The sequence below is a fragment of the Streptomyces sp. NPDC027189 genome, assembly GCF_055566975.1.
Map to the genome: position 1 here is coordinate 224859 of NZ_JBVHRI010000009.1, position 57671 is coordinate 282529.

Consider the following 57671-nt stretch of genomic DNA (forward strand, 5'->3'; position numbering starts at 1 on the left):
CTAACCGTGCCCCTCATTTCTACGGCACGGCACTGACAACTGAGATGCCCAACTCCGGTTCTGACGCGTCGGTTTTGCCAGGTTTCCGAGGACGGAGGAGAGAGCGGGCGCCGCACCACGTTAGGCCCGCGGGCACCGTCAGCCAATCTGGTTATCCACAGGCCATGTGGACGACGGCCCGGATGCTGTGGAGAACCCCACAAAACCTGTGCACGACCCGGTGGACAGCCCTGTGAACAAGCCCTCAGCCCCCGCGATACACCCGCCCTGACCTGCCACTTTCCCGTCCACCGGCTGTGCAGAAGAAAAACTTCCCCAGTCGGATCAAGATCGCTGCAAACGGTACGCGGCGGCCCACCCCACCAGAGGCTGAGTAAGGGTCCATTCGGCATTGCATCTCTTACCTGTGGAAGATTAGATTGGTGCTCATGACACAGGCTCCCGTGGCACCCAGGGCCACCCGCCGCCAGCACGACCGAGAGATCGTCGCGCTGGCTGTTCCGGCCTTCGGCGCACTCGTTGCCGAGCCTCTCTTCGTGATGGCCGACAGCGCCATCGTCGGCCATCTCGGCACCGCACAGCTGGCCGGCCTCGGCGTCGCCTCGGCGCTCCTCATGACCGCCGTGGGCGTCTTCGTCTTCCTTGCCTACGCCACCACGGCCGCCGTCGCCCGCCGTGTCGGCGCAGGCGATCTGCGGGCCGCAATTCGCCAGGGCATGGACGGCATCTGGCTCGGCCTGCTGATCGGCGCAGCCGTCATAGCCGTCGTCCTGCCGACGGCACCCAGTCTCATGGCGCTGTTCGGTGCCTCCGACACCGCCGCCCCGTACGCCACCACCTATCTGCGAATCTCGACGCTCGGCATCCCGGCCATGCTCGTCGTGCTGGCCGCCACCGGTGTCCTGCGCGGACTGCAGGACACGAAGACCCCGCTCTACGTGGCCGTCGGGGGCTTCGTCGCCAACGCCGCCCTCAACGCGGGCCTCGTCTACGGTGCCGACCTGGGCATCGCAGGCTCCGCCTGGGGCACCGTCGTCGCCCAGTGCGGCATGGCCGCCGTCTATCTGTACGTCGTCATCCGCGGAGCGCGGAAGCACGGTGCCTCGCTGCGACCGGATTCCGCCGGGATACGGGCCAGCGCCCAGGCCGGTGCTCCGCTGCTCGTGCGCACGCTGTCGCTGCGGGCCATTCTCATGATCGCCACGGCAGTCGCCGCTCGGCTCGGGGACGCCGAGATGGCAGCACACCAGATCGTCCTCTCGCTGTGGAGTCTGCTCGCCTTCGCACTCGACGCGATCGCCATCGCCGGACAAGCCATCATCGGGCGGTATCTCGGCGCGGACGATGCCCAAGGCGCCCGCGAGGCCTGCCGGCGCATGGTGCGGTGGGGCATCGCCACCGGGGTCGTACTCGGCCTGCTGGTCATCGCCGCTCGCCCCCTCTTCCTGCCCCTCTTCAGCAGTGATTCGACCGTGCGAGACGCCGCGTTGCCCGCCCTGCTGATGGTGGCCGTCTCGCAACCGATCTGCGGCATCGTCTTCGTCCTGGACGGAGTCCTGATGGGAGCGGGGGACGGACCATACCTGGCGTGGGCCATGCTGCTCACCCTGGCGGTCTTCGCTCCCGTCGCGCTGCTCGTCCCGGCACTCGGGGGCGGTCTTACCGCGCTCTGGGGTGCGATGACGCTCATGATGACGATGCGGATGCTGACCCTGTGGCTGCGTTCTCGATCGGGGCGCTGGATCGTCACGGGCGCGACGCGCTGACCGTTTCACGTGAAACCCCCGTTTCACGTGAAACAGCGAGCGCCGACATCCGCGTGAGACGCAGCCTCACGCTCGCGAAACGCAGAAGGGCCGCACCCTGAGGGGTGCGGCCCTTCTCTCAGCTATGCCGAGCGCTGCACTCAGGCAGCGACAACCTCGATGTTGACCTTGGCGGCAACCTCGGGGTGCAGACGCACGGACGTCTCGTGGGCGCCGAGGGTCTTGATCGGCGCGCCCAGCTCGATGCGGCGCTTGTCGACCTCGGGGCCACCGGAAGCCTTGATCGCCGAGGCGATGTCGGCCGGGGTGACGGAACCGAAGAGACGACCGGCGTCGCCGGAGCGAACGGCCAGGCGGACCTTGACGCCTTCGAGGCGGGCCTTGATCTCGTTGGCCTGCTCGATGGTCGCGATCTCGTGGATCTTGCGAGCACGACGAATCTGCTCGACGTCCTTCTCGCCGCCCTTGGTCCAGCGGATCGCGAAGTTCCGCGGGATCAGGTAGTTGCGAGCGTAACCGTCCTTGACGTCAACGACGTCGCCCGCGGCACCGAGGCCGGAGACCTCGTGGGTGAGGATGATCTTCATGTGTCGGTCACCCTTCCCTTATCGCGCGGTGGAGGTGTAGGGCAGCAGCGCCATCTCACGGCTGTTCTTCACGGCCGTGGCGACGTCACGCTGGTGCTGCGTGCAGTTGCCGGTCACGCGGCGGGCACGGATCTTGCCGCGGTCGGAAATGAACTTCCGCAGCATGTTCGTGTCCTTGTAGTCCACGTACGTGACCTTGTCCTTGCAGAAAGCGCAGACCTTCTTCTTCGGCTTGCGCACAGGCGGCTTCGCCATGGTGTATCTCCTGTGTGATCAAGAAGTGGGGGTACGACCCACCCTCGGCCCGGAGGCCTAGAAGGGGGGCTCGTCCGAGTAGCCGCCGCCGGAGCCGCCGCTGCCGCCGGAGCTTCCGCCCCAGCCGCCGCCACCGCCGCCGCCCTGGTTGCCACCCGCAGGGGCGCTGGTCGCCCAGGGGTCGTCGGCGGGAGCGCCGCCACCCTGCTGCTGACCGCCGCCGGAGCCTCCGCCCCAGCCGCCGCCCTGCTGGCCGCCGCCACTGCCGCCGTAACCGCCCTGGCCGCCTCGACCCGTGGTCTTGGTGACCTTGGCCGTGGCGTTCTTCAGGCTGGCGCCGACTTCCTCGACGTCCAGCTCGTAGACCGTGCGCTTGACGCCCTCACGGTCCTCGTAGGACCGCTGCTTCAGCCGGCCCTGCACGATGACGCGCATGCCCCGCTGGAGCGATTCGGCGACGTTCTCCGCCGCCTGACGCCAGACCGAGCAGGTCAGGAACAGGCTCTCGCCGTCCTTCCACTCATTGGTCTGACGGTCAAAGGTGCGGGGAGTGGACGCGACACGGAACTTCGCGACCGCCGCACCGGAAGGGGTGAAGCGCAGCTCGGGGTCGTCGACAAGATTGCCGACGACCGTGATGACGGTCTCGCCTGCCATGGGGGAACCTCTCGGCGGGTTTGCTGCTGGCTGCTTGTGCTACTCGATGCCCGAGATCAGCTGAGCAGAGCTCAGTGGGTCTCGGGACGGAGGACCTTGGTCCGGAGGACCGACTCGTTCAGGTTCATCTGGCGGTCGAGCTCCTTGACGACCGCAGGCTCGGCCTGCAGGTCGATGACCGAGTAGATGCCCTCGGGCTTCTTCTTGATCTCGTACGCGAGACGACGACGGCCCCAGGTGTCGACCTTCTCGACCTTTCCGTTGCCCTCACGGACGACGGAGAGGAAGTTCTCGATCAGTGGGGAGACAGCGCGCTCCTCGAGATCGGGGTCGAGGATGACCATCACCTCGTAGTGACGCATGTGGAACCCACCTCCTTTGGACTCAGCGGCCACGGTCGTTCCGTGGCAGGAGGGTTGTGATGCGTACGCAACGGTATCGGCCGCCACTGACAATCGGGCTCCCCGTCGGTAGACCGAGCGGGAATCCCTGTCGTGACCTGGCCTTGGCCTGGGCAGACACCGGTGCAGACGGTACAGACTACCTGCACACCGGCTTCCGGTTGAAATCCGAGCGGGTTGACCGTCAATCTGTACGCATCGGGTGTGTATGGCGCTACGATGCGCCGCCTTCCGCAGGAGGTGCCCTATGGCACAGGTATTGCGACCCAACACCACCGGCTCCACTGGCTCCCTCTTCGCCACGGATGGCAAGGCCCATCCGCTCCAGGACACCTTGCTCGCGGTGACACTGGTGCTCGGGATCACGGCCTTCGTCACGGCGATGTTCGACAGCCTGCATCTGCTCAGCTCCTGGGCCGGCCTGGTCGGAATCCTCACCGGCGCGTACGGGCAGTTCATCTCCGAGACGACGCGTGAGCGCTTCGGACTGATCCTGGGGCTCGGTGCGTCGGCCGTGGGCTTCTTCCTCGGCATGGCCCACGGGGGCCTTTTCGGCGGCCTCTTCTAACCCGAACGCCCGTTTTCCTCTGGCCCCGGGACTCTTCTTCATCCGTCCCCAGGGCGCAGGTTCCATACGGCCATTCGAGGCGCTCCCAGGGCGCAGTAGGCTTCGGCGCGAGAGCCGGAGCCCCTGTACCCATGGGGACACACCAGCCCGAGGAGCGCCCCGAATGAGCCTGACCCTGAGGACCATCAGTCGAGAGCAGCATCTGGCCTACATCCAGAGCCTGCCCGCGGCGAGCCACATGCAGGTCCCGGCCTGGGCAGACGTCAAGGCGGAGTGGCGCTCCGAGAACCTCGGCTGGTTCGACGACAGGACCGGCGAGATGGTCGGCGCGGGTATGGTGCTGTACCGCCAGCTGCCCAAGATCAAGCGCTATCTCGCCTATCTGCCCGAGGGTCCGGTCATCAACTGGTTCGCGCCGAATCTCGACGACTGGCTGCAGCCGATGCTCGCGCACCTCAAGCAGCAGGGCGCCTTCTCCGTGAAGATGGGCCCGCCAGTGATCATCCGGCGCTGGGAGGCAGCTTCGATCAAGGGCGGCATCCAGAACCCGGACGTGAAGCGCCTGCGCGACATCGAGGCGGACTTCATCGAGCCGCGCGCCTTCGAGGTCGCCGACAAGCTGCGCCGCATGGGCTGGCAGCAGGGCGAGGACGGCGGCGCCGGCTTCGGCGACGTACAGCCCCGCTACGTCTTCCAGGTGCCGCTGGCCAACCGCTCCCTGGAAGAGGTCCACAGGAACTTCAACCAGTTGTGGCGCCGCAACATCAAGAAGGCCGAGAAGGCGGGCGTCGAGGTCGTCCAGGGCGGTTACCAGGACCTGGAGGAGTGGCAGCGGCTGTACGAGATCACGGCCGTGCGCGACCACTTCCGGCCCCGCCCGCTGTCGTACTTCCAGCGCATGTGGACGGCCCTCAACACCGAGGACCCCAATCGCATGCGGCTGTACTTCGCGCGCCACAACGGCGTGAACCTGTCGGCCGCGACGATGCTGGTCGTCGGCGGACACGTCTGGTACTCGTATGGCGCCTCGGACAACATCGGCCGCGAGGTCCGGCCCTCGAACGCGATGCAGTGGCGGATGCTGCGCGACGCGTACGCCCTCGGCGCGACCGTCTATGACCTGCGCGGCATCTCCGACTCGCTGGACGAGACGGATCACCTCTTCGGTCTGATCCAGTTCAAGGTGGGCACGGGCGGGCAGGCCGCCGAGTACCTCGGCGAGTGGGACTTCCCGCTGAACAAGCTGCTCCACAAGGCGCTCGACATCTACATGTCGCGCCGCTGAGCCAGCCCGAACCGCATGCCGAGCCGATGTTCCGGCACGGCGTCGCCCCGTCGGTCCGGCGAATCCGCCACAATTTCCTTTCATACCTCTGATACACCGCAGCCACGAGAAAGGTTCCGGGACCGGCCATGGCGCTCACGCTCTACGTCGACACCGCGCGCTGGCGGGCACACCACAAGCAGGTGTCCGAGCAGTTCCCGGGTCTCGTCCCCGTCTGCAAGGGCAACGGCTACGGCTTCGGCCACGAGCGGCTCGCCGACGAGGCCACCCGCCTCGGCTCCGACGTCCTCGCCGTCGGCACCACATACGAGGCCGCCCGGATCAAGGACTGGTTCGGCGGCGATCTACTGGTCCTGACGCCGTTCAGGCGGGGCGAGGAGCCCGTACCGCTGCCCGACCGTGTCATCCGCTCGGTGTCGTCCATCGACGGCGTGTACGGCCTCGTGGGCGCCCGTGTCGTCATCGAGGTGATGTCCTCGATGAAGCGGCACGGTGTCAGCGAGCAGGACCTGCCGCATCTGCACCAGGCCATAGAGAACGTCCGGCTGGAGGGCTTCGCCATCCACCTGCCGCTCGACCGCACCGACGGCTCGGACGCCGTCGAGGAGGTCATCGGCTGGATGGACCGTCTGCGCGCGGCCCGTCTGCCGCTGCACACGATGTTCGTCAGCCACCTCAAGGCCGAGGAACTCGCCCGTCTCCAGCAGCAGTTCCCGCAGACCCGCTTCCGCGCCCGCATCGGCACGCGCCTGTGGCTGGGGGACCACGAGGCAACCGAGTACCGCGGGGCCGTCCTGGACGTCACACGCGTCTCCAAGGGCGACCGCTTCGGCTACCGGCAGCAGAAGGCCGCCTCCGACGGCTGGCTGGTCGTCGTGGCGGGCGGTACGTCGCACGGAGTGGGACTGGAGGCCCCGAAGGCGCTGCACGGCGTCATGCCGCGCGCCAAGGGCGTGGCCCGCGCCGGCCTCGCGACGGTCAACCGGAACCTTTCGCCGTTCGTCTGGGCGGGCAAGCAGCGCTGGTTCGCGGAGCCCCCGCACATGCAGGTCTCGATCCTCTTCGTGCCCGCGGACGCCACGGAGCCGAAGGTCGGCGACGAGCTGGTGGCCCATCTTCGGCACACCACCACGCAGTTCGACCGCATCGTCGAACGCTGACCCCAGGGCTCGCCCCGCTCGGACACAGCAGAAAGGCCGTACACGGACACCGTGTACGGCCTTTTGCGTGGCTTCCCTACGCCCTGTTCGCTCAGGGCGAACTGTCTCCGGCCGCCGCGCTCCGACTGCCCCACTCGACCTGCGGCCCGTCGAAGTGCGCCGCGTGCCGCGGCGGATGGGCTGCGGCCCCGAGTACGAAGACGTCCTCCGCACCGTCCAGGACACCGCCCGATGGATCGTCGTCACCGGCTCGGCGCACCATGTCGCGCTCCGGCATGAAGATGTCGCGTACGACCACGGCGCACAGATACAGCGTCCCCAGCAGGTGGACGGCGATGGCGACTTGGTACCCGTCGGTCGGCAGGCCCTTGTGGGCGTCCCCGCTGGTCGTATACGCGAGGTACATCCAGATGCTCAGGAAGTACGCGACCTCGCACGCCTGCCAGATCAGGAAGTCCCGCCAGCGCGGCCGGGCCAGCGCGGCGAGGGGGACCAGCCACAGCACGTACTGGGGCGAGTAGACCTTGTTGGTGAGGATGAAGGCGGCGACGATCAGGAAGGCGAGCTGGGCGAAACGGGGGCGGCGCGGGGCGGTGAGCGTGAGCGCGGTCAGGCCCACGCAAATGAGCAGCATCATGATCAGCGCCCAGTTGTTCGCCGTCTCGAAGGTGATGGTGATCTTCAGCCACTGTGAGATGAACAGGAACACCGATCCGAAGTCGACCCCGCGGTCGTGGCTGAAGCTGTAGAACTTCGCCCAGCCCTCCGGCGCGAAGTACATCACCGGAAGGTTCACGGCGAGCCAGGCGCCGACAGTGCCTAGCAGCGCGGTTCCGAACTCGCGCCACTTGCCGGCCCGCCAGCACAGCAGGAAGAGCGGTCCGAGCACCAGGAACGGGTAGAACTTGGCGGCTGTAGCAAGCCCGATCAGCACGCCGAACGCCAGAACCCGGCCTCGCGACCACATGAGCATGGCGGCGGCCAGCAGGGCCACAGCGAGGAGATCCCAGTTGATGGTGGCCGTGAGCGCGAAGGCGGGCGCGAGGGCGACCAGGAGGCCGTCCCAAGGGCGCCGGCGGTGGGTGCGCGCGGTGCACACGGCGATGACCGCCGCGCACAGCATCAGCATCCCGGCGTTGACCATCCAGTAGATCTGCTCCTGGTCCTGGATGCTCCCGCTGCCCGGGGTGAGCCAGGCCGCGACCTCCATGAACACACCGGTCAGCACCGGATACTCGAGGTAGTCCATGTCGCCGGGGATCTTGTCGAAGTACGGCACAAGACCGTCGGCGAAGCCGCGTCCCTGGTAGAGGTGCGGGATGTCGGAGTAGCACGCGTGTGTGTACTGCGAGCTGGCACCGAAGAACCAGGCGCCGTCGTAGCACGGCAGCTTCTGCACCATGCCGAGGGCGAACATACCGATCGCGACGAGCGCGACGACCCGCACGGGCGTCCACCAGGACGTCCCGAGCAGGGCTCGTCGCCCGATGGGGCCGCCGATCAGCTCGCTGCCGCGCGCGGCGACCTCGTCCTCCTTGGTCGGCCGTACCAGCTCCGGCTCGTGCACGCTCACTCGCGTCGTCTCTGCACTGGGCATGCCGCACATCCTGCCGTACGCAGCTAGGAATACGCCGAGGGCCGCCGCACCTGGTCGGTGCAGCGGCCCTTGTTTCACGTGAAACGGCGTGTTTCACGTGAAACACACACGGAGGCGGCTATCCGGTCGGCCCTCCGAAGATCCCACCGTTGCCGTTGCCGTTACCTCTGGTGGATCCAGTGCTGGTGGTCTCCGTCGGTGTGGCGGTCACTCCTCCGTCCGTTCCACCGGTGTCCGTGCCACCCGTGTCCGTCCCTCCGGTACTGCCGCAGTTGAAGTCCCACTTCTTACAGGTCTCGCTCACCGAGGGTGAGGGAGATGTCAGACTCTCGCTGGGGGTCGGGGTCGGCGTCGCACTCTCGGTGGCGCTATCAGTGGGCGAGGGGGTCACGCTCGGGCTCGGGGTGTCGTTGAGGATCTCGCCGATCGGCTCGGGGGTCGGGAAGTCCTCCGCGGGTTGCCCCTTGAGCGCCTGTTCCATGTAGTCGCGCCAGATCTGGGACGGGAACGAGGCACCGTGGATCGTCTTCTCGCCGCCCGTGCCGTACATCTGGAGGAACTCACGGTTCTTGTTGGTCTCGTTGTCGTCCATGCGATACATGCCGATCGCGGTTGACAGCTGAGGGGTGTACCCGACGAACCAGGCGGACTTGTTGCCGTCGGTGGTACCGGTCTTACCGGCCACTTCACGACCGGTCAGCTGGGCGTTGGTACCGGTTCCCTTCTCGACCACGGTCTTCAGCACGTCCGTGACGTTGTCGGCGACGTTCTGGGTGAAGGCCTGCTTCGTCTTCGCGACGTCTTCGTGCCGGAAGACCGTGCCGTCCTTGCTGGTGATCTTGTCGACCGAGTACGGATCGCGCTGCTTGCCGCTGGCCGCGAAAGTGGCGTACGAACCGGCCATACGGATCGCGCTCGGGGAGGACGTACCCAGAGAGAAGGACGGATAGTTGGCATCGGCAAGGCTCGACTTCAGAATGCCCGCGCCCAGGACGGACTCCTTGACCTTGTCCAGGCCGACGTCCATACCCAGCTGGACATACGCGGAGTTGACAGACTCGCGCATCGCCTCACGCAGGTCGATCTTGTAGCTGGGCGGGTTGTACGACCGCCCGCCGTCGTTCTTCTGCAGCCACTCCTTGCCCTTGTCGTCCTTCCAGTCAGTGCGGTCGTAGTCCTGGATCTTGAGCTTGTTCTTACCGCTGTACAGGCTCTTCGGAGACACGATGGTGCGTTCGTCCTGCGCCTGGACCGGGTCGCCCTTGGGATCACGGGCACCCCACGACATGGCAGCCGCCAGCACGAAGGGCTTGAACGTCGAACCCACCTGGGCACCGGTCTGGTCGGCGTTGTTGGTGAAGTGCTTGGTCGCGTCCTCGCCGCCGTATATGGCCTGAATCGCACCGGTGTCCGGGTCAACCGAGGCCCCGCCGAACTGGACGTGCGTGTCCGTCGTCGGGCGTTCTTTGGGCTTGATGTTGGCCTTGCGGACCTTGTCCACGGCCTTCGTGAGCGCTGCGACCTTCTTCTTGTCGAAGGTCGTGTGAATCGAGTAGCCGCCCTGCTGAAGCTGGTTCGCCGTGATGTCTGTGTTGTTGATGATGTAGCCCTTGGCGAGGTCGACGAGGTAGCCGACCTGGCCGCTGAGCCGGGTGTTCGACCGCGGGTTCTGCCACTTGGGGAGGTCCTTGTACCTGGCCCGCTCCGTGGCGCTCAGGTGGCCGTACTCGACCTCCTTGTCCAGAGTGTCCGACCACTGGGCAGTGGCGCGCTTCATGTTGGCCTTGGCCGTGGCGGCCGGGTCGAACTCCGTCGCGCCCGCCGGGTCGTAGTACGTAGCGCCCTTGAGCATCGCCGAGAGAAAGGCGCATTCACTCGCGTTCAGCTTGACGGCGTCCTTGTTGAAGTACGCGCGCGCGGCCGCCTGGATACCGTAGGCCCCGCGACCGTAGTACGCGGAGTTCAGGTAGCCGGCCATGATGTCTTCCTTCTTGACCGTGGCGCCGACCTTTATCGCTACGAAGAGCTCCTTGAACTTCCGCGAGACCGTCTGCGACTGGTCGTCCAGCATCGCGTTCTTCACGTACTGCTGGGTGATGGTCGAGCCGCCCTGCGTCTGACCACCCTTGGCCATGTTGAAGAGGGCGCGGGCGATGCCCTTCGGGTCGATGCCACTGTCGGTCTCGAAGGTCTTGTTCTCCTGCGAGATGACGGCGTACCGCATCGCTGCGGGGATCTGGTCGTAGTTGATGATCTGGCGGTTGGTCTCACCACCGGTTGCGACCATCTCGGTGCCGTCGGACCAGTAGTAGACGTTGTTCTGCGCCTTGGCGGTGTCGGCAACCTTCGGGACGGACACCATCGCGTACGCGATACCGGCCACCGCGACCATGCTGCCGAAGAAGCCGATGAACAGCCCCGTCACGAGCTTCCAGGACGGGACCCACCGCGCCGCTCCGTATTTGCCAGCGCGCGGGTAGTCGATGAAGCGCTTCTTGGCAGGCCCGGGGGCACGGCCTCGGCCGCGTCCCGGCCCGTTCGGCCCCGGCGGGCCACCGCGTCGGCCACCACCGCCTCCGGGGCCGCCTCGACCCGCGCCGTCGGCCGCTCTCCTTCGGCCTCCGCCACTACTTCTCTGTGCCGCCCGCCGGGCCTCGGCACGGCCACCGTACGGGCGCTCTTCACCCCCCGACCCATAGGAGTCGGAAGGAGACCCGGTGGCGCCTCGCGGTGCCGCACGGCGACCGGAGGACGCGCCGGACGGGCCGCGTCGGGCCGCGGCACGTCCGCCTTCCTGCGGCTGCGGCAGTTTGCGACGGTGCTCGCTCATCGAACGATTACTCCTCGGGCAGGCGCACCCATGGGCGCCTGGAAACGGCGGCTGGTTTCCGGTCCCCCCGAAGTACGGATGCGGTCGTTTGCGCATTCACCCGTACTGCACCAAAGACGATGACGCCCTCAGGCGTCACTCGGTTCCCGGTGGTGTGCATGCCGCACAGACTACGCACCGCCAAAACCCACCTAGGGCCAAAGTTCACCCCAAATCAGGCAACTCGCTTCGTATGAATCGGTGATGTGACGCCGTTCACCGTGACCCCTCTTGTCGCATCCGGATGACCGTTCTATCGTGCTGATGTATCGAGTCGATACATCAGCACGGCATAAAGACCGTGCCGACGAGGCAGCGACAGGGAGGAGGCGACGATGAGCCGGCGTTCCGGGATCCTCGAGTTCGCCGTACTCGGCCTGCTCCGCGAGTCCCCGATGCACGGCTATGAGCTGCGCAAACGACTCAATACGTCACTGGGTGTGTTCCGTGCTTTCAGCTACGGGACGCTCTACCCCTGCCTCAAGACGCTGGTCGCCAACGGCTGGTTGATCGAGGAATCGGGGTTCACCTCCGAGGACGCCCTCGCAGCTCCACTCGCAGGGCGCCGCGCCAAGATCGTCTACCGGTTGACGGCGGAAGGTAAGGACCACTTCGAGGAGCTGCTTTCGCAGACGGGTCCCGACGCATACGAGGACGAGCACTTCGCCGCTCGCTTCGCCTTCTTCGGGCAGACGTCGCGCGACGTACGCATGCGCGTACTGGAGGGCCGCCGCAGCCGGCTGGAGGAGCGCCTGGAGAAGATGCGCGCCTCCCTGGCGCGCACCCGGGAGCGCCTCGACGACTACACGCTTGAGCTCCAGCGCCACGGAATGGAGTCCGTGGAGCGCGAAGTGCGCTGGCTGAACGAGCTCATCGAGAGCGAGCGGGCGGGACGGGACGTCAAGAGTTCCGCCTCCGAAGGCTCCGCTCAGCAGGACAACACATCTGGAGAGACGGGCGGCCTGCCCCGGCACCGGGACAGCACCCGGCCGGATCCGTCCGACGACACCGCCACGTGAGGCCCGTTCGGGGTTTCACCGATACACACAGGGAGCAACCGGAATGGGTTCGGTTCGCGTAGCCATCGTCGGCGTGGGCAACTGCGCCGCCTCGCTGGTACAGGGCGTCGAGTACTACAAGGACGCCGACCCGGCGGCCAAGGTGCCCGGTCTGATGCACGTCCAGTTCGGGGACTACCACGTCGGTGACGTCGAGTTCGTCGCCGCCTTCGACGTCGACGCGAAGAAGGTCGGACTCGACCTCTCCGACGCCATCGGTGCCAGCGAGAACAACACCATCAAGATCTGCGATGTCCCGAACAAGGGCGTCACGGTCCAGCGCGGCCACACCCTCGACGGCCTGGGCAAGTACTACCGCATGACGATCGAGGAGTCCGCCGAGGCCCCGGTCGACGTGGTCCAGATCCTCAAGGACAAGCAGGTCGACGTCCTCGTCTGTTACCTGCCCGTCGGTTCCGAGGACGCGGCGAAGTTCTACGCCCAGTGCGCCATCGACGCCAAGGTCGCCTTCGTCAACGCCCTCCCGGTCTTCATCGCCGGCACCAAGGAGTGGGCGGACAAGTTCACCGAGGCCGGCGTCCCGATCGTCGGCGACGACATCAAGTCGCAGGTCGGCGCGACCATCACGCACCGTGTGATGGCGAAGCTGTTCGAGGACCGCGGTGTCCGTCTTGAGCGCACCATGCAGCTCAACGTCGGCGGCAACATGGACTTCAAGAACATGCTGGAGCGCGACCGCCTGGAGTCCAAGAAGATCTCGAAGACGCAGGCTGTCACCTCGCAGATCCCCGACCGCGATCTGGGCGAGAAGAACGTCCACATCGGTCCGTCGGACTACGTGGCCTGGCTGGACGACCGCAAGTGGGCTTACGTGCGCCTCGAGGGCCGTGCCTTCGGTGATGTCCCGCTGAACCTGGAGTACAAGCTCGAGGTCTGGGACTCCCCGAACTCCGCGGGTGTCATCATCGACGCCCTGCGCGCCGCGAAGATCGCCAAGGACCGCGGCATCGGCGGCCCGATCCTGTCGGCGTCTTCGTACTTCATGAAGTCCCCGCCGGTCCAGTACTTCGACGACGAGGCCTACGACAACGTCGAGAAGTTCATCAAGGGCGAGGTCGAGCGCTAAGCGAGACACGGCGCTCTGCGCTAAAACTCGTCTCGTAGAAGGCTGTTAAGGGTCCCTGGGCATTCTGCCCGGGGACCCTCCTCGTATGTGATGGTCAGCAGCAGTGCCTCGATTGGCCTGCTTCTCCTGGTGTTGCTGTGGTTCTTGTGGGTTGCGCCCGGTCGGGTGTGACTTTGTGGGGTTGGGTTCGTTGGGTATGTCAGTCCGATCGTCGGACAGCTGAGTCATCGGGGCGGGGGTGGGTGGTGTGCGGCGGAAGATCGTGGTGGGGGAAGAGGAGACGGAGCGGGTCGCGTGTGCTACCGCGTCCGCTTTCCGGGGCCTGGACACGGTCACCGGTGAGGTGCTGAACACGACGCGGCTCGCGGTGCGGGTGGGCTGGCTGACCGGTCTGGTGGAGTCGATGGCCGCCGCCGTGATCGCCGGGCATTGGTCGCGGCCGGAGATCGAGCAGCTCGCTTCCGGGCGCGCCCCGTCGGGAGAGAAACTGCCGTCGAACGCATGGATGGCGTTGCGCACGCTGGGCTGGACCGCTGCTGTGCCCGAGGGGCGGTATGTGCCGGACCGGGTGCGCAGGATCGCCGAGGAACAGGCCGGAAGAGTACTGCGCTCGGCCCACTGGCGTTCCCGCATCGTGGACGCCGTCCTGGCCACCTGGCCCGCTGACAATTCTGATCCGCTGCGGCGTACCGATGCGGAGTGGCAGGCGCTGCGGGAGACATGTCCGGACGGCGCTGCGGTGCCCGTGTCGGTCCTGCGGGGACGCACCCGCCAGGTGCAGCGCTTCATCGCCGCCCGTCACCGGATGCCTGCGGATGTGTCCGAGCTGGAGGCCGCTCCGGGCGCAGGCCGTCAGGTGGTCCTGGCCGCCGCGGACAAGCAGCTGACCACGCTGACCCGCTGCGAGGACGACCCCGCCCACTACGGGGTGCTGACGGTACGCCTCCCTGTGCGTCCCGACCCGCGCTCGCGTACCGACTGGCGTCCGGTGATCCTGCGCTTCCGGCTGCCCCCGACCGTCGACGCGACGGCCGCCCTGCACGCCCCCACCCTGCGCCTGCGTAGCGGCCAGGTACGCATCGATCTCGCGTACACCGCCGCTGCCCCGAAGAGCCGACGGGACGGCCACACCCGTGCGGTGGCCTTCGACTACGGGCTGAACACCCTCCTCACCGGCGGCACCCTCACCCTCACCGGCGGCACCCAGCCCGCCGTCCTCACCGACGGTAGGCCCGTGTTCCTCCACGTGGACGGGGCCTTGGCGAAAGCCGACCGGCTGCGCATCGAAGCCGAACAGCTGTGGACCAAGACCGCCCACCTGGACATCCTCATCGAGGGCCACCACACCCAAGGCTCCCGCCCCGACCCGATGGACGTGGCCAAACTGGCCGTGCTGCGGACCGAGCACCGGTGGGTCAGCCGACGGCGTGAACGGCTGAACCGGGCACTCGCCCAGGCAGCGGCCCGCTTCATGGTGGACCACGCGCGGGCCGCCGAGGCGAGCGTCATCTACCTCGAAGATTTGCGGGACATGGAGGCCCGGGGCAAGGGCCGCACCCTCAACACCCGCCTGTCCTCCAGTGTCCGCGGCCAGATCGTCACCGCCACCGTCCACGCCGCAGCCCGGCACGGCATCGCGGTGGTCATCGTGCCCGCGCGGGGGACGTCGAAGTACTGCCCCCGCTGCCTGACCGCCTTCCGCCACCACGCCGCCCCCGACCGTCCCGAACGCGGCTGGAAATGGGCCACCTGCCCGAACCCGGCCTGCCGTTACAGCGCTGACCGCGATGTCGCGGCCTGGCAGCGGATCGGCGCCCGCGGCCTCCAACACCAACCCCACACCGTCCTTAACCGCACCGACGGCAGCTATACGCTCCGCCGCACGGTTGAGGAACTGGACCAGCCGGTCCGGCACACCCCCCACCCGGCCCCACCCCCGTCCGGTCCGCAGGTTCGGCCTGTGGACCGGACGAAGGCGGGGCCGACGAGAAGATGCCCTGTGCCCAGGAAGCGACGCAGGGTCCCCGCCCCACCCGGACCACCACCGGCACCGATTCCGGCCGTCGGCAGTGGTCCGGGTGGAAAGCGTCCGGCGGGGCGGACGCCCCAGCCACCCACCCACCGCACCCGGCGGTGGCGCAGGCGGCAGGCACCGCACACGATGAGCACCCCCACCCGGCACGAGCCGTATGGGGCCAGACTCGGCGCAGGCTTCCACCTGCACGCCCACGCCACCTCCTGGGGCCCAGACACCGGCAGCCGAGATCTCTTTTCCACCGGGGCGAAAACCCAGCCCCACCCAGGAAAACCTAAACTCATCTGAGACGCTGTGCCCCATGGCTGTCGTGCGTGACCTGCGCGTCCTCCTGCGCTTCCAGGGCTTCAGACGCCTGCTCGGCATACGGCTGCTGTCCCAGGGCGCGGACGGGGTCTACCAGGTCGCGCTCGCCACCTACGTCGTCTTCTCGCCGGAGAAGCAGACCTCGGCGGCCTCGATCGCCTCCGCCATGGCCGTACTGCTGCTCCCGTACTCCCTCGTCGGCCCCTTCGCCGGCGTCCTGCTGGACCGCTGGCGCCGCCGGCAGGTCTTCCTGTACGGCAACCTGCTGCGGGCGGCGCTGGCCTGCGTGACGGCCCTCCTGATGCTGAGCCACGTCCCCGACTGGCTCTTCTACGCCTCCGCCCTGTGCGTCACCGCGGTCAATCGCTTTGTCCTGGCCGGCCTTTCGGCCGCGCTGCCCCGCGTCGTCGACTCGGACCGCCTGGTGATGGCCAACTCCCTCTCGCCGACCGCCGGAACACTCGCCGCGACCCTGGGCGGAGGTCTCGCGTTCGTCGTACGGCTGGTCGCCTCGGACTCCGACGCGGCGGTCGTCCTCGTCGGGGCGGTCCTGTACCTCTGCGCGGCGCTCGCCTCCCTGCGCATCGCCCCGGAACTGCTCGGCCCCGATGAGGAGTTGGTGCCGCCACATCTGGCGACGGCGCTCGTCGGCACCGCACGTGGCCTCGCGGAGGGCGTACGCCATCTCGCCGGGCCCCCGCGTCGGGAGGCGGCCTGGGCGCTCGTGTCGATGACGCTGATGCGCTTCTGCTACGGCGCCCTGTTGGTCATGGTGCTGATGCTCTGCCGGTACGCCTGGTCGTCCAGCTCGGACGACGGTCTGGCCCTGCTGGGACTGGCCGTGGGCATCTCCGGGGCGGGCTTCTTCGCCGCGGCCGTGGTGACGCCCTGGGCGGTCGGGCGGCTCGGCGCCGGCGGCTGGATCGTCGCGTGTGCGGGTGCCGCCGCGATCCTGGAGCCCGCGCTCGGCCTGCCGTTCGCCCCTACGCCCACGCTGGTCGCCGCCTTCGTCCTCGGCCTGACCACACAGGGCGCGAAGATCGCCACGGACACGATCGTGCAGTCCTCGGTCGACGACGGCTTCCGCGGCCGGATCTTCTCCGTGTACGACGTACTGTTCAATGTGGCGTTCGTAGGAGCGGCTGGAGTAGCCGCTCTGATGCTGCCTTCTGACGGGCAGTCGGTGACTCTGGTGGCCATAATTGCCGTTATCTACGCATCAATTGCAGCTTGTATGTCCCAATCTGGCGCGCACTGAGTGTCAGAAACCTCTGGTGAACCTCAACTCCCTTGTTTCATTGGGTGATTGGCTGCAAAGATCTCGATTCGCGCCCGGAGATGACCAACCCGAGCACACGACCAGGAGATTTTCACTCCAGAAATCGGGGAACGTTCATGAAGACTCGTACCTCGCACGGAATAGCAGCAGCCCTCAGTACCGTCGCCATCCTCGCTGGCACCGCATCACAGGTTTCCGCCGCTGAGGCGCAGCAGACCGTGGCCAAGCAGACCGATCCCGCAGCCACCCCGGCCGCATACGCCAAATATCTGCGTCACTCCCACGAGGAGGGTGCAGCTGAGGCCCTCAAGCAATTCCAGCACCTACCGCGGGCCGAGCAGAACAAGTTCATCGGCTACCTCCACGACCCGGCCCTGCTCAAGTCGCTCTTCGACAAGAGCGCAGACCAGGGCAACGGAGCTTCTGCCTACGCCCGGAACACCAGCAGTACGACCTCGCTGCGCAACGGCGACGTCACCATTGGGCAAGAGCGCACCGTCAGCGACCTTTCCACCAGCGCAAGCAGGCCACTGCCCAGCGGAAACCACACGGTGACGTACACCGCCTACATAAAGCTCTTCAACGTAAAGGTCATAAAGCTCAACCTGTCGGTGAACTTCCACAGCAACGGGACAGACATCACCAAGGCGAATTACGCCGAAGCCAGCAAGAAGAACCTCAGCGGCGTCATCAGCCTTTCCCACGACATCCCGAAGAAGTCGCTGGGCACGTGGGAATTTTGTACGCTTCACCCTACCCGCTGCCATCACGGACACCACGCCAACGCCTCGGTCATCTGGGAGGGCTCGATTGGGTTTCACGGGAGCGTCTTCCAGGTCGACAAGAAGCAGTACATGGTGGCCGACAACTATGGCGCTGTCATCGACTACTACCTTCACAACGTGTAGGTAGGGGCGGAATAGCGCGATGGCTCTCTGATACATCGCCGCCGGGCAGGGAATGCCCCCTCTAATGCCCACCCAGGCTCGTGGGAAGGAGGCGCCAAGTTTCACATGAAGCAAGGCGCCTCCTTCCTGTGACATTCCCCTGCCCGGCCCGCCACTTTTGAGCAAGGCCACAGCCGTATCACGGTGTTGTCAAGGTCGGACAGATCGAGTCAGCTCTCCCTCTCCGGGAGCGGCTCGAGGCGCTCCTCAAGGCTCTCGTACGCCCGCGATAAGACGGTTGGAGCTGGGTGAGCTTGTGCAGTCACAGAGGAGCGCGCCCACGCAGGACACGTAGGTGCGTACGTGGGGGCGGCTGCGGCGGCCGCACTGAACCTTCCGACACTCGGCTTCCCTCGCCGTTGCCGTGGCGACGCTCTAAGCAGCAAATGCTGTCGCTATGGCCCGCTTTGAGTTGCAGTAAGTGTCACATCAGTGCCACAGAGCCCCTCCGGGCTACTAGGTTGTCACAGGGTCCCGATAACTTACGTGCGTCTTATTCGCGTCACGCGCCTACGTTCTAGGGGGACCCCAAAGTGACCACTCCGCCGCCCCAGGGCCAGAACCCGTTCGCCCAGGGCCAGCCGCCCCAGGGTCAGGCCCTGTACGGCCAGCAACCGCCGCAGGGTTACCCGCAGCAGCCCGGCTATCCCCAGCAGCCCGGCCAGCCCGGCTTTCCGCAGCAGGCGACCGCCCCGTACGCCCCGGTCCCGCCGCAGCGTCCGAAGCGCGGCATCAAGCAGTATCTGCGCATCGGGATCGTCGTCGTCGGCCTCATAGCCGCCGGCGTCGGCTACCTCGCGAGCCGCCACGACCCCGACACAGCCAAGGTCGGCGACTGCATGAGCATCAGCGACCCGAACAATGCCACCCACCCTGGCCTCAAGGTCGTGGACTGCAGCAGCTCCAAGGCCAAGTACAAGGTGGCGCAGAAGAAGACCGACGACTCCGGCTGCGACCGCACCAAGTACGCCGAGTACACCCAGAGCGGCAGCAGCGACTTCACCCTCTGCCTGACGCCATACTCCGCAAAGTAGGGGATTCAGCGAAGGGGCGGTGTTTCACGTGAAACACCGCCCCTTCGCGTCGCCCGGGGTCATGTTTCACGTGAAACATGACCCCGTTCCATGAGCCTCAGTCCTGCTCGGCCCACCACTGCTTGAGCGCAGCCACCGCCGCGTCGTGCCCCATGGGGCCATTCTCCAGCCGCAGCTCGAGCAGAAACCTGTACGCCTGACCGATGGCCGGGCCCGGGCCGATGCCCAGGATGTCCATGATCTGGTTGCCGTCGAGGTCGGGACGGATCGCGTCCAGCTCTTCCTGCTCCTTGAGCTGGGCGATGCGCTCCTCCAGGCCGTCGTACGCGCGGGAGAGTGCGGTCGCCCTCCGCTTGTTCCGCGTGGTGCAGTCGGAGCGGGTCAGCTTGTGGAGGCGGTCGAGGAGCGGGCCCGCGTCACGTACGTAGCGACGGACCGCAGAGTCCGTCCACTCGCCGGTTCCGTATCCGTGGAAGCGCAGGTGAAGTTCGACCAGACGCGAGACGTCCTTCACGAGATCGTTGGGGTACTTGAGCGCCGTCATCCGCTTCTTGGTCATCTTGGCGCCGACCACCTCGTGATGGTGGAAGGAGACCCGCCCGTCCTTCTCGAAGCGACGTGTCCGCGGCTTGCCGATGTCATGCAGCAGCGCGGCGAGCCGGAGCGTCAGATCGGGGCCTTCCTCCTCCAGCGCCATCGCCTGCTCCAGGACGATCAGCGTGTGCTCGTAGACGTCCTTGTGCCGGTGGTGCTCATCGCTCTCCAGCCGCAGCGCGGGAAGCTCCGGCATCACATGGTCGGCGAGCCCGGTGTCGACGAGCAGCGCCAGGCCCTTGCGCGGGTGCGCGGAAAGGATCAGCTTGTTCAGCTCGTCCCGCACCCGCTCGGCCGAGACGATCTCGATGCGGCCGGCCATGTCCGTCATCGCCGCGACGACCTCGGGGGCCACCTCGAAGTCGAGCTGCGCCGCGAACCGCGCGGCCCGCATCATCCGCAGCGGATCGTCGGAGAAGGACTCCTCTGGGGTCCCCGGGGTGCGCAGAATGCGAGTCGCCAGATCGTCCAGGCCGCCGTGCGGGTCGACGAACTTCTTCTCGGGCAGAGCCACCGCCATCGCGTTCACCGTGAAGTCCCGGCGCACCAGGTCTTCCTCGATGGAGTCGCCATAGGACACCTCGGGCTTGCGCGAGGTCCGGTCGTACGCCTCGGACCGGTACGTCGTGATCTCGATCTGGAACGACTGCTGTACGTCGTCCACGACGGCGTCCTTCTGCGCGCCCACCGTGCCGAAGGCGATCCCGACTTCCCACACTGCGTCCGCCCAGGGCCGCATGATCTTCAGTACGTCCTCGGGCCGGGCATCGGTCGTGAAGTCCAGGTCGTTGCCGAGTCGGCCAAGGAGCGCGTCCCGGACCGAGCCGCCGACCAGGGCGAGCGAGAACCCGGCTTCCTGGAAACGGCGGGCGAGGTCGTCGGCGACAGGGGACACCCGCAGCAGTTCAATCACCGCGCGGTGCTGCACCTGACTCAGGGCACTGGGGTTGTCTTCGTTGGCGTTCGGCACAACAGAAAAGGGTACGTGGCCGAGGCACCCGCCGGCGCCTCCATAAAACGTGCACAGGCACCCCCTCCGTCTACGGGCTTCAATAGGCGCACATACAGGACAGTCGGCCCTGTCCCCCGATCTTGTCGAGCACTCCGCGGCACTTACCCTCAGCGCGCATCGTTACCATGCGTGGACGCACATTCCGACGACCACTGACGACGACGAGGGACGGGCGAGCGCGTGGCCGAGGCGGCAGACTTCCAGGGGACGAGTCCCTCACCTGCCCGCCGGTGGCTCCGGCGTAGCGGCGCACTGCTGGCCGGGGTACCCCTGCTGGCGGGGCTGCTCCAGGTGCCCATCGGCACATCCGCGGCCGCCGCGGACAAGACCTCCGTGACCGACGCCACCGGGTCGAGCACGGTCGACGTCTCCCTCGACTCGCTCAGCCCCAGCGCTCCCACGGACGGCGACACGATCACCGTCTCCGGCTCCGTCACCAACAACGGCAAGCAGACGGTCACGGATGCCCATGTGGGCCTGCGCGTGGGACCGTCCCTGAGCAGCCGCTCCGCCATCGACAGCGCCGCACAGCGCACCGGGTTCCAGCTGGGACTGGACGCCCCGGAGGTCGGCGGAAAGTACGTCGCGAAGTTCTCCAAGATCGCGGCGGGCGGCTCTCAGCACTTCAGCATCTCGGTGCCGGTCAAGGAGCTGGACCTGGGCTCCGACGGGGTCTACCAGCTCGGTGTCTCGCTCACGGGCCGGACCGCCGCCCAGCCATGGGACCAGATCCTCGGCATCCAGCGGACGTTCCTGCCGTGGCAGCCCGAGGCGGCGGACACGAAGACGAAGACGACGTACCTCTGGCCGCTCATCTCCACGGTCCACCTCACGGCGGAAACCGGCTCGGACGAGCAGCAGACGCCCGTCTTCAAGAACGACGACCTGGCCAAGGAGATCTCCCCGGGCGGCCGCCTGGACCAGATGCTGTCCCTGGGCAGCGACCTCGACGTCACCTGGGTGCTCGACCCGGACCTGCTGGCCTCCGTCGACGCGATGAGGGACGGCTACCAGATCCGGACCGAGGACGACAGAACCACGAAGGGCAAGAGCCAGGCGGTGGCCAAGGCCTGGCTCGACAAGCTGGAGAAGACGGTCCAGGACAAGGAGGTCGTCGCCCTCCCCTTCGCCGACCCCGATCTCGCGTCGCTGGCCCACAACGGCAAGGACGTCACCGGTTCCCTGAGCCACCTGAAGGACGCCACCGATGTGGCCTCCGACTCGGTGGACACGATCCTTCATGTGAAGCCGAGCACCGATTTCGCCTGGCCCGCTGACGGTGCCGTCGACCCGTCGATCGTCAAGGTGGCCACCTCGGCCGGTGCCGACAAGGTGATCGCCCGCAGCGACAGCCTGCGTGAGACGGGCGGACTGCCGTACACGCCGAGCGCGGCGCGCCCCATCGGCGGCGGAACGACGGCGGTAGTCGCCGACGCCCGGATGTCGACCGCGTTCCAGGGCGACATGACGAAGGCCGACACCTCCACCCGCGCGGTACAGAAGTTCCTCGCCCAAAGCCTGATGATCAACCTGCAGCAGCCGGACGAGCAACGCAGCATCGTGGTCGCCCCACAGCGCATGCCATCCGGGAGCCAGGCCCAGACGATGGCGCAGGCGCTCAAGGCTCTCCAAGACGGAAACTGGTCCGAGTCCCAGGGCCTGTCCGCGGCCGCCCAGGCCAAGCCGGACGAGGGCGCCACCACGAAGGTGCCCTCCACGCACTCGTACCCGTCGTCGCTGCGCAAGCAGGAGCTGCCGCGAGCGGCCTTCGAGCGGATCCAGGGCACGCAGACCACGCTCGACAACTTCCAGGTGATCCTCACCGACAAGTCCCGGGTCGTCACCCCGTTCGGTCGGGCCATAGACCGTGGGATGTCCACGTCCTGGCGGGGCCGTGCCTCCCAGGGAGTGACCTTCCGCGAGGGCGTGGACTCGTACCTCAACGACCTCACCGGCCTGGTCCATCTGATCGACAAGTCCGACGCGAAGCTCTCCGGGCGCAGCGCCACGATCCCCGTGACCGTGCAGAACAACCTCGTGCAGGGCGTCGACAACCTGGTGCTGCGCCTCACCTCGCGCCAGCCCACCCGCCTCAAGATCGGTGACGGCCCCTACGACGAGCAGCCGATCCATGTCGCGGGCGAGCACAGCCAGTCGGTGAAGTTCACCACCTCGACCAAGGCCAACGGTCCGGTGGAGGTGGTCGCCCAGCTGTACACGAAGGACGGCCAGGCGTACGGCCCCAAGGTCCGCTTCGAAGTGAAGGTCACCGAGATCACGTCCACAGTGATGCTGGTCATCGGCGGTGGCGTTCTGCTGCTCGTGCTCGCCGGATTCCGGATGTACACGCAGCGCAAGCGCGCCGCCGCCCAACAGAGCGAGGAAGAGCCGGAGGACGGTCCCGAGGCCGACGGCGTGAACAAGGACACGGACGGCACCGTAGACACTGAGGACACCGAAGACTCCGAGAAGGGTCCCGAAGGGGAGTCCGGCGCGGAGTCCGGGGCAGACGACCCGGAGCACCCGAGTGACCCGACACCGGACACCGCACCGGAAAGCACCGACCCGTCCGGCACGGGTGAGAGAGTGGACCGTTGAGCGATGTCGTGGCCGGTGGGCCCGGGGACGATGAGGTGGGGTAACCATGAACGCGCCGTACGACGGTGACCGTGGCCAGGGCGCCGGCAGCCCGGGCCACCCCGAGGGCTACCCGGACCAGGGCGCGGGTCACTCCGGCTACCCCGAGGGTTACCCGGAGGGCCCTCCGCCCGAGCACGCCCAGATGCCGCCGGGATCTCCCGCGGACATGTACTTCCAGGACGCCTACAACCAGGATCCCTACCGGGCACAGGACCTCGCTGCCCAGGACCCGGTGACCGAGGCGCTCTACGACCGTGCCGCGCACCCCCCGCCGCCCCCCGGCACGTACTACCCGCAGCAGCCCCTCTACACCCAGCCGCCCACGCCGCAGCACGCCCCCGACCCCCGCGTGTGGGCCCAGACGCCCCCTCCGGAACCAGCCGGCCCGACACGGCATCTGCCGTACGGCGAGGACCCGCGCACGACTCAGTTCGTGGGCGTCGACGACCTGGTCACCCAGGCCGGTGAGGAGCGCCACGAGCCCGACGCGTTCGCTCACCTCTTCCGCGACCAGGGACAGGCCGACAGCCATCCCCCCGTCGGCGCGCCCGGCGTGCCGTCACAGGCCCCCGAGCCGACTGCGGCCGCCGTACAGCCTCCGGCGCCCGCACCCGCGGCCGCGCCCGCCACGAGGAAGTCCGGTGGACGCGCATCGGGCCTGCTGAAGTCGAGCGCGGTGATGGCGGCGGGCACGCTGGTCTCCCGGCTCACCGGCTTCATCCGGTCCGCGCTGATCGTCTCCGCGCTGGGCGTCGGCCTGCTCGGCGACACCTTCCAGGTCGCGTACCAGCTGCCGACGATGATCTACATCCTGACCGTCGGTGGCGGCCTCAACTCCGTCTTCGTGCCGCAGCTCGTGCGTGCCATGAAGGAGGACGACGACGGTGGCGAGTCCTATGCCAACCGGCTGCTGACGCTCGTCATGGTGGCTCTCGGCGCGCTCACGGTGCTCGCGGTTCTCGCCGCGCCGCTCCTGGTTCGCATGCTGTCGGCCCCTGTCGCCGGCGATCCGGCAGCCAACGAGGTCGCCGTCACCTTCACCCGCTACTTCCTGCCCACGATCTTCTTCATGGGCATCCATGTGGTGATGGGGCAGATCCTCAACGCGCGCGGAAAGTTCGGCGCGATGATGTGGACCCCGGTCCTCAACAACATCGTCATCATCGTGACGCTCGGGATGTTCATCTGGGTGTACGGCACGGCGGCGAACTCCGGCATGAAGGCCACGACCATCCCGCCGGAGGGCGAGCGGCTCCTCGGCGTCGGTGTCCTGCTCGGTCTCGTCGTGCAGGCGCTCGCGATGATCCCGTACCTGCGCGAGACCGGATTCCGGCTGCGGCTGCGCTTCGACTGGAAGGGCCACGGGCTCGGCAAGGCGGCGATGCTCGCCAAGTGGACCGTGCTCTTCGTGCTCGCCAACCAGGCGGGCGCGATCGTGGTCTCCCAGCTCTCCACGGCGGCGGGCAAGGACTCTCACGTCGACGGCACCGGCTTCTCGGCCTACGCCAACGCCCAGCTCATCTGGGGCCTGCCGCAGGCCATCATCACCGTGTCCCTGATGGCCGCCCTGCTGCCAAGACTCGCCCGCTCGGCCCACGAGGGCGACGCCGGCGCGGTCCGTGACGACATCTCCCAGGGCCTGCGCACCACAGCCGTCGCGATCGTGCCCATCTCCTTCGGCTTCGTCGCACTCGGCATCCCGATGTGCACCCTGATCTTCGGCTCCTCGGGCACCAGCGAAGCCACGAACATGGGCTTCATGCTGATGGCGTTCGGCCTCGGCCTGATCCCGTACTCCGTGCAGTACGTCGTGCTGCGCGCCTTCTACGCGTACGAGGACACCCGAACGCCCTTCTACAACACGGTCATCGTGGCCGCCGTCAACGCCGGGGCCTCGGCGCTCTGCTACTTCGTGCTGCCGTCCCGCTGGGCGGTGGCCGGCATGGCCGCCTCCTACGGCCTCGCCTACGCGATCGGCGTCGGGGTCGCCTGGAGCCGGCTGCGCAAGCGGCTGGGCGGCGACCTGGACGGCTCCCGCGTGCTGCGGACGTACGCCCGCCTGGGTATCGCCTCGCTGCCCGCGGCCCTCCTGAGCGGCGCGGCCTGCTACGGCATCGGCCACACCCTCGGACAGGGAGTCGGAGGCTCCATGGCCGCCCTCCTCGTCGGCGGGATCGCCCTGCTCGGCGTCTTCTACATCGCTGCGCGCAAGATGCGCATCGAAGAACTCAACTCAATGGTCGGAATGGTCCGCGGGCGCCTGGGGCGCTGAGGCGGGGGTACGCGCACAACCATCGTGCGTCGCTGTGTGTCGTGCATAGCGCCGGACTGTGGGCACAATTGGTTTCTGCGTCGGAGAGCGCGCAACGGATGGGGAGGCAGGAACGACGGTGGCGGAACGGAGCACGGCTGCCGTCGACGTGGCAGACAACAGCGGTGACGAGCCGCTGACCGCCAAGGCGGACCAGTCCACGGCCGACGGGGTGGCCCAGAACCGGGAGCGGGACACGGAGAGCGAAGAGGCACAGGGGAGCGGCGGGACCGAGGGTCCCGGAAGGGCCTCACCGCCCGAGCTGCACAGCGGTCACAAGCTCGCCAGGCGCTACCGCCTTGAGGAGTGCGTCACCCGTCTGGACGGTTTCAGCAGTTGGCGTGCGGTGGACGAGAAACTCCGCCGCGCCGTCGGCGTGCACCTGCTGCCCGCCGACCATCCGCGGGCCCGCTCGGTACTGGCGGCGGCCCGCTCGTCCGCCTTGCTGGGCGATCCCCGCTTCGTCCAGGTCCTGGACGCGGTCGAGGAGAACGACCTCGTCTATGTCGTGCACGAGTGGCTGCCGGACGCCACGGAGCTGACGACGCTCCTGGCCCCGGGCCCGCTCGAAGTGCACGACGCCTACCAGATGGTCAGCCAGGTCTCCCAGGCCATGGCCGCAGCGCATCGCGAGGGCCTTGCGCATCTGCGGCTGACCCCGGGTGCCGTGCTGCGCACCTCGTCCGGCCAGTGGCGCATCCGCGGGCTCGCAGTGAACGCCGCGCTGCGCGGCATCAGCTCCGACACCCCCCAGCGCACCGACACGGAGGCGATCGGCGCACTCCTGTACGCCGCGCTCACCCAGCGCTGGCCGTACGAGAACGACGCGTACGGCCTCTCCGGGCTGCCCAAGGGCGTCGGTCTCATCGCCCCCGACCAGGTACGGGCCGGTGTTCACCGCGGCCTGTCGGAGCTCGCCATGCGTGCGCTCGCCAACGACGGCGCGACCGCCTCCCGCCATGAATCCCCGTGCACCACGCCTGAGGAGCTGGTGAAGGCGATCAGCGAGATGCCCCGCATCCGCCCGCCGGAGCCGGCGTTCACCGCCCCGCCCGAGTACCAGCGCACGACGTACCAGCAGGGCACGTACGGCCGTCAGGCGCCGCGCCCGGGTGTCACGCAGCCCGTAGCGCCCCCGCCGCCCCCGCTGCAGAGCCGCACCGGCAAGGCCCTCAAGTGGGCCGTGTCGGCTCTCCTCATCGCCGCGCTGGGCCTTGGTAGCTGGCAGCTCGCGGACGCGCTGATGGACCGCGGCAAGTCGGACGACAACACCAACCAGACCCACACGAACGACGGCAACGACAAGAGCGGCGACAAGAGCAAGCCGGTCAAGCAGATCAAGATCCAGGGTGCCGAAGAGTACGTCGCGAAGGGGGACGCCCAGGCACCAGGGGACGTGGCCAACACGTACGACGGCAACAGCTCGACGTATTGGCGGACCAAGAGCTTCATAGACGGTCCTGAGATGAAGCCGTCCTTCAAGCCCGGCGTCGGTATCGTCTACGACCTCGGTTCGCAGCAGACGGTCTCGGCCGCCTCAATAGGGCTCCTGTACGCCGGTGACCACACGACGATCACCCTCTATGCGACGGACTCGACGAGCCCCTCGACGCCCCTTGAGTCGATGACGAAGATCGGGACCGTGACGACGAGCGGCACCACCGCGAAGATCACGATCAGCAAGAAGGTGAAGAGTCAGTACGTGCTGCTGTGGATCACCGCGATGCCCCGTGCGGCCGGTGACCAGTACAGCGGCGACGGCTACAAGCAGGCCATCACGGACGTGAAGTTCACCGGCTGACGGCTCGGCGGCGAAGGGGAGGGGGTCCGATGGCCGATGAAGCCGGATACGGCGAAGCAAGCGATCAGGATCTCCTCGCCCGCCATGTAGAGGGCGATCCCGACGCCTTCGGTGAGCTCGTACGACGTCACCGCGACCGGCTGTGGGCGGTGGCGCTGCGGACGCTGGGAGACCGCGAGGAGGCCGCTGACGCCGTCCAGGACGCGCTGGTCTCCGCCTACCGGGCCGCTCACACCTTCCGCGGCCAGTCGGCCGTCACGACTTGGCTGCATCGCATCACGGTGAACGCCTGCCTGGACCGCGCACGCAAGGCCGCCTCCAGGAAGACCTCTCCCGTCGACGACACCGAACGCCTGGAGCAGCTCCTCGAGCCACACGAGTCCGCCTCCGCTCCGGCCGAGCGCAACGATCTGCACCGTGAACTCCTGGAGGCACTGGGCACGCTCCCGGCCGACCAGCGTGCCGCCCTCGTCCTGGTGGACATGCAGGGCTACCCCGTGGCGGAAGCGGCCCGCATCCTCGATGTGCCGACCGGCACCGTGAAGAGCCGTTGCGCACGCGGCAGAGCCAGACTGCTCCCGCTGCTCACCCATCTCCGTACGGAGAACGGCAGCGGCGAGGACAGCAAGAAGTCGGGTGGCGGAAGGAACCGGACGCAGGGGACATCCGTCCCACCGGCAGCGGGACCACACGATGCAGGGCCAAGCGATTCAGCTGCTGTGAAGGGCGGAGGTGGGCGAGCGTGACATCCACGACGGATACGGCCGGGCACCCGGACGTCGCGGAACTCTCCGACCTCACCGAAGGTCTGCTCCCGCCTACCCGTACCGCGGACGTGCGACAGCACCTCGAAGACTGTGTGCTCTGTGCCGACGTCTACGACTCACTGGAGGAGATCCGGGGTCTGCTCGGCACGTTGCCGGGCCCGACACGCATGCCCGACGACGTGGCCGGACGCATCGATGCCGCCCTGGCCGCGGAAGCCTTGTTGAGTGCCACATCGCCCGATCATGCATCCGGTGCGGAGGACGACGGGGCGAGTGTTTCACGTGAAACATCCGCCGCCGGCCTCTCCGTCGCAGCGGCCGACTCGGGCTCCGCTGCGTCCGCAGACCGCCCTTCGGGACATCCTCGTGCGTCCACCGGCCCCGGCCGTGCCCACCGGGTACGTCGTGGGCACCGTAGGGCGGCGGTTCTCGGCACGGTCTTCACGGCTGCCGCTCTGGGGCTGGGCGCGATCCTCGTACAGTCGATGGGCGGCGACGGTAAGGGCTCCGAGACAACGACGCAGCAGGAATCGGGCTCGACGGTCACCTTCTCCGAGGGGCAGCTGAAGCATCACGTCGCGGATCTCCTCGCGAAGAACAAGAGCACCGGCAGCCGTTCCGGCAGCGCGAAGCCCTGGGGAATCGAATCCAATGGCGCGGAGACCGACTCCGGCGGGGTCGGCACCTTGATCACGCCCACTGTTCCCGTCCCTGACTGCGTCCAGCAGGGGACAGGCAACAGTGGGGTAGTCCTCGCTGCCGAGAAGGGCACCTACAAGGGCACGAGCGTCTATCTCGTCGTGCAGCCCGACGCCTCCGACAGCACGAAAGTCGCGGCCTACATCATCGACGACGCCTGCGAGAATCAGGGCTCGGCATCCCCCGGGAAACTGCTGTTGACGCAGTCCTACGCCAAGTCCTGAGGACGTCAGCACCCGACCGACTCCTCCCCGGATACCGCATGGCATCTCTGTGCGGTAGCGCGTCCTCGTGTGCCCTGACACACCGGGAATTGAAGCCCCTTAGGATCCGTTGGGTGGGGTGAGAGTACCGAGAGAGGCTCCCACCGGTACCCAGCAGTCTCCAGAGACGAGGAATCAAGCCGTGAGCGACGTCCGTAACGTGATCATCATCGGCTCCGGGCCTGCCGGCTACACGGCGGCGCTCTACACCGCGCGCGCGTCGCTGAAGCCGCTGGTGTTCGAGGGCGCCGTCACCGCAGGCGGTGCCCTGATGAACACCACCGAGGTGGAGAACTTCCCCGGCTTCCAGGACGGCATCATGGGCCCCGAGCTCATGGACAACATGCGCGCCCAGGCCGAGCGGTTCGGCGCCGAGCTGGTTCCGGACGACATCGTCGCCGTCGACCTGACGGGCGAGATCAAGACCGTCACGGACACCGCGGGCACCGTGCACCGCGCCAAAGCCGTCATCGTCACGACGGGCTCGCAGCACCGCAAGCTCGGTCTGCCCAACGAGGACGCTCTCTCCGGCCGCGGCGTCTCCTGGTGCGCGACCTGTGACGGCTTCTTCTTCAAGGACCAGGACATCGCCGTGATCGGCGGCGGCGACACCGCGATGGAGGAGGCCACCTTCCTCTCCCGCTTCGCCAAGTCCGTGACGATCGTCCACCGCCGGGACAGCCTGCGCGCCTCGAAGGCGATGCAGGAGCGCGCCTTCGCCGACCCGAAGATCAAGTTCGTCTGGGACAGCGAGGTCGCCGAGATCAAGGGCAGCCCCAAGCTCGAGGGCCTGACGCTGCGCAACCTGAAGACCGGCGAGCTCTCGGAGCTCCCGGTGACCGGCCTGTTCATCGCGATCGGTCACGACCCGCGCACCGAGCTCTTCAAGAGCCAGCTCGACCTGGACGACGAGGGCTACCTGAAGGTCGAGGCGCCTTCGACCCGGACGAACCTGACCGGTGTCTTCGGCGCCGGTGACGTGGTCGACCACACGTACCGCCAGGCGATCACCGCGGCCGGTACCGGTTGCTCCGCCGCCCTCGACGCAGAGCGCTACCTCGCCGCTCTCGCGGACAGCGAGACCGCTGCCGCGACCGCCACCGTCTAATCCCCCATCCGCCCCACCACAGAAACAAGTTAAGGAGCCCGCCGTGGCCGGCACTCTGAAGAATGTGACCGACGACTCCTTCGAGCAGGACGTCCTCAAGAGCGACAAGCCCGTCCTGGTGGACTTCTGGGCCGCCTGGTGCGGTCCGTGCCGCCAGATCGCTCCGTCCCTCGAGGCGATCGCCTCCGAGTACGGCGACAAGATCGAGGTCGTCAAGCTCAACATCGACGAGAACCCGGGCACGGCCGCCAAGTACGGCGTCATGTCGATCCCGACCCTGAACGTCTACCAGGGTGGCGAGGTCGCCAAGACCATCGTCGGTGCGAAGCCGAAGGCCGCGATCGTTCGCGACCTTGAGGACTTCATCGCCGAGTAGTCGGTGACGGCCGCACGAGCGGCAGATGTTTCACGTGAAACACGAATGGGCCAGCCCTTCCGGGCTGGCCCATTCGCCTTACGTGCAGAACGCCGGCTACAGAGGACGGAGCGCCGGTTCTTTCTGTACCGCTCCCAGGAGGCGGTCCAGCGCCAGCTCGACGTCCTCCTTCCAGGAGAGCGTCGTCCGCAGCTCCAGCCTCAGTCGCGGATAGGTGGGGTGCGGCCGGACCGTCTTGAAGCCAACGGCGAGCAGATGGTCGGCGGGCAGTACACAGGCCGATTCCTTCCACCGCGCGTCTCCGAAGGCCTCGATCGCTTTGAAGCCACGGCGCAGCAGATCCTTGGCAACCGTCTGGACCATCACCCGTCCGAGTCCCTGCCCCTGATAACCCGGCATGATGAAGGCGGTCATCAGCTGAACCGCGTCCGGCGACACCGGGCTCGTGGGAAACGCCGTTGAGCGGGGGACGTACGCGGGGGGAGCGTACAGCACGAAGCCCACCGGTACGTCGTCCACGTAGACGACACGGCCGCAGGAACCCCAGTCCAGCAGGACCGCGGAGATCCAGGCTTCCTTTTCCAGTGCGGGAGTGCCCGCCCTTACCGCGGCCTCGCCGCTGACTGGATCCAGTTCCCAGAAGACACACGCGCGACAGCGGTTGGGAAGGTCCTGAAGGTTGTCCAGCGTGAGCGGTACGAGCCGACGCCCCATGAAGGCTGTTCCTCGCTTCCTTCGCCCGCAGCTTCGCGGGCGTGTGTCAGAGCACTCCGCTCCCGGAGCAGGCTGCCGACGAAGCCGCCGACCGCGCCCAGTCCCAGGCCCGCGGTCACCAATCCGGTACGGCTCACGGTTTGCATGGCCCCCGCCTCCCCAATGAAGGTGCCGCCAGGTGGATGCGCCATACCCGTTCGCATCGTATCCACGATGCGATTCCATCGATACCGTCAGAAAGCAAAGAGCGGGCCGTGTTCCGGTACACACCGGACACGGCCCACGCTGCTGTTCGACCTGCGAAAGTGCGTCCCGTCGTTGGGCGACTCAGTCTTCCGTGTCCTCGGAGTCACCGTCCACGAGACTCTTCTGAAGGACCGGGCCCTCGCCCGGGGCGAGGGTGCCCAGGATGCGCTCAAGGTCGTCCATCGAGGCGAACTCGACGGTGATCTTGCCCTTCTTCTGCCCCAGATCGACCTTCACCCGCGTCTCGAAACGGTCCGAGAGGCGCGTTGCCAGATCGCTCAGCGCCGGGGAGAGCCGAGCGCCGGCTCGCGGCCCCTTGGAACGCGGAGCGCTCTGCGGCCGCGATCCCATAAGGGTGACGATCTCCTCGACGGCCCGCACCGAAAGCCCTTCGGCCACGATGCGGTGAGCGAGCCGATCCTGCTCCTCCGAGTCATCGACGGAGAGCAGAGCCCGCGCATGCCCCGCGGAAAGGACTCCGGCCGCAACACGACGCTGGACCGCCGGCGAGAGCTTCAGCAGACGCAGGGTGTTGGAGACCTGCGGACGCGAGCGGCCGATACGGTCCGCCAACTGGTCGTGCGTGCAGTTGAAGTCCTTGAGCAGCTGGTCGTAGGCGGCTGCCTCTTCCAGCGGGTTCAGCTGAGCGCGGTGCAGGTTCTCCAGCAGCGCGTCCAGGAGGAGCTTCTCGTCCTCCGTGGCCCGCACGATCGCCGGAATGGCCTCCAGCCCCGCCTCACGGCATGCCCGGAAGCGCCGCTCGCCCATGATGAGCTCATAACGCGCCGGGCCCACCTGCCGAACGACGACCGGCTGGAGCAGCCCGACCTCCTTGATGGAGGTCACGAGCTCAGCGAGAGCGTCCTCGTCGAACACCTCACGGGGCTGGCGCGGGTTGGGGGTGATGAAGTCGAGGGGCAGCTCGGCGAAGTGAGCGCCGACAGGTGCAGAGGGAGCCTCCAGGGCTCCGTTTGCCGAAGGCTCCTCCGTTTCATGTGAAACAGGCGGCAGTGTGGCCACCTTCGCCGCCGCCACCCCGCGCTCCGCGGTGAGCACGGGTACGGCCGCCGGCGAGGTGGAGGCTCCACCCGCTGCCGGGGAAGCCGCCTTCTCTCCGGTCGGAGCCGCGGGGATCAGTGCGCCGAGGCCCCGCCCCAGCCCTCGTCGTCGCTCACTCACTAGATCCCCTCCACCATGCTCTGATCATTCTGTGCGCCCAGGTGGGCTTGTTGCGCGTCGTAAGCCACACCGACTCCGCGGAGGGCGATTTCTCGTGCGGCCTCAAGATACGAGAGAGCACCGCTCGACCCTGGATCGTAGGTCAGTACCGTCTGCCCGTAGCTCGGGGCCTCGGAGATGCGGACCGAGCGAGGAATGCTCGTCCGCAGCACCTCGTCGCCGAAGTGGTTCCGCACCTCGTCCGCGACCTGGGATGCGAGGCGCGTCCGGCCGTCGTACATGGTGAGCAGAATCGTCGAGACATGGAGGTTGGGGTTGAGGTGCCCCCGGACCAGGTCGACGTTGCGCAGAAGCTGACCCAGGCCTTCCAGCGCGTAGTACTCGCACTGGATGGGGATGAGGACCTCCGCACCGGCAACCAGCGCGTTGACCGTCAGGAGTCCGAGCGACGGCGGGCAGTCGATGAGGATGTAGTCCAGCGGCTGCTCGTACGCCTGGATCGCTCGCTCCAGCCGGCTCTCTCGTGCCACCAGGGACACCAGCTCGATCTCCGCACCGGCGAGATCGATCGTGGCGGGGGCACAGAAGAGACCCTCGACATCAGGGACCGGCTGAACGACTTCGGAGAGCGGCTTGCTGTCGATCAACACGTCGTAGATGGATGGGACTTCGGCGTGATGGTCGATGCCCAGCGCGGTTGAGGCGTTGCCCTGAGGGTCGAGGTCGATCACCAGGACACGACCGCCGTGCAGGGCCAGCGAGGCAGCAAGGTTGACCGTGGTCGTGGTTTTACCCACCCCGCCCTTCTGGTTGGCGACCACCATGACGCGGGTCTGCTCGGGCCGTGGCAGGCCCTCACCGGCGCGACCTAGCGCCTCCACAGCCAGTTGGGCAGCACGACCGATGGGAGTGTCGTCCATCGGGGGCGGTGTTTCACGTGAAACATCCTCCCCCATCGACTCGGTACGGGGACCGGGGACCGGATCGGTCATCGGTCCCGCGATGTTGGCGTCGGACCGCAAGGATTCACTCTCCTCGACTTCAGGCTCGCAATGAACAGAGCCTCCCATGCCTTCGGGGTCGTGAACCAGCGAGGCCCGTTCTTCTGTGGAGAAATCCACCTCTGTGGACAACTCCGCACCCTCTCCGAGTGAGCCGAGAGGCCTCCGGTCGCGGGGTTCGGCCGCGGCGCGGCCGCGACTAATGATGCCGTGCAACAGTGAGCGACGTTTCACGTGAAACACGATGCATAGCGGCCGCGGCCATCACGGCGCGACACTCCGAGATGCGTAGGTTTGGCAGCTTGTGTGGCGTACGGCTCGTCCTCAGGACGGATCAGCGGGAGTGACGAAGAACTCCTGGCCCCGCACAGAAAAACTCTCGGCTCCACACACGGCGGAGCCGAGAGTGTCAGAGGCAACCGGAAACCGTGTGAGTCAGCGGTGCCGTCGGGTCCGCCCCGTCCGGGCCGCCTTGGCCCGCTTCGCGGCGAAGCGCACCCCGCCGGGGCTCTCCCCGACCTCGACGCGCACCACAGTGGACAGCGGGTCCACGACGCCCTCCCCGACGTGCAGGATGGACGTCTTCACGGCGCCGAGCTTACTCAGAGCCGTGGCGGCGGCCTTCAGCTCCTCCTCGGCGGTGTCGCCCTTGAGCGCGAGCATTTCGCCGTACGGGCGAAGCAGTGGGATCCCCCACGTCGCCAGCCGGTCCAGCGGAGCGACCGCCCTGGCCGTCACCACGTGGACGGGTTGCAGCTTCCCCATGACCTCCTCGGCGCGACCGCGCACGACGGTGACATGGTCGAGGCCCAGCAGCTCGACGACCTCGGTGAGGAAGTTGGTCCTGCGCAGGAGCGGTTCGAGCAGTGTGATCTTGAGGTCCTCACGGACGAGGGCCAGCGGGATACCCGGCAGCCCGGCGCCGGAGCCAACATCGCACACGGTGACGCCCTCGGGCACGACCTCGGAGAGCACGGCGCAGTTGAGCAGGTGCCGCTCCCACAGCCGGGGCACTTCGCGGGGGCCGATCAGCCCGCGCTGCACTCCCGCCTCGGCCAGCAGTTCCGCGTACCGCACCGCGTCCGCGAAGCGATCGCCGAATACCTCGCGCGCCTGCTCGGGCGCAGGGGGAAGCTCCGCTGCCTCCGTCACGGGGGACCGTCCTTCCGTACCGCATGAGCGCACTGAGCGCTGAGTTCCAGGACTATCAAGGACCACAGCTGCCCGGGACCGAAGCTGTCGGGGACATCTACAGCTGCCGAGGACTCCAGCTGCCGGGACTACCAGCTGTCAGGGACTACCAGGCTGACAAAGTTCGGCCCCGCCTGCGCAACAGACGGGGCCGGAGGAACGTACGTACCGATCAGGCGGGAAGCACGACGACGAAGCGCTCCGGCTCCTCGCCCTCGGACTCGCTGCGCAGTCCCGCGGCCTTGACCGCGTCGTGCACCACCTTGCGCTCAAAGGGCGTCATCGGCTTCAGCTTCACGGGCTCACCGGAGCTCTTGACCTCGGCCGCCGCCTTGGCGCCCAGCTCGGAAAGCTCCTCACGCTTCTTGGCGCGGTAGCCCGCGATGTCGAGCATCAGGCGGCTGCGGTCGCCGGTCTCCCGGTGCACGGCCAGGCGCGTGAGCTCCTGCAGAGCTTCCAGTACCTCACCGTCCCGGCCGACCAGCTTCTGCAGATCGCGGCTGCCCGCTTCACTGATGATCGAGACAGCGGCGCGGTCGGCCTCGACGTCCATGTCGATGTCGCCGTCGAGATCGGCGATGTCCAGCAGACCCTCGAGGTAGTCCGCCGCAATCTCGCCTTCCTGCTCAAGGCGGGTCAGGGTGTCGCCCTCAGCGGCGGCGGAGGTGGTGCCTTCCGTCACGGGATGGACTCCTTCTTACTTCTTGGACGGGGACTTGGGCCGCTGCGGGCCCTTGCGCTGTCCGGACTGGGCTTTGCTGCGGGTACCGGTGCCGGGCTTGCTTCCGCCGCCGGCCGCCTTGGGGGCGGGCTTGGCGTCCTCCGGCTCGTCGGACTTGGTCAGCGAGGTCTTCGGCTCGGACTCGCCCGCCGCCTTCGCCGTGCCGCCCGCCGCAGCGCCCGACTGGCGCTGGGACTTGGACTGGCGCTTCGGCTGCTGGCGCTTGGGGGCGCCGCCGGTGGTGGTCGTGGTGCCGTCCTCGGCCTCGACGACCGTCGCGGCTTCACCCTTCACCACGGTGCCGTCGGCCTGGGCCACCAGACCTGCCTTGGTCAGGCTGTTGATGAACTTGCGCTCGAAGTCGTTGCGGTCGCGGCCCTTGGCGACGATCGCCTTCACGATGGCCTTCTCGCCACGGCTGCGCGTCTTCTCGTGGTGCGTGACGTGCTTCTGCAGGCGCTCCAGGTACGCGGCCTGGGCCTTGCTGCCGGGGGTCGGGTTGTTGTGGATGACGTACATCTGCTGGCCCATGGTCCACACGTTGGTGGTCAGCCAGTAGACGAGGACACCGACCGGGAAGTTGATGCCGAAGACGGCGAACATGACCGGGAAGACGTACATCAGCATCTTCTGCTGCTGCATGAAGGGCGTCTTCACCGTGGTGTCGACGTTCTTCGTCATCAGCTGACGCTGGGTGTAGAACTGCGAGCCCGACATCAGCACGATCATGATCGCGGTGACGACTCGGACGTCGGTCAGCGTGGCTCCGAGCTGGGCGACCTTGTCGGCACTGTCGGTGAACTTCGCCGCGAGCGGGGCGCCGAAGATGTGCGCCTTACGGGCGCTGGCAAGAAGCTGATCGTCGATGACGCCGATCGTCTTGCCCGTCGCGATGCCGTTGAGCACGTGGTACAGGGCGAAGAAGAACGGCGACTGCGCCAGGATGGGAAGGCACGAGGAGAGCGGGTTGGTACCCGACTCCTTGTACAGCTTCATCATCTCTTCGGACTGGCGCTGCTTGTCGTTCTTGTAGCGCTCCTGGATCTTCTTCATCTCGGGCTGCAGGGTCTGCATGGCCCGAGTGGCCTTGATCTGCTTCACGAAGAGCGGGATCAGGCAGATACGGATCAGGATCACCAGGGACACGATGGACAGGCCCCAGGCCCAGCCCGTATCGGGACCGAAGATCTTCCCGTATACGGAGTGGAACTGGACAATGACCCAGGAAACGGGTGTCGTGATGAAGCTGAAAAGACTGGCAATCGTGTCCACTAATCAGGCTCCTTGAGCATGGGACGGGGTCTCGGCGGCCGGGCTCGAGAGGTGGTCGGACATACCGTGCCCCTCGGTGGCCGGTTCGGCGGCGGAGTTCCCGCCCTTGCGTGCACGCCAGGCGTTACGCAGCATTTCGTGCCACCGCGGACGCTTGCGCGGCGGGACATGGTCCACACCACCCAGCGACCACGGATTGCACCGGAGGATGCGCCAGGCGGTGAGTGCCGTTCCCTTGATCGCACCGTGCCGGTCGATGGCCGTGTAGCCGTAGTGGGAGCACGACGGGTAGTACTTGCAGACCGGCCCGAGCAACGGGCTGATCGTCCACTGGTACAGCTTGATAAGAGCCAGCAGCGGGTACTTCATCGCGCGCCCCCTCCCAGCAGCCGCTGAAGGGCGGCATCCAGGTCTCGGGCCAGCTGTCCATGGTCGGCGTCGCCCGCACCGGGCAGCGCTCGTACGACTACCAGGCTACCGGGGGGCAACTGGGCCACTCGGTCACGCATCAGATGGCGAAGTCTGCGCTTCACCTTGTTGCGTACGACCGCTCCACCCACGGCCTTGCTCACGACGAAACCCGCACGCGTCGGGGGAGCGCTCTCCCCAGGCGCGTGCGGGTCCGTTGCACCGCTACGTAGATGGACGACGAGAAGCGGGCGTCCGGCCCGACGTCCTCGGCGTACCGCGGTCGCGAAGTCCTCGCGCCGCCTCAGCCGATGCTCGGTAGGCAGCACGACGTCATGACCTGTTAAGTGATCAGGCGGACAGGCTGGCGCGACCCTTGCCACGACGGTTCGCGAGAATCGCGCGGCCGGCACGGGTGCGCATCCGCAGGCGGAAGCCGTGGGTCTTGGCGCGACGACGGTTGTTCGGCTGGAAGGTGCGCTTGCTCACTCGGGGGCTCCAGAAAGAATCGGTAGTGGCGGGGTGCCGTCCTGGCTGTCACCGTGCGCCCACGAGGTAGCTCGTATTACGCCCGAGTGCACCGCTTCCCGATCACTCTTCGCGATCTGTGCCCATCGGAGGCAGGCGGCAGCAGCCATCGACAACTCGACCTGGTTACGGTACGCGCGGCTACGCCATCCGGTCAAACCAGCCCCCGCCAGGAGACACTATCCACAGGCTGGGGACAACAACTTGAACCGCACCGGTCGCCCTGACTACCGTGGCTGGACTCCGATTCGTTCCCTTCCCACCACCCCAGCGGTTTTGTTCCCCCCGCCCCACCCGACTGACTTCCCAACCCGTTCCCAGAACCACACGTTCGTGGGACCCATGAGAGAGCGTGCCCTGTGGCTGACGTACCTGCCGATCTTGCCGCAGTGTGGCCACGAGTACTCGAACAACTCCTCGGAGAGGGCCGCGGTCAGGGTGTCGAGGCGAAGGACGAGCACTGGATCAAGCGCTGCCAGCCGTTGGCATTGGTCGCGGACACCGCTCTCCTCGCGGTCCCGAACGAGTTCGCGAAGGGCGTACTCGAAGGTCGCCTCGCGCCGATCGTCAGCGAAACGCTGAGCCGTGAGTGCGGCCGTCCGATCCGGATCGCGATCACCGTCGACGACTCCGCCGGTGAGCCCCTGGCCCCGGCACCGCCGGCCCAGTCCCGATACGAGGAGCCCGAGCTCCCCTCCCAGTCGGGCCAGGGACGCGACGCGTACGAGGGCCAGGGACGCGACGAGCGCGGCGGGTACGAGTCAGACGGGCGCGGCGAGCGCAACGGCTACGACGGCCAGGGGCGCGACGAGCGCAGCGGCTACGAGCCCGACGGACGTGGCGAACGCAACGCCTACGAGCCCCAGGGACGCGACGAGCGCAGCCCGTACGACACCCAGCGCCGCGACGGCTACGAGGGGTACGGCCGCCACCGCGCCGACGACCGCAGGAACGGCCGATCCGACCAGCTCCCGGGCGCCCCGGGCGACCAGCTGCCGTCCGGCCGCCCGGATCAGCACGCATCGGGCCGCCCGGACCAGCTCCCCACCGCCCGTCCCGCGTACCCGGACTACCAGCGCCCGGAGCCGGGCGCCTGGCCGCGGCACTCGCAGGACGACTACGGCTGGCAGCAGCAGCGCCTCGGATTCCCGGAGCGCGACCCGTACGCCTCGCCGTCGCAGGACTACCGGCCGCAGTCCATGGAGCGCCCGCCGTACGAGCAGCAGCGCCCGGACTACGACCAGCCGCGCTCCGACTACGACCAGCGCCCCGACCGCCGCGATCTTCAGGAGCCGCCCTCGGGCGGCGGCCAGATGCACCGCGGCGGCCCCGCGCTGCCTTCCTCCAGTGGCGCCCCCGGCCCGCTGGCCGCGCAGCCCGCGCCGGCGACCGGTCCGGGCGAGCCCACCGCGCGCCTCAACCCGAAGTACCTCTTCGACACGTTCGTCATCGGCGCCTCCAACCGCTTCGCACACGCTGCCGCGGTCGCCGTCGCCGAGGCGCCGGCGAAGGCGTACAACCCCCTCTTCATTTATGGGGAGTCGGGGCTCGGCAAGACGCACCTGCTGCACGCCATCGGGCACTACGCGCGCAGCCTCTACCCGGGCACGCGGGTGCGCTACGTGAGCTCCGAGGAGTTCACCAACGAGTTCATCAACTCCATCCGCGACGGCAAGGGCGACAGCTTCCGCAAGCGTTACCGCGAGATGGACATCCTGCTCGTCGACGACATCCAGTTCCTGGCGGACAAGGAGTCGACGCAGGAGGAGTTCTTCCACACCTTCAATACGCTCCACAACGCGAACAAGCAGATCGTGCTGTCCTCCGACCGGCCGCCGAAGCAGCTGGTGACCCTGGAGGACCGGCTGCGGAACCGTTTCGAGTGGGGCCTGATCACGGACGTCCAGCCGCCCGAGCTGGAGACCCGTATCGCGATCCTTCGTAAGAAGGCGGTGCAGGAGCAGCTCAACGCCCCGCCGGAGGTACTGGAGTTCATCGCGTCCCGGATCTCGCGCAACATCCGCGAGCTGGAGGGCGCGCTGATCCGGGTGACGGCGTTCGCGTCGCTCAACCGGCAGCCGGTGGACCTGGGCCTGACAGAGATCGTCCTGAAGGACCTGATCCCTGGGGGCGAGGACTCGGCCCCCGAGATCACCGCGACCGCGATCATGGCGGCCACCGCCGACTACTTCGGCCTCACGGTGGACGACCTGTGCGGTTCCTCCCGCAGCCGTGTCCTGGTGACGGCGCGGCAGATCGCCATGTATCTGTGCCGCGAGCTCACCGACCTGTCGCTGCCGAAGATCGGCGCGCAGTTCGGCGGCCGCGACCACACGACCGTCATGCACGCCGACCGCAAGATCCGCGCGCTGATGGCCGAGCGCCGCTCCATCTACAACCAGGTCACCGAACTCACGAACCGCATCAAGAACGGCTGACGGGCACGGCGATACGCCGCTGAGGGCGCCCCGGGACACGTCCCGAGGGCGCCTTTCGCCGTTCCAGTCCGCGCGTCGAGGGCGACCGTCCGCCTTCCCATCCGCGCGGCGAGGGTGCCCGTCCGCCTTCTCGTCCGCCCGTCGAGGGCGACCGTCCGCCTTCTGGTGCGGGTGCCGAGGGCGCCCACCACCGTTCTCGTGCACGTGCCGAGGCGTCTTTCGTCGTTCTCGTGCACGTGCCCAAGGCTTCCGCCCTCTTGTCGCCGCTACCGACCCGACACCTGTTGTTCGAATACGAGCCCGGTTACGGCCACTCTCCACAGATTCGGCGACTTTCCGGCGTCCACACCCTGGGGACTGGGAAGTTGTCCCGATCGTGTCCACAGGGGCCGCTGTTGAGAGATCATCGGGCCAGGTCAACCCCCTGTGGATTCGTGGACGAAGACTCTCCACAGACTGTGGACGAAGAAAAGATCCACAGGGTGTGCACGGAGTTGTCCACCGGCACCCCACAGGCCTGAGCCGGTTGTCCCCAGTGATCCCCAGCTTCTCCACACCTCTGTCCACTGTTCGGCAACGCGACGCGGCATCTCACCGTGTCGAGTGAAAGGCGTCACACAAAGGTGTCCGGTTGGCCTGTGGGGAACGTGGGTAAAGCTGGGGACGGTGCTGGGGAGAAGTGGCCCGAGGCTGTGCATCGAGTGTGCAGAACTTTTCGTCGTCCACAGAGACGCCCGGTTGTCCACCGCCTCCGCCCACAGGGTCAGTGGACAAAAAATCGCCTCTGAGCTGCGAAAACACGGTTATCCACGGTTTCCACAGGGCCTACTACTAAGACCAACTAGAGAGAGCCTGGGAATCGCTTCGAAGACGGGGCTGTGCACAACTCGCTCTCGGAGGCTCAGGTGCCGCTCAGCACGACTTGACCCCGAGAGGCACCGACTGTCAGCGCGGTGCGTCAGACTGTTCCCCGGTGTCCTTCCCCTCACAGGGCCGAGCGACACCGAGTCAGACGACGAAGGCCAGCAGGGCGAGAGCGCCGGCAACAGACGGAGGCGGCAACGGTGAAGATCCGGGTGGAACGCGACGTACTCGCGGAGGCAGTGGCCTGGGCGGCACGCAGCCTCCCGGCCCGTCCGCCGGCGCCTGTGCTCGCCGGCCTTCTTCTGAAGGCCGAGGACGGCGCCCTCAGCCTCTCCAGCTTCGACTACGAGGTCTCGGCGCGCGTCTCCGTGGACGCGGAGGTCGACGAAGAGGGCACGGTCCTCGTCTCCGGCCGCCTCCTCGCGGACATCTGCCGCGCCCTCCCCAACCGGCCGGTGGAGATTTCCACAGACGGTGTACGGGCGACCGTGGTCTGCGGCTCCTCGCGATTCACACTCCACACCCTGCCTGTGGAGGAGTACCCGGCGCTGCCGCAGATGCCGTCGGCGACCGGCACCGTCCCGGGTGAGGTCTTCGCCTCGGCCGCTGCGCAGGTCGCCATCGCGGCAGGGCGTGACGACACCCTCCCCGTCCTCACCGGCGTGCGCATCGAGATCGAGGGCGACACGGTCACCCTCGCCTCCACCGACCGCTACCGCTTCGCGGTCCGCGAGTTCCTGTGGAAGCCGGAGAACCCGGACGCGTCCGCGGTCGCCCTGGTGCCCGCCAAGACGCTCCTGGACACTGCCAAGGCACTCACGAGCGGCGACAGCGTGATCCTGGCGCTGTCCGGCTCGGGCGCGGGCGAGGGCCTGATCGGCTTCGAGGGCGCCGGGCGGCGTACGACCACCCGTCTGCTCGAAGGCGACCTCCCGAAGTACCGCACGCTGTTCCCGACGGAGTTCAACTCCGTGGCCGTGATCGAGACCGCCCCCTTCGTGGAGGCCGTCAAGCGTGTGGCCCTGGTCGCCGAGCGGAACACCCCGGTGCGGCTCAGCTTCGAGCAGGGCGTGCTGATCCTGGAGGCCGGCTCGAGCGACGACGCACAGGCTGTGGAAAGGGTCGACGCCCAGTTGGAGGGCGACGACATCTCGATCGCCTTCAACCCGACGTTCCTGCTCGACGGCCTGAGCGCCATCGACTCTCCGGTGGCCCAGCTCTCCTTCACGACGTCCACCAAGCCCGCGCTGCTGAGCGGCAAGCCCGCCGTGGACGCCGAGGCGGACGATGCCTACAAGTACCTGATCATGCCGGTGCGCCTGAGCGGCTGAAGTACTGCGCGCCCGCCGGTCCGCACGGCCCGGCGGGCGAATCCGCAGGTGGGGCGTTCGCCTGAGCGGCTATGCCCACAGGTGTGCGTGAGCGTCCGGGTTTAGGCTCGGACCAGGTACGAGAGTGCCCTCACGCCACGTCGCAACCCCTAAGGAACAACTGATGGAGCTCGGTCTCGTCGGCCTCGGCAAGATGGGCGGCAACATGCGCGAGCGGATCCGCCGCGCAGGCCACACCGTCATCGGATACGACCGCAACCCGGACCTCGCCGATGTCCACAGCCTGGAAGAGCTTGTGGGCAAGCTCAAGGGCCCGCGCGTGGTGTGGGTCATGGTCCCGGCAGGTGCCGCAACCCAGGCCACCATCGACGAACTGGCCGACCTGCTGGAGCCGGGCGACGTCGTCGTGGACGGCGGGAACTCCCGCTGGACGGACGACGAGAAGCACGCCGTCGAACTGGGCATCAAGGGCGTCGGGTTCGTCGACTGCGGCGTCTCCGGCGGCGTCTGGGGCCTGGAGAACGGCTACGCGCTGATGTACGGCGGAGCCGCCGAGAACGTCGCCAAGGTGCAGCCGATCCTCGACGCCCTCAAGCCCGAGGGCGACTTCGGGTCGGTGCACGCGGGCAAGGTCGGCGCGGGCCACTTCGCGAAGATGGTCCACAACGGCATCGAGTACGCCATGATGCAGGCCTATGCCGAGGGCTGGGAGCTCCTGGAGAAGGTCGACTCCGTCACCGACGTCCGCGAGGTCTTCCGCTCCTGGCAGGAGGGCACGGTCATCCGCTCCTGGCTGCTCGACCTCGCGGTCAACGCGCTGGACGAGGACGAGCACCTGGAGAAGCTGAAGGGCTACGCGGAGGACTCCGGCGAGGGCCGCTGGACCGTGGAGGCGGCCATCAACCACGCGGTGCCGCTCCCCGCGATCACCGCGTCGCTCTTCGCACGCTTCGCCTCGCGGCAGGACGACTCGCCGCAGATGAAGATGATCGCGGCGCTGCGCAACCAGTTCGGCGGCCACGCCGTCGAGAAGGCCTGATCCGCGCCCCGGGTTCGCCACCCGGGGGCCCCCGGTTGTCCACAGCCGGGGGAAAAACCTGAGGGCCGGGGCAGACCCGGCCGTCGGGAAGAAGAACCGAAACACCACGCTGGGGGAGGTCGGCGAACGACCATGCACGTCACGCATCTGTCGCTGGCCGACTTCCGCTCGTACGCCCGGGTCGAGGTCCCGCTCGACCCGGGCGTCACCGCGTTCGTGGGCCCCAACGGACAGGGCAAGACGAACCTGGTCGAGGCGGTCGGCTATCTGGCGACCCTCGGCAGCCACCGCGTCTCCTCGGACGCGCCGCTCGTCCGCATGGGCGCCGACCGCGCGATCATCCGGGCCAACATCCGCCAGGGCGAGCGCCAGCAGCTCGTCGAGCTGGAGCTCAACCCCGGCAAGGCCAACCGCGCCCGCATCAACAGGTCCTCGCAGGTCAGACCCCGTGACGTCCTCGGCATCGTACGAACTGTGCTGTTCGCCCCCGAGGACCTCGCCCTGGTCAAGGGGGACCCCGGTGAGCGGCGCCGCTTCCTCGACGAGCTGATCACCGCCCGCTCCCCGCGGATGGCGGGTGTCCGCTCGGACTACGACCGGGTCCTCAAGCAGCGCAACACCCTGCTGAAGTCGGCCGCGCTGGCCCGGCGGCACGGTGGCCGCACCATGGATCTGTCCACGCTCGACGTGTGGGACCAGCACCTCGCGCGCGTGGGCGCCGAACTGCTCGCCCAGCGGCTCGACCTGATCTCCGCGATCCAGCCGCTGGCCGACAAGGCGTACGAGCAGCTGGCGCCCGGTGGCGGGCCGATCGCGCTGGAGTACAAGCCGTCCGCGCCCGGCGAGGCACACACGCGCGAGGACTTGTACGAGCAGCTGATGGCGGCGCTCGCCGAGGTCCGCAAGCAGGAGATCGACCGGGGCGTGACCCTGGTAGGACCCCATCGAGACGACTTGCTTCTCAAACTCGGTCAGCTGCCCGCCAAGGGATACGCCTCCCACGGGGAGTCCTGGTCCTACGCGCTGGCGCTGCGCCTGGCCTCGTACGACCTGCTGAGGGCCGAGGGAAATGAGCCGGTGCTGGTCCTGGACGACGTGTTCGCGGAGCTCGACACGCGTAGGCGGGAGCGTCTCGCGGAACTCGTCGCGTCGGGCGAGCAGGTGCTGGTGACCGCCGCGGTCGACGGCGACGTACCGGACGTACTGGCAGGGACGCGGTACACCGTGTCCGAGGGCACGGTGGAGCGCGTATGACGGAGAACACACCCGGAAAAAACGCGCCCGAAGGCGCATCCGGCGAATCACCCAGGAAGAAGACCCCCGAGCCCTCCGGCGTCGACCTCGCGCGCGTGGCCCTGCGCGCCGCGAAGGAGCAGGCACGCGCGCGTGGGGACGCGGCGCAGCAGAAGAAGCAGGCGCGGCGCGGCGGCCTGCGCTCCGGCGCGCGCGCCGACGGGCGCGACCCGATGGCGCTCGGCGCTGCCATCAATCGGCTGCTCACCGAGCGTGGCTGGGAGACCCCGGCCGCGGTGGGCGGTGTGATGGGCCGCTGGCCGCAGATCGTCGGCGACGACTTGGCCAAGCACTGTGTGCCGCAGCGCTACGACGAGGACGAGCGGGTGCTGACGGTGCAGTGCGACTCGACCGCCTGGGCGACCCAGCTGCGCCTGCTCGCCCCGCAGTTGGTCGCGCGGCTGAACCAGGACCTCGGGCACGGCACGGTGCGGTTGATCAAGGTGCAGGGCCCCGGGGGTCCCGCGCGCCGCTTCGGGCCCCTGCGCGCTCCCGGCAGCACGGGTCCCGGCGACACCTACGGGTGACCGCGGCCTGCGGGAACCGTCCGTCACCACCGATCTTGACCGGCCCCGGCCTTTCGCTGCGGCCGATCGTGAAGCGGCCCCGGCCGTGCGTCACAGCCGATCGTGGAGCGGCCCCGGCCGCCGCTCACGGGCGAGTGCATGCGGTTGCGAACACCGACCTGACTCCGCAGTAGCCAAGGGTTGACACCCGGAAGCGCTGAGTGCCGCTGTGAGCCGCTTTGGGCCCGGGTCCGCATATGGGGAGTCGGGCGAGACCGGTTCAGGGCGGCACATGCGGACTCAGGTACCGGCAAACCCCCATCACTGTCGGCGCTACCGGTAGACTGGAAGCTAATCCCGCCCCGCTTGCGGGGACCATCGGGAAATGGTGTGCAACGCTGACTAAGGCTTACCAACGCAACACGCCGCAGCCACTCCGGCCACCCGCCGGGAGCTTGGCTTGTGCTGTGCCAGAAAGGGCGCTTCGTGGCCGATTCCGGCAACCCCAACGAGAACATCCCGTCCACCGACGCCGGCGCCAATGGCGAGGTCACAGCCTCGTACGACGCCAGCGCCATCACCGTCCTCGAGGGTCTGGACGCGGTCCGCAAGCGACCCGGCATGTACATCGGCTCGACCGGTGAGCGCGGACTGCACCACCTCGTGTACGAGGTCGTCGACAACTCCGTCGACGAGGCGCTGGCCGGCCACGCGGACACGATCGGCGTGACGATCCTCCCCGACGGCGGCGTGCGCGTCGTCGACAACGGCCGCGGCATCCCGGTGGGCATCGTCCCCTCCGAGAACAAGCCGGCCCTCGAGGTCGTGCTGACGGTCCTGCACGCGGGCGGCAAGTTCGGCGGCGGCGGCTACGCGGTCTCCGGCGGTCTGCACGGCGTCGGCGTCTCCGTCGTGAACGCCCTGTCGAGCAAGGTCTCCGTCGAGGTCAAGACCGACGGTCAGCGCTGGACGCAGGACTACAAGATGGGCGTCCCGACGGCCCCGCTCGCCAAGCACGAGGCCACGGACGAGACCGGCACCTCGGTCACCTTCTGGGCCGACGCGGACATCTTCGAGACCACGGACTACTCCTTCGAGACGCTCTCGCGGCGCTTCCAGGAGATGGCGTTCCTCAACAAGGGTTTGACGATCAAACTCACTGATGAGCGCGAGTCGGCGAAGGCCACCGCCGGGGCGGACGAGGCGGGTGCTGACGAGAAGGACGAGGTCAAGACCGTCACGTACCACTACGAGGGCGGCATCGTCGACTTCGTGAAGTACCTCAACTCCCGCAAGGGAGACGCGGTGCACCCCACCGTCATCGACCTCGAGGCCGAGGACAAGGACAAGAGCCTGTCCCTCGAGGTCGCGATGCAGTGGAACAGCGGCTACAGCGAGGGCGTGTACTCCTTCGCCAACATCATCCACACCCACGAGGGCGGCACGCACGAGGAGGGCTTCCGCGCGGCGCTGACCTCCTTGATCAACAAGTACGCGCGCGACAAGAAGCTGCTCCGCGAGAAGGACGACAACCTCACGGGCGACGACATCCGCGAGGGTCTGACCGCGATCATCTCGGTCAAGCTGAGCGAGCCCCAGTTCGAGGGCCAGACCAAGACCAAGCTGGGCAACACGGAGGCGAAGACCTTCGTCCAGAGGGCGGTCTACGAGCACCTCAACGACTGGCTGGACCGCAACCCGAACGAGGCCGCGGACATCATCCGCAAGTCCATCCAGGCCGCCACCGCGCGCGTGGCGGCCCGCAAGGCGCGTGACCTCACCCGCCGCAAGGGTCTGCTCGAGTCGGCGTCCCTGCCGGGCAAGCTCTCCGACTGCCAGTCGAACGACCCCACCAAGTGCGAGATCTTCATCGTCGAGGGTGACTCCGCCGGCGGCTCGGCCAAGTCCGGCCGCAATCCGCAGTACCAGGCGATCCTCCCGATCCGAGGAAAGATCCTCAACGTCGAGAAGGCCAGGATCGACAAGATCCTGCAGAACCAGGAGATCCAGGCACTGATCTCCGCCTTCGGCACCGGAGTCCACGAGGACTTCGACATCGAGAAGCTCCGCTATCACAAGATCATCCTGATGGCGGACGCCGACGTCGACGGCCAGCACATCAACACGCTGCTGCTCACCTTCCTGTTCCGCTTCATGCGGCCGCTGGTCGAGGCCGGGCACGTGTTCCTCTCCCGCCCGCCGCTCTACAAGATCAAGTGGGGCCGGGACGACTTCGAGTACGCGTACTCGGACCGCGAGCGCGACGCGCTGATCGAGCTGGGCCGCCAGAACGGCAAGCGCATCAGGGACGACTCGGTCCAGCGCTTCAAGGGCCTCGGTGAGATGAACGCCGAGGAGCTGCGCATCACGACGATGGACCAGGAGCACCGCGTCCTCGGCCAGGTCACCCTCGATGACGCCGCCCAGGCCGACGACCTCTTCTCGGTCCTCATGGGCGAGGACGTCGAGGCGCGCCGCGCGTTCATCCAGCGCAACGCCAAGGACGTCCGCTTCCTCGACATCTGAGTCGGTCTCAGCTGACCGCACCAGAAAGGATCTTCACCAGCAATGGCCGACGAGAACACCCCCAGTACGCCTGAAGAAGGCGGCGAGATCGTCCTGCGCGTCGAGCCCGTCGGGCTCGAGACCGAGATGCAGCGCTCGTACCTCGACTACGCGATGTCCGTCATCGTGTCGCGCGCGCTGCCCGACGTCCGGGACGGTCTCAAGCCCGTCCACCGCCGCGTCCTGTACGCCATGTACGACGGCGGCTACCGGCCCGAGAAGGGCTTCTACAAGTGCGCCCGCGTCGTCGGCGACGTCATGGGCAACTACCACCCGCACGGCGACTCCTCGATCTACGACGCGCTGGTCCGCCTCGCGCAGCCGTGGTCGATGCGGATGCCGCTGGTGGACTCCAACGGCAACTTCGGCTCTCCGGGCAATGACCCAGCCGCCGCCATGCGGTACACCGAGTGCAAGATGGCGCCGCTGTCGATGGAGATGGTCCGCGACATCGACGAGGACACCGTCGACTTCACGGACAACTACGACGGCCGCTCCCAGGAGCCGACCGTCCTGCCGTCCCGCTTCCCGAACCTGCTGATCAACGGCTCCGCGGGCATCGCGGTCGGCATGGCGACCAATATCCCCCCGCACAACCTGCGTGAGGTCGCGGCCGGTGCCCAGTGGTACCTGGAGCACCCGGAGGCCTCCCACGAGGAGCTCCTGGACGCGCTGATCGAGCGCATCAAGGGTCCCGATTTCCCGACCGGCGCCCTTGTAGTGGGCCGAAAGGGCATCGAGGAGGCGTACCGCACGGGCCGTGGCTCCATCACGATGCGCGCGGTCGTCGAGGTCGAGGAGATCCAGAACCGCCAGTGCCTGGTGGTCACCGAGCTCCCCTACCAGGTCAACCCCGACAACCTCGCGCAGAAGATCGCCGACCTGGTGAAGGACGGCAAGGTCGGCGGCATCGCGGACGTCCGCGACGAGACGTCGTCCCGTACGGGCCAGCGTCTTGTGATCGTGCTCAAGAGGGACGCGGTCGCCAAGGTCGTCCTGAATAACCTCTACAAGCACACCGATCTGCAGACGAACTTCGGCGCCAACATGCTGGCGCTGGTGGACGGCGTCCCGCGCACGCTGTCGCTCGACGCGTTCATCCGCCACTGGGTGACGCACCAGATCGAGGTCATCGTCCGCCGTACGAAGTTCCGGCTGCGCAAGGCCGAGGAGCGCGCGCACATCCTGCGCGGCCTGCTGAAGGCACTGGACGCCATCGACGAGGTCATCGCGCTGATCCGGCGCAGTGACACTGTCGAGATCGCGCGCGAGGGCCTGATGGGCCTCCTGGAGATCGACGAGATCCAGGCCAACGCGATCCTCGAGATGCAGCTGCGCCGGCTGGCCGCCCTCGAGCGTCAGAAGATCATCCAGGAGCACGACGAACTCCAGACGAAGATCCGCGAATACAACGAGATCCTCGCCTCGCCGGTGCGTCAGCGCGGCATCATCAGCGAGGAACTCGCCGCGATCGTCGAGAAGTTCGGCGACGACCGCCGCTCCAAGCTGGTGCCCTTCGACGGCGACATGTCCATGGAGGACCTGATCGCCGAAGAGGACATCGTCGTCACCATCACGCGCGGCGGCTACGTCAAGCGCACGAAGACGGACGACTACCGGTCCCAGAAGCGCGGCGGCAAGGGCGTACGCGGCACGAAGCTCAAGGAAGACGACATCGTCGACCACTTCTTCGTGTCGACGACGCACCACTGGCTGCTGTTCTTCACCAACAAGGGCCGCGTCTACCGGGCGAAGGCGTACGAGCTTCCCGACGCCGGCCGTGACGCGCGTGGACAGCACGTGGCCAACCTGCTGGCCTTCCAGCCGGACGAGGCGATCGCCGAGATCCTCGCGATCCGCGACTACGAAGCGGCGCCTTATCTGGTCCTCGCCACCAAGGGCGGTCTTGTGAAGAAGACGCCCCTGAAGGATTACGATTCCCCGCGCTCCGGCGGTGTCATCGCGATCAATCTCCGTGAAACGGAGGACGGTTCCGACGACGAACTGATCGGAGCCGAGTTGGTTTCGGCAGAGGACGATCTGCTTCTGATCAGCAAGAAGGCGCAATCGATCAGGTTCACCGCTACGGACGATGCGCTGCGCCCCATGGGCCGTGCCACCTCGGGCGTCAAGGGCATGAGCTTCCGCGAGGGAGACCAGCTCCTCTCGATGAATGTTGTTCGACCCGGTACGTTCGTGTTCACTGCCACAGACGGCGGGTACGCGAAGCGGACCGCCGTCGACGAGTACCGCGTCCAGGGTCGCGGCGGCCTCGGTATCAAGGCCGCCAAGATCGTCGAGGACCGTGGATCGCTCGTCGGCGCGCTGGTGGTCGAGGAGACGGATGAAATCCTCGCCATCACACTGTCCGGCGGTGTGATTCGCACGCGAGTCAACGAGGTCAGGGAGACAGGCCGTGACACCATGGGCGTCCAACTGATCAACCTGGGCAAGCGCGATGCCGTGGTCGGTATCGCACGTAACGCCGAGGCCGGTCGCGAGGCGGAGGAAGTCGACGGCGATGTCGCTGTGGACGAGACCGCCGAGGGCGTGGAGGCCGTCGGTACGGACGAGGGCGAGCCGTCCTCGGCCGAGTAGCGCGAGGAGTGAGTCATCGTGAGCGGAGCCACGGGCGCCGGATCGACCGGTACGGAAACGGACGGCGGCCGTGGCCCCGCCACGGATACTGACTCCCATGACTCTCATGGATCCCAGGGGGGAACTGTGACGGACACCCGAGGCCCGCAGGCCCAGCAGTACGCGGGCGGGCAAGCGGCCCCGGCCGCGGCGCCACCGGCGCCTGGCTCGCCGCCGCCGGGTTCGCCGCTTCCGGGGGAGCGGCAGCCGCAGCCGGCTCAGCCGTACCACCCGCCGCAGGCGTACCCCGCTCAGCAGCCGCCGGCGGGCGCGGTCCGTCGGCCGCGCACCGGGGCGCGTACGACACCGCGCACGCGCAAGGCACGGCTGCGGGTCGCCAAGGCCGACCCGTGGTCGGTGATGAAGGTCAGCTTCCTGCTCTCCATCGCGCTCGGCATCTGCACGATCGTGGCGGCCGCGGTGCTGTGGATGGTCATGGACGCGATGGGCGTCTTCTCGACGGTCGGCGGCACGATCTCGGAGGCGACGGGCTCGAACGAATCCAACGGATTCGACCTCCAGTCCTTCCTCTCGCTCCCTCACGTCCTGATGTTCACCACGGTCATCGCGGTCATCGACGTGGTCCTCGCCACTGCGCTGGCCACCCTCGGCGCGTTCATCTACAACCTCTCCGCGGGCTTTGTCGGGGGCGTCGAGCTGACGCTGGCCGAGGACGAGTAGACGCCGGGAGGCGCCCTCTCAAACGTCCGCCGACTATCGATTTTGGGACTGGCCACGTCGTGCGCTAATCTTCAGAGGTCAGCGCGCGGGACACACACCGCAAAGCGCGGCGGGGCTATAGCTCAGTTGGTTAGAGCGCATCCCTGATAAGGATGAGGCCACAGGTTCAAATCCTGTTAGCCCCACCAGCACGAAGACCCCCAGGCGATCAAGCCTGGGGGTCTTCGACATCTACGACTGACATCAACCCATGAGGCGCGACGACTGATCCCGAGAGAGCGGGCAGCAGCCACCCCAGCTACGACGATCCCTTTGAACGCGGGAAGCTGGATCAGGCCTCTTGCGGCTGGATCCTCCTGGGTGCGTTCATCATCGTGGTGCTCACAGGGATCCTGTTGATGTTGGGGCTCATCTTCGATGGTCCGGATCCCTACTAGTCCTCATCCGATCACGGCTGACAGCTTCCTCGGGTCGCGCTGACCGATGAGTGGATCTTCCAGAAGCTCTGCGAGCAGCGTGACGGCTTCCCGCTCGTCGGACCCGACCACGTACGTGTAGACGTCCATGATCATGCTGATCTGGCTGTGCCGCAGGACCGCTTGCGCGACCTTTGGATGGACCTTCAGGAAGGCGACCAGGGTCCCGCAGGTGCGGCGGGCCAGCCGGACCGTGATGCGGCGGACGCCGGCGCGGCTCACCAGGCGGCTGAAGCTCCGCGAGAAGCCCATCGGGTCGATCATCCCACCGGCCTTCGGCGCCAGGGCCGAGCCCTGAGGCCGCAGCGGCGTGCGGCCCCGAGTCGAGAACAGTCAACACGCGGATAGGCCGGTTGGCTCCGAGGCTTTAGGCAGCCACCGAAGCCGTACAGCAGAGAAGTACAGCAACCTTGCCGATTGGCAGCAACCATTCAGCCGGGGGTGCCTAGGCGTGCGGAAGGCCCGGCAACTCATACGAGTTGCCGGGCATTCGCCCTGTGTGGCTTTGTACGCAAGTTCGCCGCTACGTCAGGGGTGCCGTGGGGTGGTGCCGCGCGCTCAGAGCTGGAGGGGCGTGATGGGCTCCGTGACGAGCTCCGTGTCGGCCTTGGCGAGGGCCTGTGGACCACAGAGGGCTGCGAGGTCCGCCATGGCGTCGTCGGCGGGCGGGCGGTGGCGGCAGCTCGGCGAGGAGCCGTGGGCCTCGGCGCGGATGCGTTGCTTCATCGTGGGGGGCAGGGCGCGGCTGTTGGACCAGGTCCCGTAGGACATCGCCGGCAGTGTCAGGGAGGCCGCGCTGTTGCGCGTCGCCTCGGCCTGCGGTACAGCGGCGGCCTCGGTGGTCGTGATGAGTCCGAGCGCGGTGCACAGTGCCAGGAAGGCGGTGACGAAGGCGGTCCACAGCTTCATGACCTTGTTCTGGGTCATGGCCCCTCACTTTCGGGTCAGGCGATTTGCGTACTTTCCTCATGATGTGTATGCGGGCCGCGAAGTGGTGTACCGACGCCCGTGGCGCGTCGATGTTCAGATGAACACCACCCGGATGGCCGCAAGAGACCCGAAAAGTCAGAGATCGCGGCGAAAGTCACTTTCTGTGAGGTGTGATCACCCTGTGGTGGCTCTTCGATCGGAGTGGTCGCGTCCGGATCTATTGCTGTGTTCCGGACGGGAGTTGAGGGGCGATCCAGGTCACCGATCGATATCGGTCGGTGTGTATAGTCGGGCGCCAGAGGTCCCCTACGTCAACGAAAGACGAGGTCGCGCGGTGAAGAAGCTTCTCCTGGTCGCACTGGCCGCCATCGGCGGGCTCCTCGTGTACCGCCAGATCCAGGCGGATCGCGCCGAGCAGGATCTGTGGACGGAGGCGACTGACTCCGTGCCCACGGGTTCGTGAGCATCGACAACAGTCTCAGAGCAGACCCCGGCCGCCTTGCGGTCGGGGTTTTGTGTTGTCCGGGAAACCTCGGATTCACCTAAGCAAACGAATTGCTTGCGTTGGCAACGTGCGAGTGAGGGTGAGGGCTCAGTAGAAGCTCCCTTTCGGCCGCTCGTACGGATAGCACGGGTAGCGCGGTGGTCGGCGGGGCAGTATGGGCCACGGTCCGGGGCTTTGACGAGGGACGAGGGGTGGCGCGTGATGGGGCGGCGCACGGTGAGGTGGTACGGCCGGGCGCTCGTGGCTGTCGCAGCGGCGCTGTGTGCGATGTTCGCGGGGGCGGCGGGGCAGGCCGCCGCGGACGGAATACCGACGCCGTACGCCTTCGCTCAGGACGCCACCACCGTCAAGGGCACGACGGACACCACCAACTCCGCACGGCTTGAGCCGGGCAGGACCTACAAGAGCTCCATAGGCAGGGACGGCAAGCTCTACTACCGCCTCGAACTCGACGCCACGTCCAACGCGTACGTCTCGGCCACCGCCGTCCCCAGGCCGGGGACGACGGTCTCCTACTCGGACGGCGTCAAGGTGTCCGTGCAGGACGCCAACAGCCGCCACTGCTCCTTCTCGGGAACCGCCCACTTCGGCGCCACCCAGAGCCCCCACCCCATCGCCGCCTGGGCGTCACGCGAGACGGGCGGCGATCAGTACGCCTGCCAGACGGCGGGCACGTACTACGTGGTTGTCGAGCGCAGCGGTACGGCGAACTCCCCGTCCGGCGACTGGGACCTGGAGCTCAGCTACGTGTCGGAGCCCGCCCTGAAGAAAGCGGCCGGTTCGACAAGCGCTCCTGAGGTCTGGAACTCTGCGTCGCCCGACGCCCTCGCGGGGAATCCGAAGCGCCGCAGGGGCGGCGCGGGATTCACCACGGCGAGTTCGCTGAGGCAGGGAATCTGGCAGGACGGGATCAGCCCCGGACAGACGCTCTTCTACAAGGTGCCCGTCGGCTGGGGACAACAGTTCTACGCCACGGCAGATCTGGGCAGTTCGGGCCGCGGTAACGGCTATGTCGGCACCGCTCTCGTCATGTCCCTCTACAACCCCGTACGCGGCTTCGTCGACGACGTGGGCTCCGGCTACGACGGCAGCCAGCGCTCCGCCGCGCTCGATCCGCTGCCCCCTGTCGCGTACGAGAACCGCTACGCCCTCAACGACCGCGTGAGCGGGATGCGGTTCGCGGGCTCGTACTACCTCGTGGTCCATCTTTCCGCGCAGGTCGCCGACAAGATCGGCGACGGGCCGTTCGGGCTGACACTGCGCGTGCGCGTCGATGGAACGGCGCGGACAGGTCCCGCGTACGCGGGGCAGCCAGAGCCCCGCGACGCGTTCGCCCTGCCGGCGGGGGACTCCGACGAAGCGGCCGACGGCACGGTGGGCGGTGCGCCCGCCACCGGAAGCCGTGGCGGCAGTGGCAGTGGCCGCGGCACGATGAGGCTGGTCGCCGCGGGCGGGATCGGCACGGGGAGCGTACTGGTGCTGGGGCTCGGGGTGTGGATGGCGGTCGCGCGGCGGCGGGCGGGGGTGCCGCCGGAGGACGCGGATACGGCTTCGGCTCCGATGCACGCGCCCTGGGAGCGCGGGGCGCCTCGGGGCCGGTGACTTCAGCGGGCCCCGCTCAGATCTGGGCAAGCGCCCAGAATCCCACCGCGAAACAGGCCAGCGCGAGCAGCAGGACAGGGACGGCAACCTTCGCGGGCGGCCCTGGACGCGGCCGTGCGCGCCTGGCGCGGTGCTCCGGAATTGCCCCCGCCTGAGGCGGAACCTGCGCGGACCGAGCGGTGTATGAAGCAGTAGAGGCGTACGCGTGCTGCGGCATCGCGGCGGAAGGAGCCGCGGCCCGATGGGGGGAGGGCACTTGCGTAGGTGTGGGGGTGGCAGTGGGAGTCGGCGTGGGTTCGAAGGGCGGGGTGTAGAGGGGAGTTTGCGCCGGGAGCGCGACCGCGGTGGGGGGAGTGGGCGGCTGCTCGGGCTGGGGTCGCGGATGGTGGGGAGCCGGCTGCAGCTGCGTCTCTTGCCATGCCTGCTGGGGCTGTGGCTCGGGCTGCGCGTGGCCTTGAGGCCGCGCCTGCCGCTGCGACTGCGTGTCGGGAGCAGCAGGCTGTGGTGGCGGCAGGTGGAAGCTGCCGGTGTCCGACATCGTGGACGGCTGTGGGGGGACGGTGTCGGGGTCGGGAGCCGGGTGCGGTGGTACGTCATCGGGAGCGGGGTTTGGCCGTACGCTGCTGAGGACGGACTCCGGCTGTACGTCACTGGCAGCGGGCTCGGGGTGTACGCGATCGGGGGTGGACTCCGGGCGCCCGCGATGGCCGGCGACCTCGGGGCGTACGTGATCGGAGGTGGACTCCGGCCGTACGTGCCCCGTGCGGAGGTCCGGGCGTACGCCGTCGGTGCCGGACCCGGGCCAGACGCTCCCGGAAACGGCGTCGTGAGACAGCATTCCCGAGCCGTGGTGCCATGGCCCGGAGCCGGAGCCGGAGCCGGAGCCGGGTTCAGGACCGGAGGCCGAGCCAGGACCGGGGTTGGAAGCAGAGCCCGGACCAGAGCCTGGGCCGGAGCTGGGCACCGGCACGGAGTTGGAGCCGGAGTCCGCTTCGGGGCCGGACCAGGACGGTGTGTCGTCGCGTCCGGGCCAGGACGGTGTGTCGTCGGGCCCAGGCCAAGAGGATGTGTCGTCGGGGCCGAGTTGTGGCGCTTCCGGCGCGCCCGGATGCGTCCCGGACGACGAGCCCCCGGTGCTTGGCCCCGGCGCTGCTCGCAGCGGCCCCTTCGGGCCGAACCCCTCAGGGAGCGGGCCGAGTTGGTCGAAGACCTCGACGAGTTCGTCGTCGGGCCCGGGCTCGGGCAGCAGCTCGGCGGCCGAGACCAGCGCCTTCCGCGCCCCGGTGGCGGTACGGAACCGCGCGTGCGGATCGGGTTGCACCAGCGTGGCCACGACCTGCCACAACGGCTCGGGTATGCCCCGCGGAGCGGACGGCGTGCCGTTCTCGGCGAAGTACTCGATCAGCGCCTTGGCGTCGGGCTTGGCCCCCTCCAGCAGATAGAGGGCGACCAGACCGACGGCGAACAGGTCGGCAGGGAAGTCCGGTTCGGCGCCCATCATCTGCTCGGGGGCGAAGTAACCGGGCGTTCCCACGACGTAGTTGGTCTCCGTAAGCCGTGGTTCGCCCAGCCGCATCGCGATGCCGAAGTCGGACAGGCGCAGCCGTGGCCGAGCCGTGCCGGTCGCTTCGAGCAGCACGTTGGCGGGCTTGATGTCGCGGTGCACGACGCCCTCCGCGTGCACGGCGGCGAGGCCCGCCAGCAGCTGGTCGAGCAGGACGCAGACGAAGGGGGGAGGCAGGGGGCCGTAGTCATTGACCAGGTGGACCAGGGAGCCGCCGGCGACCAGATCCATGGTGAACAGGACCTTGTCGTCATCGGCGGCCCAGCTGGCGGGAGCGAGCACATGTGGATGGTCGATCCGCATCGCCTGCTCCCGCACGAAGCGCAGCAGCGCGTGCGCGTCGCTCTGCTGCAGCACCTTGGCAGCCACATACCGCCGCCGCCGGTGGTCCCAGGCGCGCCAGACCGCACCGACTCCCCCGCGTCCGATCGGGTCGACCAGTTCGTACCGGCCTGCGAAGACCTCACCCATGGTCGTGCGTCGCTCCCCTTCGGCGGTCGGTCCGGAGACCTCTTCCGAGGTGCCCGGCTGCCTGACTTGCGGCGGCTGGAAGGTGTAACGGGCCTTCAGCGGCCGAGCCTTCAGCGGCCGGGCGTTCGGCGGCCGGGCGGCCTGCTCAGCTCTGGTGGGACTGGTAGTGCGCGACCGCGTCGGAGGTACGGCCGGCGCCGTACACCCGGAGGAACTCTGCCAGTTCCGGGTGGGTCGGGGCGAGGGTGTCCGCCGCCTCGATGATGTCCCCGGCGGCCGCCACCGAGCGGAGCAGCGACTGAATCTCCCGGACCACCCGCTTGACCGTCGGCGCACCCGAACTCGTCGTCGACTGCGTGGTGTTGCTGAGCACCGATCCCCCCTGCGACTTCTTGATCTCGTCCATGCGCTCGGTCGCTTCGACGGCGCTGACGCTGCCGTCCGCTACCTGCCCCGCCAGGTCCTGCAGCAGCTGCACACGCTGGACCACCGCAGGATTGCCGATCTTGGCGCGCTGACCGCTCATCAGCTGCGACAGCATGGGCGCGGACAGGCCCAGCACCCCGGCAAGACGCGCCTGGTTGAGACCCAGATCGTCGATGAGCCTACGGAAGAGCGCCCCCAACGGCTCCCCGTACCAGTTCCGCTGCAGCTCCCGGGCTCTTGCGGTTGCTTCCTGCTGTGCGGCGTCCATTGCGTCTCCCCATCGCTTCCCCAAGTACCGCGGTTCGCTGTAGCGAACCACGTCGAGCATCTTACGGAGAGTGGTCGTCCACGGGGACCCCCAATCTTTTTGCGAGATCCCGGGGGTGACCCGGTACTCTGGTCTGCGGCGCCCGTCGGCAGGTGTTTCTTGCGGCCGGACGCTCATCTTCCGGGGCCTTAGCTCAGTTGGTAGAGCGCTGTCTTTGCATGGCAGATGTCAGGGGTTCGACTCCCCTAGGCTCCACACCTCGGACCGGTCAGGCGCCCCTTGCGGCGGCCTGGCCGGTTTTTGTATGTCCCATTTTCTTCCCGCGGCGGTCGCGGTGCGTGCGGCCGTGGGGG

47 protein-coding genes and 2 tRNA genes are annotated in these 57671 nt (G+C 67.8%); 29 read left to right on the top strand and 20 right to left on the bottom strand.

Annotated elements, in window-relative coordinates:
- The first annotated feature begins 419 nt into the window (after window positions 1-419).
- On the top strand, window positions 420-1766 hold the full coding sequence (locus ACZ4RZ_RS23595) for an MATE family efflux transporter (RefSeq protein WP_467747265.1): 1347 nt from the start codon (window positions 420-422) through the stop codon (window positions 1764-1766).
- Between the two features lie 140 nt (window positions 1767-1906).
- On the opposite strand, the gene rplI is transcribed toward ACZ4RZ_RS23595, so the two are convergent.
- The 4 genes from rplI to rpsF all read right to left on the bottom strand — a co-directional run bounded on the left by rplI (window position 1907) and on the right by rpsF (window position 3627).
- Window positions 1907-2353: a 50S ribosomal protein L9 gene (gene rplI / locus ACZ4RZ_RS23600; protein ID WP_189187153.1), complete on the bottom strand. Its 447-nt coding sequence runs from the start codon at window positions 2351-2353 to the stop codon at window positions 1907-1909.
- Window positions 2354-2371: 18 nt separating this feature from the next.
- Window positions 2372-2608: a 30S ribosomal protein S18 gene (rpsR, locus tag ACZ4RZ_RS23605; RefSeq protein WP_003949403.1), complete on the bottom strand. Its 237-nt coding sequence runs from the start codon at window positions 2606-2608 to the stop codon at window positions 2372-2374.
- 57 nt (window positions 2609-2665) lie between these two features.
- Window positions 2666-3265 (bottom strand): single-stranded DNA-binding protein, encoded by a 600-nt coding sequence (locus tag ACZ4RZ_RS23610; RefSeq protein ID WP_467747267.1) that lies wholly within the window; start codon window positions 3263-3265, stop codon window positions 2666-2668.
- Between the two features lie 71 nt (window positions 3266-3336).
- The gene (gene rpsF, locus ACZ4RZ_RS23615) at window positions 3337-3627 is read right to left on the bottom strand and encodes a 30S ribosomal protein S6 (RefSeq protein WP_004950685.1); all 291 of its coding nucleotides are present in this window, start codon (window positions 3625-3627) and stop codon (window positions 3337-3339) included.
- Between the two features lie 286 nt (window positions 3628-3913).
- Between rpsF and ACZ4RZ_RS23620 the strand changes: the two genes are divergently transcribed.
- The 3 genes from ACZ4RZ_RS23620 (at window position 3914) to ACZ4RZ_RS23630 (ending at window position 6679) form a co-directional block, all read left to right on the top strand.
- On the top strand, window positions 3914-4234 hold the full coding sequence (locus tag ACZ4RZ_RS23620; RefSeq protein ID WP_467747268.1) for a hypothetical protein: 321 nt from the start codon (window positions 3914-3916) through the stop codon (window positions 4232-4234).
- A gap of 163 nt (window positions 4235-4397) precedes the next feature.
- On the top strand, window positions 4398-5519 hold the full coding sequence (femX, locus tag ACZ4RZ_RS23625) for a peptidoglycan bridge formation glycyltransferase FemX (protein ID WP_467747270.1): 1122 nt from the start codon (window positions 4398-4400) through the stop codon (window positions 5517-5519).
- 128 nt (window positions 5520-5647) lie between these two features.
- A complete protein-coding gene (locus ACZ4RZ_RS23630) occupies window positions 5648-6679 on the top strand; it encodes an alanine racemase (protein WP_467747272.1) in 1032 nt (343 codons plus the stop codon).
- 91 nt (window positions 6680-6770) lie between these two features.
- On the opposite strand, the gene ACZ4RZ_RS23635 is transcribed toward ACZ4RZ_RS23630, so the two are convergent.
- Both ACZ4RZ_RS23635 and ACZ4RZ_RS23640 read right to left on the bottom strand, forming a co-directional pair.
- Window positions 6771-8276, bottom strand: coding sequence for a glycosyltransferase family 87 protein (locus ACZ4RZ_RS23635; protein ID WP_467747273.1), 1506 nt, complete (start codon window positions 8274-8276; stop codon window positions 6771-6773).
- Between the two features lie 118 nt (window positions 8277-8394).
- On the bottom strand, window positions 8395-11106 hold the full coding sequence (locus tag ACZ4RZ_RS23640; RefSeq protein WP_467747274.1) for a transglycosylase domain-containing protein: 2712 nt from the start codon (window positions 11104-11106) through the stop codon (window positions 8395-8397).
- Between the two features lie 374 nt (window positions 11107-11480).
- Between ACZ4RZ_RS23640 and ACZ4RZ_RS23645 the strand changes: the two genes are divergently transcribed.
- The 6 genes from ACZ4RZ_RS23645 to ACZ4RZ_RS23670 all read left to right on the top strand — a co-directional run bounded on the left by ACZ4RZ_RS23645 (window position 11481) and on the right by ACZ4RZ_RS23670 (window position 18891).
- Window positions 11481-12164: a PadR family transcriptional regulator gene (locus tag ACZ4RZ_RS23645; RefSeq protein ID WP_467747276.1), complete on the top strand. Its 684-nt coding sequence runs from the start codon at window positions 11481-11483 to the stop codon at window positions 12162-12164.
- Between the two features lie 43 nt (window positions 12165-12207).
- Window positions 12208-13290: an inositol-3-phosphate synthase gene (locus ACZ4RZ_RS23650; RefSeq protein ID WP_467747278.1), complete on the top strand. Its 1083-nt coding sequence runs from the start codon at window positions 12208-12210 to the stop codon at window positions 13288-13290.
- Between the two features lie 247 nt (window positions 13291-13537).
- Window positions 13538-15613: a zinc ribbon domain-containing protein gene (locus ACZ4RZ_RS23655; protein WP_467747280.1), complete on the top strand. Its 2076-nt coding sequence runs from the start codon at window positions 13538-13540 to the stop codon at window positions 15611-15613.
- A gap of 13 nt (window positions 15614-15626) precedes the next feature.
- A complete protein-coding gene (locus tag ACZ4RZ_RS23660; RefSeq protein WP_467747281.1) occupies window positions 15627-16889 on the top strand; it encodes an MFS transporter in 1263 nt (420 codons plus the stop codon).
- Between the two features lie 137 nt (window positions 16890-17026).
- Window positions 17027-17818 (top strand): hypothetical protein, encoded by a 792-nt coding sequence (locus tag ACZ4RZ_RS23665; protein WP_467747283.1) that lies wholly within the window; start codon window positions 17027-17029, stop codon window positions 17816-17818.
- Between the two features lie 572 nt (window positions 17819-18390).
- Window positions 18391-18891, top strand: coding sequence for an LppU/SCO3897 family protein (locus ACZ4RZ_RS23670; RefSeq protein ID WP_467747284.1), 501 nt, complete (start codon window positions 18391-18393; stop codon window positions 18889-18891).
- A gap of 97 nt (window positions 18892-18988) precedes the next feature.
- On the opposite strand, the gene ACZ4RZ_RS23675 is transcribed toward ACZ4RZ_RS23670, so the two are convergent.
- Window positions 18989-20455, bottom strand: coding sequence for a CCA tRNA nucleotidyltransferase (locus tag ACZ4RZ_RS23675; RefSeq protein ID WP_467747286.1), 1467 nt, complete (start codon window positions 20453-20455; stop codon window positions 18989-18991).
- 222 nt (window positions 20456-20677) lie between these two features.
- Here ACZ4RZ_RS23675 and ACZ4RZ_RS23680 point away from each other — a divergent pair, with 222 nt between their 5' ends.
- The 7 genes from ACZ4RZ_RS23680 (at window position 20678) to trxA (ending at window position 30462) form a co-directional block, all read left to right on the top strand.
- Window positions 20678-23095, top strand: coding sequence for a DUF6049 family protein (locus ACZ4RZ_RS23680; RefSeq protein ID WP_467747288.1), 2418 nt, complete (start codon window positions 20678-20680; stop codon window positions 23093-23095).
- A 46-nt stretch (window positions 23096-23141) separates the two neighbouring features.
- Window positions 23142-25409 (top strand): murein biosynthesis integral membrane protein MurJ, encoded by a 2268-nt coding sequence (murJ, locus tag ACZ4RZ_RS23685; protein WP_467747289.1) that lies wholly within the window; start codon window positions 23142-23144, stop codon window positions 25407-25409.
- A gap of 118 nt (window positions 25410-25527) precedes the next feature.
- Entirely contained in the window at window positions 25528-27249 is a 1722-nt protein-coding gene (locus ACZ4RZ_RS23690) for a protein kinase family protein (RefSeq protein ID WP_467747291.1), read from the top strand.
- A 29-nt stretch (window positions 27250-27278) separates the two neighbouring features.
- On the top strand, window positions 27279-27995 hold the full coding sequence (sigM, locus tag ACZ4RZ_RS23695) for an RNA polymerase sigma factor SigM (RefSeq protein WP_467747293.1): 717 nt from the start codon (window positions 27279-27281) through the stop codon (window positions 27993-27995).
- Complete coding sequence (locus ACZ4RZ_RS23700; RefSeq protein WP_467747295.1) at window positions 27992-28939, top strand: anti-sigma factor family protein; 948 nt, start codon at window positions 27992-27994, stop codon at window positions 28937-28939. The genes sigM and ACZ4RZ_RS23700 overlap by 4 nt, the downstream gene beginning before the upstream one ends.
- A gap of 181 nt (window positions 28940-29120) precedes the next feature.
- Window positions 29121-30086 carry a thioredoxin-disulfide reductase gene (trxB, locus tag ACZ4RZ_RS23705; protein WP_467747297.1) on the top strand — a complete coding sequence of 322 codons (966 nt, stop codon included), beginning with the start codon at window positions 29121-29123 and terminating at the stop codon, window positions 30084-30086.
- 43 nt (window positions 30087-30129) lie between these two features.
- On the top strand, window positions 30130-30462 hold the full coding sequence (gene trxA, locus ACZ4RZ_RS23710; RefSeq protein WP_103545205.1) for a thioredoxin: 333 nt from the start codon (window positions 30130-30132) through the stop codon (window positions 30460-30462).
- 96 nt (window positions 30463-30558) lie between these two features.
- On the opposite strand, the gene ACZ4RZ_RS23715 is transcribed toward trxA, so the two are convergent.
- From ACZ4RZ_RS23715 to rpmH, 9 genes are all read right to left on the bottom strand, one after another.
- Window positions 30559-31176, bottom strand: a complete 618-nt coding sequence (locus tag ACZ4RZ_RS23715) for a GNAT family N-acetyltransferase (RefSeq protein WP_467747299.1) — start codon at window positions 31174-31176, stop codon at window positions 30559-30561.
- Between the two features lie 327 nt (window positions 31177-31503).
- On the bottom strand, window positions 31504-32601 hold the full coding sequence (locus tag ACZ4RZ_RS23720) for a ParB/RepB/Spo0J family partition protein (protein ID WP_467747301.1): 1098 nt from the start codon (window positions 32599-32601) through the stop codon (window positions 31504-31506).
- Complete coding sequence (locus tag ACZ4RZ_RS23725) at window positions 32601-33671, bottom strand: ParA family protein (protein WP_467747406.1); 1071 nt, start codon at window positions 33669-33671, stop codon at window positions 32601-32603. Before ACZ4RZ_RS23725 ends, ACZ4RZ_RS23720 begins: the two co-directional genes overlap by 1 nt.
- A 366-nt stretch (window positions 33672-34037) precedes the next feature.
- Window positions 34038-34754: a 16S rRNA (guanine(527)-N(7))-methyltransferase RsmG gene (gene rsmG / locus ACZ4RZ_RS23730; RefSeq protein ID WP_467747303.1), complete on the bottom strand. Its 717-nt coding sequence runs from the start codon at window positions 34752-34754 to the stop codon at window positions 34038-34040.
- Between the two features lie 211 nt (window positions 34755-34965).
- Window positions 34966-35475 (bottom strand): Jag family protein, encoded by a 510-nt coding sequence (locus ACZ4RZ_RS23735; RefSeq protein ID WP_467747305.1) that lies wholly within the window; start codon window positions 35473-35475, stop codon window positions 34966-34968.
- Between the two features lie 15 nt (window positions 35476-35490).
- Window positions 35491-36786 carry a membrane protein insertase YidC gene (gene yidC / locus ACZ4RZ_RS23740; RefSeq protein ID WP_467747307.1) on the bottom strand — a complete coding sequence of 432 codons (1296 nt, stop codon included), beginning with the start codon at window positions 36784-36786 and terminating at the stop codon, window positions 35491-35493.
- 3 nt (window positions 36787-36789) lie between these two features.
- The gene (gene yidD / locus ACZ4RZ_RS23745; protein WP_467747308.1) at window positions 36790-37155 is read right to left on the bottom strand and encodes a membrane protein insertion efficiency factor YidD; all 366 of its coding nucleotides are present in this window, start codon (window positions 37153-37155) and stop codon (window positions 36790-36792) included.
- Window positions 37152-37523, bottom strand: coding sequence for a ribonuclease P protein component (gene rnpA / locus ACZ4RZ_RS23750; protein ID WP_467747310.1), 372 nt, complete (start codon window positions 37521-37523; stop codon window positions 37152-37154). Before rnpA ends, yidD begins: the two co-directional genes overlap by 4 nt.
- A 22-nt stretch (window positions 37524-37545) precedes the next feature.
- The gene (rpmH, locus tag ACZ4RZ_RS23755) at window positions 37546-37683 is read right to left on the bottom strand and encodes a 50S ribosomal protein L34 (protein ID WP_006381191.1); all 138 of its coding nucleotides are present in this window, start codon (window positions 37681-37683) and stop codon (window positions 37546-37548) included.
- A 398-nt stretch (window positions 37684-38081) separates the two neighbouring features.
- Here rpmH and dnaA point away from each other — a divergent pair, with 398 nt between their 5' ends.
- The 9 genes from dnaA (at window position 38082) to ACZ4RZ_RS23800 (ending at window position 51264) form a co-directional block, all read left to right on the top strand.
- Complete coding sequence (gene dnaA / locus ACZ4RZ_RS23760) at window positions 38082-40160, top strand: chromosomal replication initiator protein DnaA (protein ID WP_467747312.1); 2079 nt, start codon at window positions 38082-38084, stop codon at window positions 40158-40160.
- A gap of 1064 nt (window positions 40161-41224) precedes the next feature.
- Window positions 41225-42355 (top strand): DNA polymerase III subunit beta, encoded by a 1131-nt coding sequence (gene dnaN / locus ACZ4RZ_RS23765; protein ID WP_399083209.1) that lies wholly within the window; start codon window positions 41225-41227, stop codon window positions 42353-42355.
- Between the two features lie 163 nt (window positions 42356-42518).
- Window positions 42519-43394 (top strand): phosphogluconate dehydrogenase (NAD(+)-dependent, decarboxylating), encoded by an 876-nt coding sequence (gene gnd / locus ACZ4RZ_RS23770; RefSeq protein WP_467747314.1) that lies wholly within the window; start codon window positions 42519-42521, stop codon window positions 43392-43394.
- 132 nt (window positions 43395-43526) lie between these two features.
- Entirely contained in the window at window positions 43527-44648 is a 1122-nt protein-coding gene (gene recF / locus ACZ4RZ_RS23775; RefSeq protein WP_467747316.1) for a DNA replication/repair protein RecF, read from the top strand.
- Window positions 44645-45214 (top strand): DciA family protein, encoded by a 570-nt coding sequence (locus ACZ4RZ_RS23780; RefSeq protein WP_467747318.1) that lies wholly within the window; start codon window positions 44645-44647, stop codon window positions 45212-45214. The genes recF and ACZ4RZ_RS23780 overlap by 4 nt, the downstream gene beginning before the upstream one ends.
- 441 nt (window positions 45215-45655) lie before the next feature.
- Window positions 45656-47719, top strand: coding sequence for a DNA topoisomerase (ATP-hydrolyzing) subunit B (gyrB, locus tag ACZ4RZ_RS23785; protein WP_467747320.1), 2064 nt, complete (start codon window positions 45656-45658; stop codon window positions 47717-47719).
- Window positions 47720-47761: 42 nt separating this feature from the next.
- Window positions 47762-50356, top strand: a complete 2595-nt coding sequence (gene gyrA / locus ACZ4RZ_RS23790; RefSeq protein WP_467747322.1) for a DNA gyrase subunit A — start codon at window positions 47762-47764, stop codon at window positions 50354-50356.
- A gap of 18 nt (window positions 50357-50374) precedes the next feature.
- The gene (locus ACZ4RZ_RS23795; RefSeq protein ID WP_467747323.1) at window positions 50375-51076 is read left to right on the top strand and encodes a DUF3566 domain-containing protein; all 702 of its coding nucleotides are present in this window, start codon (window positions 50375-50377) and stop codon (window positions 51074-51076) included.
- Between the two features lie 111 nt (window positions 51077-51187).
- Window positions 51188-51264, top strand: a tRNA-Ile gene (locus ACZ4RZ_RS23800).
- 252 nt (window positions 51265-51516) lie between these two features.
- On the opposite strand, the gene ACZ4RZ_RS23805 is transcribed toward ACZ4RZ_RS23800, so the two are convergent.
- Together ACZ4RZ_RS23805 and ACZ4RZ_RS23810 are read right to left on the bottom strand one after the other, a co-directional pair.
- Window positions 51517-51816, bottom strand: a complete 300-nt coding sequence (locus tag ACZ4RZ_RS23805; protein ID WP_467747325.1) for a site-specific integrase — start codon at window positions 51814-51816, stop codon at window positions 51517-51519.
- 294 nt (window positions 51817-52110) lie between these two features.
- Window positions 52111-52479: a DUF6344 domain-containing protein gene (locus ACZ4RZ_RS23810; protein WP_467747326.1), complete on the bottom strand. Its 369-nt coding sequence runs from the start codon at window positions 52477-52479 to the stop codon at window positions 52111-52113.
- A 337-nt stretch (window positions 52480-52816) separates the two neighbouring features.
- On the opposite strand from ACZ4RZ_RS23810, the gene ACZ4RZ_RS23815 reads away from it, so the two are divergent.
- Window positions 52817-52945, top strand: a complete 129-nt coding sequence (locus tag ACZ4RZ_RS23815) for a DLW-39 family protein (protein WP_003999697.1) — start codon at window positions 52817-52819, stop codon at window positions 52943-52945.
- 243 nt (window positions 52946-53188) lie between these two features.
- Window positions 53189-54589 (top strand): hypothetical protein, encoded by a 1401-nt coding sequence (locus ACZ4RZ_RS23820; protein WP_467747328.1) that lies wholly within the window; start codon window positions 53189-53191, stop codon window positions 54587-54589.
- 16 nt (window positions 54590-54605) lie between these two features.
- Here ACZ4RZ_RS23820 and ACZ4RZ_RS23825 read toward each other — a convergent pair whose 3' ends face one another.
- Together ACZ4RZ_RS23825 and ACZ4RZ_RS23830 are read right to left on the bottom strand one after the other, a co-directional pair.
- Window positions 54606-56624, bottom strand: coding sequence for a serine/threonine-protein kinase (locus ACZ4RZ_RS23825; RefSeq protein WP_467747330.1), 2019 nt, complete (start codon window positions 56622-56624; stop codon window positions 54606-54608).
- A 145-nt stretch (window positions 56625-56769) separates the two neighbouring features.
- A complete protein-coding gene (locus ACZ4RZ_RS23830) occupies window positions 56770-57318 on the bottom strand; it encodes a helix-turn-helix domain-containing protein (RefSeq protein ID WP_189187118.1) in 549 nt (182 codons plus the stop codon).
- A gap of 182 nt (window positions 57319-57500) precedes the next feature.
- Here ACZ4RZ_RS23830 and ACZ4RZ_RS23835 point away from each other — a divergent pair.
- A tRNA-Ala gene (locus ACZ4RZ_RS23835) sits at window positions 57501-57573 on the top strand.
- Window positions 57574-57671: the final 98 nt, after the last annotated feature.

Excerpts from the sequence above, each read along its gene's own strand:
- ACZ4RZ_RS23825 (WP_467747330.1), bottom strand. The coding sequence starts at position 56,624 with ATGGGTGAGGTCTTCGCAGGCCGGTACGAACTGGTCGACCCGATCGGA.
- gyrA (WP_467747322.1), top strand. The coding sequence starts at position 47,762 with ATGGCCGACGAGAACACCCCCAGTACGCCTGAAGAAGGCGGCGAGATC.
- ACZ4RZ_RS23725 (WP_467747406.1), bottom strand. The coding sequence starts at position 33,671 with ATGGGAGGCTCTGTTCATTGCGAGCCTGAAGTCGAGGAGAGTGAATCC.
- ACZ4RZ_RS23635 (WP_467747273.1), bottom strand. The coding sequence starts at position 8,276 with ATGCCCAGTGCAGAGACGACGCGAGTGAGCGTGCACGAGCCGGAGCTG.
- recF (WP_467747316.1), top strand. The coding sequence starts at position 43,527 with ATGCACGTCACGCATCTGTCGCTGGCCGACTTCCGCTCGTACGCCCGG.
- ACZ4RZ_RS23810 (WP_467747326.1), bottom strand. The coding sequence starts at position 52,479 with ATGACCCAGAACAAGGTCATGAAGCTGTGGACCGCCTTCGTCACCGCC.
- ACZ4RZ_RS23630 (WP_467747272.1), top strand. The coding sequence starts at position 5,648 with ATGGCGCTCACGCTCTACGTCGACACCGCGCGCTGGCGGGCACACCAC.
- ACZ4RZ_RS23665 (WP_467747283.1), top strand. The coding sequence starts at position 17,027 with ATGAAGACTCGTACCTCGCACGGAATAGCAGCAGCCCTCAGTACCGTC.
- ACZ4RZ_RS23650 (WP_467747278.1), top strand. The coding sequence starts at position 12,208 with ATGGGTTCGGTTCGCGTAGCCATCGTCGGCGTGGGCAACTGCGCCGCC.
- sigM (WP_467747293.1), top strand. The coding sequence starts at position 27,279 with ATGGCCGATGAAGCCGGATACGGCGAAGCAAGCGATCAGGATCTCCTC.
- rpsR (WP_003949403.1), bottom strand. The coding sequence starts at position 2,608 with ATGGCGAAGCCGCCTGTGCGCAAGCCGAAGAAGAAGGTCTGCGCTTTC.
- ACZ4RZ_RS23820 (WP_467747328.1), top strand. The coding sequence starts at position 53,189 with ATGGGGCGGCGCACGGTGAGGTGGTACGGCCGGGCGCTCGTGGCTGTC.
- ACZ4RZ_RS23715 (WP_467747299.1), bottom strand. The coding sequence starts at position 31,176 with ATGGGGCGTCGGCTCGTACCGCTCACGCTGGACAACCTTCAGGACCTT.
- gnd (WP_467747314.1), top strand. The coding sequence starts at position 42,519 with ATGGAGCTCGGTCTCGTCGGCCTCGGCAAGATGGGCGGCAACATGCGC.
- ACZ4RZ_RS23620 (WP_467747268.1), top strand. The coding sequence starts at position 3,914 with ATGGCACAGGTATTGCGACCCAACACCACCGGCTCCACTGGCTCCCTC.
- ACZ4RZ_RS23805 (WP_467747325.1), bottom strand. The coding sequence starts at position 51,816 with ATGATCGACCCGATGGGCTTCTCGCGGAGCTTCAGCCGCCTGGTGAGC.
- ACZ4RZ_RS23645 (WP_467747276.1), top strand. The coding sequence starts at position 11,481 with ATGAGCCGGCGTTCCGGGATCCTCGAGTTCGCCGTACTCGGCCTGCTC.
- yidD (WP_467747308.1), bottom strand. The coding sequence starts at position 37,155 with ATGAAGTACCCGCTGCTGGCTCTTATCAAGCTGTACCAGTGGACGATC.
- ACZ4RZ_RS23660 (WP_467747281.1), top strand. The coding sequence starts at position 15,627 with ATGGCTGTCGTGCGTGACCTGCGCGTCCTCCTGCGCTTCCAGGGCTTC.
- rpsF (WP_004950685.1), bottom strand. The coding sequence starts at position 3,627 with ATGCGTCACTACGAGGTGATGGTCATCCTCGACCCCGATCTCGAGGAG.
- femX (WP_467747270.1), top strand. The coding sequence starts at position 4,398 with ATGAGCCTGACCCTGAGGACCATCAGTCGAGAGCAGCATCTGGCCTAC.
- ACZ4RZ_RS23780 (WP_467747318.1), top strand. The coding sequence starts at position 44,645 with ATGACGGAGAACACACCCGGAAAAAACGCGCCCGAAGGCGCATCCGGC.
- ACZ4RZ_RS23830 (WP_189187118.1), bottom strand. The coding sequence starts at position 57,318 with ATGGACGCCGCACAGCAGGAAGCAACCGCAAGAGCCCGGGAGCTGCAG.
- ACZ4RZ_RS23640 (WP_467747274.1), bottom strand. The coding sequence starts at position 11,106 with ATGAGCGAGCACCGTCGCAAACTGCCGCAGCCGCAGGAAGGCGGACGT.
- ACZ4RZ_RS23610 (WP_467747267.1), bottom strand. The coding sequence starts at position 3,265 with ATGGCAGGCGAGACCGTCATCACGGTCGTCGGCAATCTTGTCGACGAC.
- murJ (WP_467747289.1), top strand. The coding sequence starts at position 23,142 with ATGAACGCGCCGTACGACGGTGACCGTGGCCAGGGCGCCGGCAGCCCG.
- rplI (WP_189187153.1), bottom strand. The coding sequence starts at position 2,353 with ATGAAGATCATCCTCACCCACGAGGTCTCCGGCCTCGGTGCCGCGGGC.